Source organism: Nocardioides sp., assembly GCF_047607185.1.
In the GTDB taxonomy this organism is placed as follows: domain Bacteria; phylum Actinomycetota; class Actinomycetes; order Propionibacteriales; family Nocardioidaceae; genus Nocardioides.
Map to the genome: position 1 here is coordinate 1 of NZ_JASGDQ010000077.1, position 52769 is coordinate 52769.

Consider the following 52769-nt stretch of genomic DNA (forward strand, 5'->3'; position numbering starts at 1 on the left):
CTCGCACTTCTGCCGACTCGGCCCTTGTGGGACTCGCACTTCTGCCGACTCGGCCCTTGTGGGACTCGCACTTCTGCCGACTCGGCACCTCCACGACCCGCACTTCTGCCGACTCGGCACCTCCACGACCCGCACTTCTGCCGACTCGCCGATAGGCTCGCGCCATGTCTGCGCCTCGCCTTCTTGGCCCTGCCGAGGTGCGGGGGCTGGTGGCCGAGCTCGACCTGCGGCCGACTAAGCAGCGCGGCCAGAACTTCGTCATCGACCCCAACACGGTCCGCCGGATCGTGCGCGAGTCGGGGGTCGGCCCCTCGGACGTGGTCATCGAGGTTGGACCGGGGCTCGGGTCACTGACGCTGGCGCTGCTCGAGGTCGCCGGCCGGGTGACCGCGATTGAGGTCGATCCGGTGTTGGCCGAGCGCCTGCCCCGGACGATCGCCGAGCTCGCCCCCGACCAAGCCGCCGCCTTCGAGGTGGTGCTCGCCGACGCGCTGCGCGTCGAGACGCTGCCGGGGCCGCCGCCGACCGCGCTGGTCGCCAACCTGCCCTACAACGTCTCGGTCCCGGTGCTGCTCCACCTGATGAGCCTGCTGCCGAGCCTGGAGCGCGGCCTGGTGATGGTGCAGGCCGAGGTCGCCGACCGGCTGGCCGCCCGACCCGGCTCCAAGGTCTACGGCGTGCCCTCGGTGAAGGCCGCCTGGTTCGCCGACGTACGACGTGCCGGCGCGGTCGGCCGCAACGTCTTCTGGCCCGCTCCCAATGTCGACTCCGGCCTGGTCTACTGGACCCACCGCGAGCCGCCGACCACCACGGTTCCCCGCGCGCGCGTCTTCGAGCTGGTCGATGCCGCCTTCGCGCAGCGCCGCAAGGCCCTCCGCGGCGCACTGCGCGGCCTGGGCGTGACCGAGGAGCACCTGACGGCTGCCGGCATCGACCCGCTGACCCGGGGCGAGTCGCTGGCGATCGAGGACTTCGTCCGGCTGGCGGAGGCGATCGGGTGAGCGCCGCCTCGGTCACGGTCCGCGCGCCGGCCAAGATCAACCTCCACCTCGGCGTGGGCCGGCCTCGCGAGGACGGCTTCCACCCGCTGGCGACCGTCTACCAGGCCGTCGGGCTGTACGACGACGTCACGGCTACCGACGCCGAGGAGTGGTCGGTGCACACCATCGCCGACGCCCACCTGGACCTGGCGAGCGTGCCCGACGACGGCGACAACATCGCGATCCGGGCCGGCCGGCTGCTGGCCGCCCACCACAGCATCGCCCGGGCGGCGCACCTGGAGATCCACAAGGGCATCCCGGTCGCCGGCGGCATGGCCGGCGGATCCGCCGACGCCGCGGCAACGCTGGTTGCGCTGGATCGGCTGTGGTCGCTCGACACCTCCGACGACGACCTGCTCGCGCTGGCCGCCCGGCTCGGCTCCGACGTGCCGTTCGCGCTGCTCGGTGGCACCGCGCTCGGCGCCGGCCGCGGCGAGCTGGTCACCCCGGTCGAGGACCGGACCGCGCTGTGGTGGGTGGTGGTGCCACACGAGATCGGCCTCCCGACGCCGCTGGTCTACCGCCGCTTCGACGAGCTGGCGTCGTACGATCCGGCTGCCGGGGCAACCAACTCATATGACGTCCCGGCGGGGCTGATCGACGCGCTGGCAGCGGGGGATGTACCGGGCGTGGCGGCTGCGCTCGGCAACGACCTGATGCGGCCGGCGTACGACCTGAGGCCGGACCTGGCCGCCCGCCACCGTGACCTGGCGACGCTGGGCACGGTGCTGCTTTCCGGCTCCGGGCCGACCCAGCTCGTCCTCGCCGAGACGGCCGAGGCGGCGCGGCGGATCGCCGTCGAGCTCACCGAGCGCGGGCTGCCGCACTGGCTGGCGCCCGCCCCCGTCGCAGGCTGCCACGTGCTCTGAGCTGAGAGAATGGTCCCCTCATGGCCAACCTGTTGAATCTCGAGCACGTCTCGAAGTCCTACGGCATCCGTCCGCTGCTCTCCGACGTCAGCCTCGGCATCAACGAGGGGATGAGGATCGGCATCGTCGGCCGCAACGGCGACGGCAAGACCACCCTGCTGGAGGTGATGACCGGTCTGGAGGAGCCGGACTCCGGCCGGGTCTCGCGCGCTCGCGGGCTGCTGGTCGGCTACCTCCACCAGGGCGACCAGCTCGTCGACTCTCACACCGTCCGCGAGGCGGTCCTGGGAGGCCGCGACGATCACGAGTGGGCGGCCGACGCCCGGCTGCGCGAGATCGTCGAGGTGCTGCTCGCCGGCGTCTCGCTCGACCGGGCCGTGCTCGGGCTGTCGGGCGGTGAGCGGCGCCGCTGCGCGCTGGCCCAGCTGCTGCTCGGCGACCACGACCTGATCGTGCTCGACGAGCCCACCAACCACCTCGACGTCGAGGCGGTCGCCTGGCTGGCCGCCCACCTCGCCGCCCGCCCCTCCGCGCTGGTCGTGGTCACCCACGACCGGTGGTTCCTCGACGCGGTCTGCCAGTGGACCTGGGAGGTGCACGACGGCGTCGTCGACGCCTACGAGGGTGGGTACGCCGCCTTCGTGCTCGCCAAGGCGGAGCGGGCCCGGCAGGCCGCCGCCTCGGAGGAGCGCCGGCAGAACCTGATGCGCAAGGAGCTGGCCTGGCTGCGGCGCGGCGCTCCGGCGCGTACGTCGAAGCCGAAGTTCCGCATCGACGCCGCCAACGCCTTGATCGAGGACGAGCCGCCGCCGCGCGACCGGCTGGAGCTGTCGAGGATGGCGACGCAGCGGCTCGGCAAGGACGTCATCGACGTCGAGGACGTGGACCTGTTCCGGGGCGAGCGCCAGCTGCTGGACCACGCCACCTGGCGGCTCGGCCCCGGCGACCGGGTCGGCATCGTCGGTGTCAACGGCGCCGGCAAGACCTCGATCCTCGCGTTGCTGGACGGCTCGCTCGCGCCCGCCGCCGGGAAGGTGAGGCAGGGTCGTACGGTCGCGCTGGCGCATCTGTCCCAGCAGCTCGACGACCTGCTGGAGTCGACCGGCCCCGAGGCCCGGGTGCTGGAGGTGGTGGAGTCGATCCGCCGTACCACTCGCACCACCGACGGCCGCGAGCTTTCCGCCACCGCGCTGCTGGAGCGGTTCGGCTTCACCGGCGACCGGCTCACCGCGCGGCTGACCGACCTCTCCGGCGGCGAGCGGCGCCGCTTCCAGCTGCTCCGGCTGTTGCTCACCGAGCCCAACGTGCTGCTGCTCGACGAGCCGACCAACGACCTGGACATCGAGACGCTGAACGTCCTGGAGGACTACCTCGACGGCTGGCCCGGCACCCTGGTCGTGGTCTCCCACGACCGCTACTTCCTGGAGCGGGTCACCGACTCGGTCTGGGGCCTGCTCGGCGACGGCCAGATCTCGATGCTTCCTCGTGGTGTGGACGAGTATCTCGAGCGTCGCCTCCCCGCCCCCGCCCCCGCCGAGAGGTCCCAGATGGCCCCGCGAGAGGTCCCGGATGGCCCCGCGAGGGGTCCCGGATCGCCCCTCGAGACGTCGCAGATCGCCCCGGCCAAGGCCAAGGCGGGCTCGGCCGAGGAGCGCAACGCCAAGAAGACCCTTGCCCGTGTCGACAAACAGCTGGCCCGCATCGCCGAGCAGGAGGCGGACCTCAACGCCGCCCTCGCCGAGCACGCCGCCGACTACGAGCGGCTCGCCGACCTGGGCGCCCAGCTCTCCGCGCTGGCGGCGGAGCGGGAGGAGCTGGAGCTGGAGTGGCTCGAGGCCGCCGAGGTCCTGGAGTAGCGCTGTTGAGTGGTCACCTCTGCCGCCGAAATCACCGATCCGGGGGCAGAAGGGACCTCTCGCGGGGCGATCTGGGACCTCTCGGGGGGCCATCCGGGACCTCTCGGCGTCAGTCGCTGAAGGGAACCAGCAGCCGGCGGAGCAGCGCGGCCAGGTCCGCCTGCTGCTTGGGGGAGAGGCTGGTCAGGAAGGCGCGCTCGGCGTCCAGCAGGGCGGTGAAGGCGCCATCGACGGCGTCCTTGCCCTCGGGGGTGAGCCGGACGAGCACGCCGCGCCGGTCCTCGGGGTCGGGGTAGCGCTCGACGAGGCCGCGGGCGGCCAGCCGGTCGACCCGGTTGGTCATCGTCCCGGAGGTCACCAGGGTCTCGCGCAGCAGCCGGCCGGGGGAGAGTTCGTAGGGATCGCCGGCCCGTCGCAGCGCGGCCAGTACGTCGAACTCCCAGGACTCGATGTGGCTGGCCTGGAACGCCTCGCGCCGGGCCAGGTCGAGGTGGCGGGAGAGCCGGGAGACCCGGGAGAAGACCGCGACCGGCGCGAGATCGAGGTCGGGCCGCTCGCGCGCCCACGCCTCGGCCAGCTCGTCGACCTCGTCCCTCATGCACCAGACACTAACTGATCGAGAATCTTGACATCGAGACAACGGCGACTGGGTCGACGACACCGGCCGTCTACTAGCAAGTAACATGCGGCCTATGAGTCAGCTTGAGAGCCTGTGGAAGAGCACCAACCGGCTGCCGGTCGTCGGGAAGAGGATCTTCTCCCTGGCGTTCAGTCAGAAAGCGCCGTACTTCGGCTCCATCCGGCCCGTCGTGACCGAGCTGCGCGCCAACTACGCGAGCGTGCTGATCAAGAACCGCCGCCGGGTCCACAACCACATCGGCACCGTCCACGCCATCGCGCTGTGCAACGGCCTGGAGATGGCGATGGGCGCGCTTGCCGAGGTCACCATCCCCGCCGACAAGCGCTGGATCCCCAAGGGCATGGAGGTGGCCTACACCGCGAAGGCGACCTCCGACATCACCTGCGTCGCCGAGACCGACCAGGAGCAGTGGGACGCCGCCGAGGGCGACCTGGACGTGCGGGTCAAGGGCGTGCGCACCGACGGCACCGTCGTGATCGAGGGCGTCATCAGGCTCTGGGTGACGCTCAAGAAGTAGTCAGAAGGTGTTGGTCGTCTGTGCGGTCGTCTCGGCGTCGGCCGCCGCCTGAACCTCGAGCGGGATCGCGCTGACCGTCTTGCGGGTGCGCTTCTCCAGCTGGTCGGCGACGAAGCTGAGCAGGTTGTTGAGGATGATGTAGACGGCCGCGATCACGATGGCCGCCGGCACCATGTTGCGAGCGCCCTGACTGCCCAGCTTGTTGAGCTGGTTCAGCAGCTCGACGTAGCCGATGATGTAGCCCAGCGCGGTGTCCTTGAGCACCACCACGAGCTGGGCCACGATGGCCGGCAGCATGGCCCGCAGCGCCTGCGGCAGCAGGACCAGCCGCATCGTCTGCCCCTGGGTCAGGCCCACCGCCAGGCCCGCCTCGCGCTGGCCGCTCGGCAGCGAGTTGACACCGGCCCGGACGATCTCGGCGATGACCGACCCGTTGTAGAGCATCAGCCCGAGTACGACGGCCACGAACGGATTCGCGTCGAGCCCGAGCGAGGGCCACAACGCGTAGATGAACAGCATCAGCAGCAGCAGCGGGATCGCCCGGAAGAACTCGATCACCGCCACCGAGGCCCAGGAGACCCATCGGTTGCCCGACATCCGGCCGACGCCGAAGACCAGCCCGAAGGCGATCGAGAGCACTGCGCCGGCGACGAACGCCTTCAGCGTGCCGAGCAGGCCGGGGATGACGAAGTTGTCCCAGGTGCCCCACTCGAACAGCGGCTTCCACTTCTCGCCGGCCCACTGGCCGGTCTCGTCGAACTTCGCATAGACGAACCAGGCGATCGCGAGCAGGATCACCACGCCGACGATGTTGAGGACGAGGTTGCGGACGCGGGCACGCGGCCCAGGTACGTCGTAGAGGACGCTGGTCATCGGAGCCTCCGCTCGCAGTGACTCATCGCAGGACTCCCCACTTCTTGGCCGCCCACGAGGTCAGGAAGCCCATCGGCAGCGTGATGATCATGTAGCCGACGGCGAAGACCGCGAAGATCAGCCAGATCTTGTCGGCATAGATCTCGAGCAGGCTCTTCATCTGGCCGGCGGTGTCGTTGACCTGGCTGGCGGTGGTCACGCCGATGGTCACGCAGATGGTGGTGTTCTTGACGAGCGCGATGTAGACGCTGCCCATCGGGGCGATGACCGCCCGCAGCGCCTGCGGCAGTACGACGAGCCGGAGGTTCTGCATGAAGCTCAGGCCGAGCGACCGGGCGGCCTCGGCCTGGCCGGGCGGGACGGTGTTGATGCCGGCACGCATCACCTCGCAGACGAACGAGGCGGTGTAGACGCTGAACCCGATCACCGCCAGCCAGAAGTTGTTGGTGGGGATGTTGTCGCTGAGATTGAGGTGCAGCTGGTAGCTGAGGCCGAACAGGCAGAAGAAGATGATCAGCGTCAGCGGGGTGTTGCGGAAGACATTGACCCAGCTCGCCCCGATCCAGCGCAGGATCGGCACCGGCGAGACCCGGAAGCCCGCCAGGACGACGCCGAGGACGAGCGCGATGAGGCCGGCGTAGATGGCGAGCCTGATGTTGAGCCAGAACCCCTGCAGGATGTGGGGCAGCTCGTCGATGATCACGTCCAAGACGTCGTACCTCCCCTAGGTGGGCGCGGTCGGCCGGACCGGCCCGGGCGACACCGCCCGGGCCGGTGGCGTGGATCAGTAGCGGTCGACAGCGGGCGGGTCGGGCAGCGTGTAGCCGGACTCGCCGAGGTTGTCGTCGAACGCCTTCTCCCAAGCGCCGTCGGCGAAGGACGCCTCGATGAGGTCGTTGATCTTGTCGCGATCCTCCGAGCCCTTCGGGAGGCCGACGCCGTAGCGCTCCTCGCTGAACGGCTGGCCGACGACCTTGAGCTCGCCGGGGTACTGCTGGGCGTAGCCGGCCAGGATGATGTCGTCGGTGGTCAGTGCGTCGATCTGACCGCCCAGCAGTGCCTCGACGCACTTGGAGTAGGAGTCGAACTCCTGCAGCTGGACGTTGGTCGAGTAGGTGTCCTTGACCTTCTGCGCCGAGGTCGAGCCGGTCACCGAGCACAGCTTCTTGCCGTCGAGGGTGTCGGGTCCGGTGATGTCGGTGTTGTCGGCGGTGACCAGCAGGTCCTGGCCGGCGATGTAGTAGGGGCCGGCGAAGTCGACCTTCTGCTTGCGCTCGTCGGTGATGGAGTAGGTCGCCAGGATCATGTCGACGGTGCCGTTCTCGAGGAACGTCTCACGGTTGGCCGAGACCGCCTCGACCCATTCGATGTCGTCCTCGCTGTAGCCCAGGCCCTCGGCGATGTATTTGGCCATGTCCACGTCGAAGCCCGAGTAGCTGCCGTCGGAGTTCTTCAGGCCGAGGCCGGGCTGGTCGAACTTGATGCCGATCTTGATGGTTCCGCCGCCGCTGTCAGAGGCGGTGTCCCCGCTGTCACTGTCGCTGCCGCCACACGCAGCCAGGCTGATGGTCAACCCCAGCGCCGCGAGACCGGCCAACATCTTCGTAGGTCGCACTGTTCTCTCCTCCTCAGCCCGCCCGGTCGGGTCGGGTCGTCCCTTGGTGGTTCCCTGTCTGGTCAGTGTTTGATGATCTTGCCCAGGAAGTCCTTGGCCCGCTCGCTCTGCGGGTTGCTGAAGAACTCCTCGGGGGTGTTCTGCTCGACGATCTGGCCGTCGGCCATGAAGACGACCCGGTCGGCCGCGGTGCGCGCGAAGCCCATCTCGTGAGTGACCACGACCATCGTCATGCCCTGCTTGGCGAGGTCGACCATGACGGCGAGCACCTCCTTGATCATCTCCGGGTCGAGCGCCGAGGTGGGCTCGTCGAAGAGGATCGCCTTGGGGTTCATCGCCAGCGACCGGGCGATCGCCACCCGCTGCTGCTGGCCGCCGGAGAGCTGGGCGGGGTACTTCCGGGCCTGCCCGGCGACGCCCACTCGCTTGAGCAACTCCTGGGCCTGCGCCTCGGCCTTGGCCTTGGGCATCTTCAGCACCTTCATCGGCGCCAGCGTGACGTTCTCCAGGATCGTCTTGTGGGCGAAGAGGTTGAAGCTCTGGAAGCACATGCCGACCTCGGCACGCAGCCGGGCCAGCGCCTTCCCCTCGGCCGGCAGCGGCTGGCCGTCGAGGGTGATGCTGCCCTGCTGGATGGTCTCGAGCCGGTTGATGGTCCGACACAGCGTCGACTTGCCGGAGCCGGACGGGCCGATGACCACGACGACCTCGCCTCGCTTGATGGTGAGGTTGACGTCCTGAAGGACGTGGAGGTCGCCGTACCACTTGTTGACACCCTCGAGCACGATCAGGGGCTCACCGACAGCTGCCGACGTCCCCGAAGACTCCGTCACAGTCATGCGCGGGACCCTAACCGCTGGGGTCCGTCGTTTGCCATGGGTAGAGGGGAATGGAGCGGAATTCGTCACACGACCGTAATCGGTCGATTCTGGCGATCCCGCCGTCGGCCGTACCCTTCTTGGTGCCATGTCTCGCACGTATGAGGTCCGTACCTACGGCTGTCAGATGAATGTCCACGACTCCGAGCGGCTCTCCGGGCTGCTGGAGGACGCGGGCTATCTCAGCGTGCCCGAGGGGGAGCAGGCCGACGTCGTCGTCTTCAACACCTGCGCGGTGCGCGAGAACGCCGACAACAAGCTCTACGGCAACCTCGGCCACCTGGCGCCGGTGAAGGCGCGTACGCCGGGGATGCAGATCGCCGTCGGCGGCTGCCTGGCGCAGAAGGACCGCGACACCATCACCCGCAAGGCGCCCTGGGTGGACGTCGTCTTCGGCACCCACAACATCGGCTCGCTGCCGGTGCTGTTGGAACGGGCTCGGGTCGCCGAGGAGGCCCAGGTCGAGATCCTGGAGTCGCTGGAGGTCTTCCCGTCCACGCTGCCGACCCGCCGCGAGTCGCCGTACGCCGCCTGGGTGTCGGTCAGCGTGGGCTGCAACAACACCTGCACCTTCTGCATCGTGCCCTCGCTGCGCGGCAAGGAGAAGGACCGCCGGCCCGGCGAGATCCTCGCCGAGATCGAGGCGCTGGTCGCCGAGGGCGTCTCCGAGATCACCCTGCTCGGCCAGAACGTCAACGCCTATGGCGTCGAGTTCGGCGACCGGCAGGCGTTCTCCAGGCTGCTGCGCGCCTGCGGCGACATCGCGGGGCTGGAGCGGGTGCGCTTCACCAGCCCGCACCCGGCCGAGTTCACCGACGACGTCATCGCCGCCATGGCCGAGACCCCCAACGTGATGCCGAGCCTGCACATGCCGCTGCAGTCCGGCTCGGACAAGGTGCTGCGCGCGATGCGCCGCTCCTACCGCTCCACCAAGTTCCTCGGGATCATCTCGAAGGTGCGCCAGGCGATCCCCGACGCGGCGATCACCACCGACATCATCGTCGGCTTCCCGGGCGAGACCGAGGAGGACTTCGCCGAGACCCTGCGCGTGGTCCGGGAGTCGCGCTTCTCCAGCGCCTTCACCTTCCAATACTCCAAGCGGCCCGGCACCCCGGCCGCGACGCTCACGGACCAGGTCGCGCCGGAGGTGGTCGCCGACCGTTACGCCCGCCTCACCGAGCTGGTCAACGAGATCGCCTGGGCGGAGAATCGCGCCCAGGAGGGCCGGGTCCTCGACGTGATGGTCGCCGAGGGGGAGGGCCGCAAGGACGCCGCCACCCGCCGGCTCTCCGGCCGGGCGCCCGACAACCGGCTGGTGCACTTCGCGAGCCCGGCGGCGGAGGTCCGCCCCGGCGACGTCGTCACCGTGCGGGTCAGCCGCGGCGCCCCGCACTACCTGGAGGCCGACGGCGACGCGCTCGCGGTGCGTCGTACCCGCTCCGGCGACGCTTGGCAGGCCCGCCAGGCTGCACCGGCGAGCACCGGCGTCTCGCTCGGAATGCCGACCATCGGCACGCCCCCGCCGCTGCCGGCCGCGCCCGCCTGTTCGGCCTCCTAGAAGCCGAAGGAGATGTACGGCGCCAGGCCGCCCTCGCGCAGCCCGGCCAGCACCGCCGCCTCGTGCGGCACCAGTGGCTCCGGCAGCGCGTCGAGCCGGAACCAGCCGAGGTCGTGCGCCTTCTCCGGCTCGCGAAGCTCCGGCTCGCCGGCCCAGGACCGGGCGGTGAAGAAGAAGTCGACGCGCTGGTCGATGGGCTGCTCGCTGCCGTGTCGCTGCATCGTGGTCGCGAACTCCAGCCCGACGGCGGTCAGGCCCAGCTCCTCGCGGGCCTCGCGCAGCGCGGCGGCGTAGGCGGTCTCGCCGCGCTCGACATGACCCGCCGCGGCGGCCGCCCAGTGGCCGGCCATATAGGGCACGTCGCCGCGCAACTGGAGCAGCACCTCATCCCCGGCGGCGCCGGGGCGCAGCAGAAAGACATAGGCCGCCGGGACGACGACGAATCTGTCGACGGTCACCGGCGGCCCATGACTCACTAGATGTCGTCGTCGGAGCCGTCGAGCCCGTCGAGGGCGTCCTTGGCCTTGTCGACGCCCTCGTCGATGTTGTCGCTGTACTTCCCACCGGTCTTGTCGTCGACGAGATCGCCGGCCTTGTCCAAGCCCTCGCCGATCTTCTCGCCCTGGCTGTCGACGGCCTTCTTGACGGCGTCCTTGGCCTTGTCTAGGAAGCTCATGATTTTTCCCCCATCAGGTTGTCGGTGGCCTCAGGAGCAGAGGCCGGTCAACTGAAACACTAGTGCCATGCCGCGCGCGCTGACCATGCCTCCCATCGTCGCCGTGGTGGGCGCCACGGCGGCCGGCAAGACCGGGCTGAGCCTCGACCTGGCCGAGGCCCTTGACGGCGAGATCGTGAACACCGACGCGATGGCCGTCTATCGCGGCATGGACATCGGCACCGCCAAGGTCCCGCCCGGGCAGCGGCGCGGCATCCCGCACCACCTGCTCGACCTCCTGGAGGTGACCGAGCAGGCCAGCGTCGCGGAGTTCCAGCGCCTCGCCCGCGCGGCCATCGCCCAGATCCGCGGGCGGGGCCGGACCCCGATCCTGGTCGGCGGCAGCGCCCTCTACACCCGCGCGGTGCTGGACCGGTTCGACTTCCCCGGCACCGATCCCGAGGTACGACGCCGGCTGGAGCTGGAGTGGGAGGCCGGCGAGCCGCTCTTCGCCCGGCTGGCCGAGCTCGACCCGGTCTCGGCGGAGCGCATCGAGCGGGACAACGGCCGGCGGATCGTCCGGGCGCTGGAGGTCATCGAGCTCACCGGGAAGCCGTTCTCGGCCCGGCTCCCCGTGCCGGAGTACGCCGACGACAACTCGGTCCAGATCGGCGTCGACATCGACCGGGACACCCTCGACGAGCGCATCAAGGAGCGGGTCGCCCAGATGTTCGCCGACGGGTTCGTCGAGGAGGTCAGCCGGCTGCCCGCCGAGATGTCGCGGACCGCCGCCACCGCGATCGGCTACCGCGAGGTGGCGTCGTACCTGCGTGGTGAGCTCAGCCTGGCCGAGGCGATGCTCAAGACGGCCGTCAAGACCAGGCAGTTCGCGCGCCGTCAGGACCAGTGGTTCCGCAAGGACGCCCGGGTGCGCTGGGTCCCCTGGGACGACCCCCGCCGGTTGGACAAAGCGGTGGCGGCGATCCGTAGTCTGAGGGGGTGAGCGAGGCCGGCCACGGCCGCGCCGCGAGCGGAGGAACGAGATGGCCTGGACCGAGATCACCAACCTGGACGACCTCATCGAGGTGGTCGGCCTGCCGGGCGAGCGCGCCGCCGCCAAGGGCCGCGCCGCGCTGCTCGACGTCGACCGCGCCTGGCTCGCCGCGAGCCCGTTCTGCCTGGTCGCCACCGCCGACGCCGCCGGCAACTGCGACGTCAGCCCCAAGGGCGACCCGGCCGGTCAGCTCGTCCACGTCCTCGACGACACCACCATCGCCATCCCCGAGCGGCCCGGCAACAAGCGAGCCGACGGCTACCGCAACATCCTGCAGAACCCTCACGTCGGCCTGAACTTCGTCATCCCCGGCCGCGGCGACACGTTGCGCATCAACGGCCGGGCCCGGCTGGTCAGGGACGCCGACTTCTTCGACGAGCTGGTGGTGCGCGGACACCGACCCGCGCTGGCGCTCGTGGTCGAGATCGAGGACATCTTCTTCCACTGTGCCAAGGCGTTCCTGCGCTCACGGCTGTGGGATCCGGAGAGCTGGGAGCCCGACGCGCTGGTGCCCCGCCGTGCCGTGATCGCCAACCAGGTCGAGCCGGTCCCGGGCATGAGCGTCGCGCAGTTCGACGACTACTACGCGCCCCAGAACTACGAGCGAGGCCTCTATGCCTAGCTACCCCTTCCTCAAGGGCCACGGCACCGAGAACGACTTCGTGCTGCTGCCCGACCACGATGGCAGCATCCACGGCCCACTGACCGAGGACCGGGTCCGGGCGCTGTGCGACCGCCGCGCCGGCATCGGCGGCGACGGCGTGCTGCGGGTGATCCGCACCGACGTCCTCGCCTCGACCTACGGCGACGACGCGGAGTGGTTCATGGACTACCGCAACGCCGACGGCTCGATCGCGGAGATGTGCGGCAACGGCATCCGGGTCTTCGCCCGCCACCTGGTCGACGCCGGCCTGGCCGACCCCGCGCTCCCCATCCCGATCGCCACCCGGTCAGGTCTCCTGCACGTCACGGTCGCCGGTGAGGCGATCACCGCCGACCTCGGCGCACCGAAGCTGCTCGGGTCCTCGGTGGTCAGCGTCGGCGACTGGTCCTGGAGCGCCAGACATGTCGACATGGGCAACCCCCATGCGGTCGCCTTCGTCGACTCCCTCGACCGCCACGGACCGGTCGGGGCGCTGCTCGACGAGCCCGGCTACGACCACGAGGTCTACCCCCAGGGCGTCAACGTGGAGTTCGTGACCCGAGTCGCCGAGCGGCACGTCGCGATGCGAGTCCACGAGCGCGGCTCGGGGGAGACCCGCTCCTGCGGCACCGGCGCCGGTGCGGTGATGGTCGCGGCCGCGGCCGCCGACGCCGCGCCCCGTGACACGCCCTACACCGTGGATGTGCCGGGCGGCCGGCTCACCGTCATCTGGACCGCCGAGGACCGGGTCCTGCTCGCCGGGCCGGCCGTGATCGTGGCCGAGGGCAGCACCGATCTCTGAGGTCGTGAAGGGGTTGTGAAGGATAGGTGACCCCGGGCACCACGAATCCTTCACAACCCCGCTCCGCACAAAGAGGTTGCCCCTCGCCGTACCCTTGACGGGAGATGACGAGCAGCAAACACGAAGAGATCGACCTGAGCCGCGAGCTGGAGGCGACCGAGGACTGGGACGAGGACGCCCCAGAGGACCCCAGCCTCGGCGCCATGGAGCTCGCCGAACGGCACGCCCTGCGACGGGTCGCCGGACTCCGCACCGAGCTCGAGGACATCAGCGAGGTCGAATACCGCCAGCTCCGGCTGGAGCGGGTCGTGCTGGTCGGCGTCTGGACCGAGGGCACCTCCGAGGAGGCCGACAACTCGCTGGCCGAGCTCGCCCTGCTCGCCGAGACCGCCGGCTCGGAGGTGCTGGAGGCGATCTATCAGCGCCGTCAGGCCCCCGACCCGGCCACCTATATCGGCCGCGGCAAGGTCGAGGCACTGCGCGAGATCGTGGTCGCCACGGGCGCCGACACGGTGATCTGCGACGGCGAGCTCGCCCCCTCCCAGCTGAGGAACCTCGAGGACAGGCTCGGCGTCAAGGTCGTCGACCGCACCGCGCTCATCCTCGACATCTTCGCCCAGCACGCCAAGTCCCGCGAGGGCCAGGCCCAGGTCGAGCTCGCCCAGCTCAACTACATGAAGCAGCGGCTGCGCGGCTGGGGTGGCAACCTCTCCCGCCAGGCCGGCGGCCGGGTCGCCGGCGGCGCCGGCATCGGTGGCCGCGGCCCCGGTGAGACCAAGATCGAGACCGACCGGCGCCGGATCAACACCAGGATCGCCAGGCTCCGCCGCGACCTGGCGGCGATGAAGGGCACCCGCGACACCAAGCGCTCCGAGCGCCGCCGCAACCAGATCCCGGCCGTCGCCATCGCCGGCTACACCAACGCCGGCAAGTCCTCGCTGCTCAACCGGCTCACCGGCGCCGGCGTGCTGGTCGAGGACGCGCTGTTCGCCACCCTCGACCCGACCACCCGCCGGACCCAGGCCAGCGACGGCCGGGTCTACACCATGTCCGACACCGTCGGCTTCGTGCGGCACCTGCCCCACCAACTGGTCGAGGCGTTCCGCTCCACTCTGGAGGAGGTCGCCGACGCGGACCTGATCGTCCACGTCGTCGACGGCTCCCACCCCGACCCCGAGGGCCAGCTCGCCGCGGTGCGCGAGGTGTTCGCCGAGATCGGCGCGGTCGGCATCCCCGAGATCGTGGTCGTCAACAAGGCCGACATCGCCGACCCGCTGGTGCTCGGCCGGCTGCAGCGCGCCGAGCCGCACTCCGTCGTGGTCTCCGCGCACACCGGCGAGGGCATCGAGGACGCTCTGCGTGCCATCGAGGCCGATCTGCCGCACCCGGCGGTGGCCTTCGAGGCGCTGCTGCCCTACAGCCGCGGCGACCTGGTCAACAAGATCCACCAGCACGGCGAGATCGACTCCCTGGAGCACACCGGCGACGGCACCCTGGTGCGGGGACGGGCCAGTGAGGCGCTTGCCGGAGAGCTCGCCACCTACGCCGTCTGAGGACTGTCCCCGGGGCTCGTTAAGGTTGCCGGGTGGCCGGCGCGGAGAGTGTTCGAGGGAGTGTTCGCGAGACGCTTCTCGCCGCCGTCGAGGCCCTCGGCGGCAGCGAGCGCGCCGGCCAGATCCAGATGGCCGAGGCGGTCGCCGCGGCGCTGAGCGACCAGGAGCATCTGCTCGTCCAGGCCGGCACCGGCACCGGCAAGTCGCTGGCCTATCTGGTGCCCAGCCTGCTGCACGACCAACGGGTCGTGGTCGCCACCGCCACCCTTGCGCTGCAGCATCAGCTGGTCGAGCGCGACATCCCACGACTGGTCGAGGCGCTCGCGGGAAGGCAGCTGGACACGTCGTACGCCGTGCTCAAGGGTCGCGGCAACTACGCCTGTCTCCACCGGATCCGCGAGGGCGTGCCCGACGACCAGGGCACCCTGTCCATGGACATCCCCGTCGGGCCGCTGGCCACCAAGGTGTTGGAGCTGCGGGCCTGGGCGGAGGAGCAGGCCGAGAGCCAGGGGCCTGGCGACAAGGACTCCGCGCCGCGCCACACCGACCGGGAGTGGCGCCAGATCAGCGTCAGCCATCGCGAGTGCCTGGGCGCCGCGAAGTGCCCCTTCGGCCAGGAGTGCTTCGCCGAGCGGGCCCGCGACAAGGCCCAGCGGAGCCAACTGGTCGTCACCAACCACTCGCTGCTCGCCATCGACGCCATCGAGGGCATCCCGATGATCCCGGAGTACGACGCGGTGATCATCGACGAGGCGCACGAGCTGGTCGCTCGGGTCACCCAGGCGGCGACCGCCGAGCTCGGCGCGGTCGAGATCGAGCGGGCAGCGCGACGCAGCCAGCGGCACGTGGACGGGGAGCAGGCCGACGACCTGGCCGACGCCGCCGACGCGCTGCGCGTGGCGATGCTGGAGGCCAGCCCGGGGCGGTTCGACACCCTCACGGCCGACCTCCACGACGCCCTGGCGCTGGTGCGCGACGCGGCGCGCAGCTGTCTGTCGGCCTACCCCAAGCAGACCGGTCCGAAGGACGAGCAGGGCGCCGACGCGGCGCTGCAGCAGGCCAAGGGGATGGTGCAGGACGTCTTCACCGTCGCCGAGCGGATGGCCGCCAACTCCGAGGCCGACGTGCTGTGGCTCTCCGAGGGCAACGACCGAGGGCCGGGGCGGCTGCACGTCGCGCCGCTGCAGGTCCGGGGCCCGATGCGCGACAAGCTGCTGACGACCAAGACCGTCGTCTTCACCAGCGCCACGCTCAAGCTCGGTGGTGAGTTCGACGGGGTGGCCGGCAGCTTCGGGCTCAAGCCGACCGAGCAGGTCGCCGGCGCCGCCGAGGCGCAGCGGACCGAGGAGGTGCTGCCCTGGCGTGGCATCGACGTCGGCAGCCCGTTCGACTACGGCCGGCAAGGGATCCTCTACGTCGCCCGGCACCTGCCGCCGCCGGGCCGCGATGGCCTCGCCCGACAGCAGCTCGACGAGATCGTCGAGCTCGTCGACGCCGCCGACGGCCGCACCCTCGGCCTGTTCAGCAGTCGCCGGGCGGCCGAGGTGGCGGCCGAGGAGCTGCGCCGGCGGCTGCCCCACCTGACGACCCTGGCTCAGGGGGACGCGCAGCTGCCGGAGCTGGCCGCCCAGTTCAGCAGCGACCCGCATACGGTGCTGTTCGGCACCCTGAGCCTGTGGCAGGGCCTCGACGTGCCGGGCGACACCTGCCAGCTGGTGATCATCGACCGCATCCCGTTTCCGCGACCCGACGATCCGCTGATGAGCGCCCGGCAGCGGGCGGCGGACCGGGCCGGCGGCAACGGCTTCATGCAGGTCGCCGCCACCCACGCCGCCCTGCTGCTCGCCCAGGGCGCGGGCCGGCTCATCCGTACTACGACCGACCGGGGCGTGGTGGCGGTGCTCGATCCGCGCCTCGCCACGGCGAGGTATGCCGGATTCCTGACCCGGAGCCTGCCGCCGATGTGGCCGACGACCGACCCCACGACGGTCAGGAGCGCCCTGAAGCGGTTGGCCGCCTCGCCCTGATCCGCCTGGCCCCGACCTACCTCACCCGGACGGAGTAGCGCTCGGTGACCGCCTTGGTGGGCTGGCCGCCGTTGCAGGAGAACTCGGTCTTGCCCTTGTAGCACTTCGTGTAGGAGTGACTGGCGTTGACGAGCGTGAGCTCGACGAAGGCGACGCTCTCGCTGCTGAACGGCACCTTGAGCTTCCCGTTGCCGTTCTTCTTGAGCTTGACGAACTTGGTCTGCAGCGCCCCCGAGGTGAGGTAGGTGGTCACCACCGCGGCCGAGCCGGTCTTCTTCTTGGCCAGGTCGACGCTGATGGAGAGCTTGGCCTTCTTCCGGTTGAGCTTGACCGGGGTGAACCGCAGCGTGCCGGCGGCGAGGTGCTTGACCTTGAGCGAGCCCGAGGCCCGCTTCCTCGACGGCTTGAGCTTGATCGTCTTGCGCGCTTTGGTGGTCGGCCACTGGTTGACCGCGCCCTCGGCGTAGGAGGCCCAGGGGTGGCGGTTGGCGTCGGCGTAAGCGGCGAACAGCCTGTTGAAGTTGCCGCCGCTCGCCTTGACAGCGGCTGCCAGCGCCTTGATGGAGTACATGTCCGGACCGGCCACGGTGTCGGCGTTCTGCCAGGCCTGCAGCAGGAAGGTCGGCAGTGCGCCGGTCTTCGCCGACAGCCGCTCGTCGAGGAACTGCAGGAAGCTCCAGGTGCCGTAGAACAGTGGGCTGCGGGAGAGGTCGAGCGGGCGACCGGGGTGGGTCAGCGGCGAGTTGGCGAGGTATTGCAGGTTGTCGTCGATGTCGGGGAAGAGCTGCGTCTCCATGAAGACCGAGGTCGCCTCCATGAACCAACGGTCCTCGAGGTAGTCGTAGGCGAACTGCACCGCGTGGTGGTATTCGTGGGCCGCGGTCACCCGGAGGTTCTCGGCGGGGGTAAGGGGGAAGCCCGTGAAGTCGTTGTCGATCACGCAGAAGCCGGGCATGTCGATCTGGCGACCGCTCGGCGGGAAGAGGTACTGGCCGGTCTGGTCGCGGTCCACGGTGCAGTAGCCGTAGAGGCCCTGGCTACCCAGCTCCATGAGGTAGATGTCGGTCTGGTTCGAGCCGCCGTACTGGTCGGGGTCGCTGGCGAAGGCCTGGCCGAACTCGCCCTTGGGCAGGCGGTAGCCCGAGGCCTGGTAGGTCTGCGAGACCTGCGTCAGCACCGAGAGAGCGTCGGCGGCGTAGGCGTCGGTGGAGACCCAGGAGTCGATATTCTGGCTCGGGAACCAACTCTGCCAGGTGGCGGCGTCGGTGGGGTTGATCCAGTGGACGCAGACATTGCCCGAGCAGGCACGATGGAAGTGGAAGCCCGGGTGGCTGCTCGGAGCGGGGGTGTAGTCCCAGGGCCGCTGGAAGGCGTCGTAGAGGCCGCTGCCGGCGGCGACGACGCCCTGGTCGATCGCGACCGAGAGGTCACGCAGCGCGGTGGTGGCGTCCCGGCCGCTGCCGGACCGCAGCGCAGCGCGCGCCTCGGCAGGCGTCTTGACGCTGAAGAGGTCGCGCACCGTGGTCAGCTCGGCTGCCTCGCCCGCTCGAGCTGGCGGAAGATCGACCGTGCTGAGCAGCGGCTTCTTCGGATCGGGCTTGGCTGCCTGCGCGGTCGCCGGACTCAGCGCTGCGAGGACGAGACCGACCGCGAGAAGGAACAGGGCCAGACGGCGCACAGACATCAAGACTCCGGACAGGAACAGCGGACAGGACTTGCGACTATGTCAGATGCAGGTGACCAGCGGCCAGCCGCCTGTCCGGGCCGTGCTCTCAGAGCGACCTGAGCACCGCCGTCACCTTGCCCAGGATCTGTGCGTGGGTGCCGTCGATCGGCTCCAGAGCAGAGTTGTGGGGAACCAGCCAGACCTTCCCGTCCTTGCGACGGAACTCCTTCACCGTCGCCTCGTCGTCGAGCAGCGCCGCGACGAAGTCGCCGTTCTCGGCGGTCTGGGCCTGCTTGATGACGATGTAGTCGCCGTCGCAGATGGCCGCCTCGACCATGGAGTCGCCCTTGACCTTGAGCAGGAAGAGCTGGCCGTCGCCGACGAGCTCCTTGGGGAGCGGGAAGACCGCCTCGGTGCGCTCCTCGGCGAGGATCGGCGCGCCGGCCGCGATGGTGCCGACGACCGGCACGTTGACGGCGTCGGGGAAGACGTCGTAACCCGCCTCGTCGAAGTTGTCGCTGCCCTTCGAGATCGCCTGTCGCGCCTCCAGGATCTCGGGGAGGAACACCTCCAGGGCCCGGGGGCGGTGCGGGTCGCGGCGCAGGAAGCCCTTGTCTTCGAGCACCCGCAACTGGTGGGCGACCGAGCTGGTGCTGGTGAGCCCGACTGCGGCGCCGATCTCGCGCATGCTCGGCGGGTAGCCACGCTGCTCGATGCAGTCCTTGAGGTGCGCCAGGATGCGCTGCTGGCGTGGCGTGAGGCCGGTCGCGTCCGGAGGCCCGTCGGGCAGCTCCGCCACGCCCCTGCTCTTCTCGCTGGTGTTCTCTGGCATGTCCTCACGGTAGTCCCAACCACGGCCAGGCTTCAAACATCTGTTCGACTCCGGCGTGTTCGATGGTGCTCGAAAAAATGTTCGACGGATCGCTTGCGTTCGATCGAACACCTGATCTAATCTCGTACACGTGTTCGATCGAACGTCTGATCGAGCGGCCAGGATTGTCGGTGGTCGCCGATAGACATCTCATCGAACTGCAGGAGCCCTACTTCCCCAGGAGCTGACGATGACCACGATGACCTTCTCTTCCGCGGAGATCCGACTGCTCGAGGCCAACGGCTTTCGCCGTCGTCCCGGCGTCCGGCTGACCCGGCGCGGTCGCGCCGCGGTGTTCCTCGCGGGCCTGCTGATCGCCTTGGCTGCGGTGTTCGTGCTGGCCAATGGCTCGGTTGCCACCTCGCACTCTGAGCCGCTGACGACGATCCAGGTCGGGCCGGGCGAGACGCTGTGGGACATCGCCTCCAGCGTCGCCGTCGACGGCCACACCGGCGACATGGTCGAGCACCTCAAGGAGCTCAACCACCTGAGCAACAGCGCCCTCCAGATCGGCCAGGAGCTGCGCGTCCCCTTGGCCGGCTGACCCGTGGTTCCGACAACTGAATAGCGCGTTCCCGCTGGTCGACTCGACCCCGGCCGGTGGAGAACAACGGGGAAGACGAGGGGCGGCAGCCGAGGGAAGACGGCGCCGCCCCTCGCACCATTTCCGTTCTCGGCCGGGATCTCTGAGCGTGTTCGAGGGCTCAGGGGCGCTTGGCTCAGCGTGCCGCGCGCTTGCCACCCCGGGGGCGCGGCGGCTCGGCCGCCTCCCGATCGGGCGAGCCGACCAGGCCCAGCGCTCGGCTGAGCCGGGCCAGCAGCATCAGCGCCACGAAGAGGCAGGCCACGGCGCCGATGCCGGCCAGTCCGAGCAGCCACCAGCCACGCGTGTCGCCGCCGCGGCCGTCGGCGCCGAAGTCGATCGCGGCCCAGACGAGATAGCCCCAGGCGATCAGCGCCAGCGTGATGCCGAGCGCCAGCAACACCAGTCCGGGGCGGAGTCGACGCCGTGGGCGGGCGCCAGCTCGTTTGCCCTTGCCGTGTCCGCTCACGAGGGCCATTGTCGCCGACGACCCCAGCGCTTGCGCGGAACTCACACCGGTCACCTGCGTCCCGCTACTGATGCCGTCGTACCGGCTTGAAGACACGCCGAGATCCTGGCTTGACGTGGCCCGAAGGGCAGGGGTTAGGGTGACCACTACATCTAGTAGTTACAACGATGTAGTTATCCACATCTAGGTGGGAGAACTGCACAGGTCAGACGTGGTTGTGCACACCGACACCACAGCTTGATCCACAGGCGAAGCGAGAGGAGGACCGAGATGCACTGTCCGTACTGCCGGAACACCGACACCAAGGTCCTCGACTCGCGGGTCGCCGAGGACGGTCAGAGCATCCGCCGTCGGCGTCAGTGCCAGGACTGCGAGAAGCGCTTCACGACCGTCGAGCTGATGCAGCTGACGGTGCTCAAGCGCAGCGGCGCCACCGAGCCGTTCAACCGCGAGAAGGCCATCAGCGGCGTCCGGAAGGCCTGCAAGGGCCGCCCGGTCACCGAGGACCAGCTGCAATGCCTCGGTCAGGAGGTCGAGGATGCGCTGCGCAGCGCCGGCTACGCCGAGGTTGCGGCCAACGAGGTCGGCATGACGATCCTCGGGCCGCTGCGCCAGCTCGACGAGGTCGCCTACCTCCGCTTCGCGAGCGTCTACCGACAGTTCGCCAGCGCCGAGGACTTCGAGGAGGAGATCGCGTTGATGCGCACCGAGCGCGCGACGTACGACGCCTCGATCCCGGCCGCCGAGATGCTCAGCTCCGGCTGAGCCCACAGACGGCCCGGGCAGGTTGTGGGGAAGCGACCTGCCCGGGTCCACCATCACGACTCCCTTCCCATCAGACGACCCGCGAGCACCGGCACCTTGAACTGTCGGTGGTTCGCGCAACACTGGCCCTGAGGGGTCGAGACAACCGAGCAGCGGCAACCTCAACAGACGGGACCGAGGAACAATGACGGAGACGGCGAGCGGCGCATCCACCCAGGGCGCGACCGGGCGGGGGCTCGAGATCGAGCGGGTGTTCAGCACCGAGGGCGTGCACCCCTATGACGAGATCACTTGGGAGCGACGCGACGTCGTCCAGACCAACTGGAAGACCGGCGAGACCGTCTTCGAGCAGCGTGGCGTGGAGTTCCCCGACTTCTGGTCGGTCAACGCCTCCACCATCGTCACCACGAAGTACTTCCGCGGTGCCGTCGGCACCGAGCAGCGCGAGTGGAGCCTGAAGCAGCTCATCGACCGGGTCGTCGGGAAGTACGTCGAGGCCGGCGTCGACAACGGCTACTTCGCGACGCTCGACGACGCCGAGACCTTCGAGCGCGAGCTGACCTGGCTGCTGGTCCACCAGCACTTCTCGTTCAACAGCCCGGTCTGGTTCAACGTCGGCACCGAGGCGCCGCAGCAGGTCTCCGCCTGCTTCATCCTCTCCGTCGACGACTCCATGGACTCGATCCTCAACTGGTACAAGGAGGAGGGCTTCATCTTCAAGGGCGGCTCCGGCGCCGGCCTCAACCTGTCCCGCATCCGCTCCTCCAAGGAGCTGCTCTCCTCCGGCGGCACCGCCTCCGGCCCCGTCTCCTTCATGCGTGGTGCCGACGCGAGCGCCGGCACGATCAAGTCCGGTGGCGCCACCCGTCGTGCCGCCAAGATGGTCGTCCTCGACGTGGACCACCCCGACATCGAGGAGTTCATCGAGACCAAGGCGCGCGAGGAGGACAAGATCCGTGCCCTGCGCGACGCCGGCTTCGACATGGATCTCGGCGGCCGTGACATCGCCTCGGTGCAATACCAGAACGCCAACAACTCGGTGCGGGTCTCCGACGAGTTCATGCGCGCCGTGGAGTCGGGCGGTCAGTTCGGGCTGCGTGCGCGCAAGACCGGCGAGGTCATCGAGACCGTCGACGCCCGCGAGCTCTTCCACAAGATCGCGGTGGCGGCGTGGGAGTGCGCCGACCCCGGCCTGCAGTACGACGACACCATCAACGACTGGCACACCAACCCGGAGACCGGCCGGATCACCGGCTCCAACCCCTGCTCGGAATACATGTCGCTCGACAACTCCTCCTGCAACCTGGCCAGCCTCAACCTGATGAAGTTCCTGCGCGACGACAACACCTTCGACGTCGTCCGCTTCCAGCAGGCCTGCGAGCTGGTCTTCACCGCCATGGACATCTCCATCTGCTTCGCCGACTTCCCGACCGAGAAGATCGGCCAGACCACCCGCGACTACCGTCAGCTCGGCATCGGCTACGCCAACCTCGGTGCCCTGCTGATGGCGCTCGGCCTGGGCTACGACACCGAGGGCGGCCGCTCGCTCGCCGCCGCCATCACCTCGCTGATGACCGGTGCCGGCTACAAGCGCTCGGCCGAGCTCGCCGGCGTCGTCGGCCCCTACGCCGGCTACGCCCGCAACGCCGAGGCCCACCAGCGGGTGATGCGCAAGCACCAGGCCGCCAACGACCACATCCGCTCGATCAACCCGGTCGACGCGCCGGTCGTCAAGGCCGCCGAGAAGGCCTGGGCCGACGTCATCGAGACCGGCAAGGCCAACGGCTTCCGCAACGCCCAGGCCTCGCTGCTCGCCCCGACCGGCACCATCGGCTTCATGATGGACTGCGACACCACTGGCATCGAGCCCGACTTCTCGCTGGTGAAGTTCAAGAAGCTCGTCGGCGGCGGCTCGATGCAGATCGTCAACAACACCGTGCCGCGAGCGCTGAAGAAGCTGGGCTACCACCCGGAGCAGATCGAGTCGATCGTCGCCTATATCGCCGAGCACGGCCACGTCATCGACGCCCCCGGCCTCAGAGGAGAGCACTACGAGGTCTTCGACACCGCCATGGGCGCCCGCGCGCTGGCCCCGATGGGTCACGTCCGGATGATGGCCGCAGTGCAGCCCTTCCTGTCGGGTGCGATCTCCAAGACCGTCAACCTGCCCGAGACCGCGACGGTCGAGGAGATCGAGGACGTCTACCTGGAGTCCTGGAAGCTCGGCCTGAAGGCCACCGCGATCTACCGCGACAACTGCAAGGTCGGTCAGCCGCTCTCCGACGCCAAGTCGAAGACCTCGGACAAGGCGGTCGAGGCCACCCCCGAAGCCGCTGCCGAGGTGGTCGAGAAGGTCGTGGAGAAGGTCGTCTACGCGCCGACCCGCAAGCGACTGCCGAAGTCGCGGGCCGCTCTCACCACCTCCTTCACGGTCGGCGGCGCCGAGGGCTACATGACCTCAGGCGCCCACGAGGACGGCTCGCTCGGCGAGATCTTCCTCAAGCTCGGCAAGCAGGGCTCCACGCTGGCAGGCGTCATGGACGCCTTCTCGATCGCGGTCTCGATCGGCCTGCAGTACGGCGTCCCCCTGGAGACCTACGTCTCGAAGTTCACCAACCTGGCCTTCGAGCCCGCCGGCCTCACCGACGACCCCGACGTGCGGATGTCGAAGTCGCTGATGGACTACGTCTTCCGCCGGCTGGCGCTGGACTACCTCTCCTTCGAGCAGCGCTCCGCCCTGGGCATCTACTCCGCCGAGGAGCGTCAGCGCTACCTCGAGACCGGCTCCTACGACGCCCCGGTCTCCGGCTCCGCTGCCGAGGTGGTCGGCTCCACCGCCGCCCCGGACGCCCCGATCATCGACCTGGTCGCGGCCCCGGTCGAGCAGGCTGAGCCGGTCGCCGCCGCCGCGCCGGTTGCCGAGGTCGCGCCGGAGAAGAAGGAGGCCCACACCACGGCCGAGCTCCTCGAGCTCATCAGCGGCACCGCCGTCGACAGCCCGCTCTGCTTCACCTGCGGCACCAAGATGCGCCCCGCCGGCTCCTGCTACGTCTGCGAGGGCTGCGGCAGCACCTCCGGCTGCAGCTGAGCCCGTCCGCTGTTGCATCTGATGCAACATGAGCGATGTGCGGAGCCAGCGCCTGAAGTTCCGGCACAGAGGGGTCAGCGACGTCTGTCGGTCGGCGAGTCGTCGGGTATAGCGGATGGCGCGGTACTGGGCGAGTTCAACCGGTCGTTGCAACACCGGGTTGTTGAAGCGAGCGTAGCTGCTCGGCGAACACCTCGGCCGGGGTTCGCCAGTCGAGGATCTTCCGGGGCCGGTTGTTGAGCGCGAGGGCGACGGCTTCGAGGTCCTCGTGGCTATCCAATGCGAATTGTCAGTGTTCGCTCAAGTCGGCTATTCACGACGACGGTCGCCAGATCTCATAGCGAGGGCCGTCGGAGGCCGGGCGCGCAGTCGGGGCGTCATGTGAACGCTCACCGGCACGGGGAAGTCCACCCCCATCGGCGACGCACACGGTCAGCCCGTACTTTCGGCCTTCCTTCGCGATCGCGTCGAAAGCGTTCAGTCGAGTGTTGGCGAACTCGTCGCCGACGGTGACGTCGAAGAACTGGTGTGCTTCGTCGATCGCGACCACCAGCGGAATGGTGCGGAACTCAGTTCGCGCCACCAGTGCCGCCCGGCTGATGAGGCCGTTGGTGACTTGGCCTCATCACCATGGCCTCATCTACCTAGCTGGAGAACCCGGGCTCAGCTCTCGCCGTCGCCAGGGTCCTCGGCACTGGGGTAGTCGGCGCCAGCGCCCTCGTCTGCCGGCGCGTGCGGCTGGTCTGCCTCCAGGATGGCGGCGGTGATCAGCGGCGCCGTCAGCGACAGCTGCCAGCTCCGCGCGCCGTACGACGACAGCTGCTCGGCGACCCGGTCCAGCAGTTCGCCGGGCTGGCGGGTGCGCGGCGGCGCCCACAGCACCCGGCGCAGCGAGTCGGGGGTGAGCAGGTTCTCGAGCGGCATGTGCTGGCGCTCGGCCAGCTCGGCCATGGCGTCACGGGCGATCGCCAGCCGGCGCGCCGCAACTGGGTCGCGGTCGGCCCAGGCCCGCGGCGGGGGCGGGCCGTCACCGCGCGGGGCCCGGGCAGGCAGCTCCTCCTCGGCCATCGCGGCGACGCGCTGCAACGCGGCCACCCACTGTCGGGAGTAGCGCTCGGCGCCCCGCCCGTGGAACCCCTTGAGCGCCAGCAGCGCGGCCCGGTCGGTGGGCAGCTCGGCGGCCGCCGCCACGATCGCCGAGTCCGGCAGGATCCGGCCCGGGGTCACGTCGCGGTCGCGGGCGATCTGGTCGCGGGTCTCCCACAGCTCCTTGACCGCGCCGAGACCGCGCCGGCTCCGGAGCCGGTGCGTGCCCGACGTACGACGCCACGCGTCCACCCGCTCCGGCGGCTCGAAGCTCCGCAGGTGCTCGAACTCCTGGCGGGCCCACTCGTCCTTGCCGGCGGCCGCCAGCTCGGCGGCCAGCACCTCACGCAGCTCGACCAGGACCTCGACGTCGAGCGCGGCGTACTCCAGCCACGACTCCGGCAGCGGCCGCGTCGACCAGTCGGCGGCCGAGTGCTCCTTGAGCATCCCGTAGCCCAGCAGGGTCTCGACCAGCGTGGCCAGGCCGACGCGCGGATAGCCCAGCAGCCGGCCGGCCAGCTCGGTGTCGAACAGTGCGCTCGGTCGCAGCCCGAGCGCGGCGAGGCAGGGCAGGTCCTGGGTGGCGGCGTGGAGAATCCACTCGGTGCCCCGCAGGGCTTCGGCCAGCGGGGCGAGGGTGCTGAGGCCGATCGGGTCGATCAGCCAGGTGCCGGCGCCCTCGCGGCGCAGTTGGACGAGGTAGGCGCGGTTGGAGTAGCGGTAGCCGGAGGCCCGCTCGGCGTCGATGCCGACCGGACCGGTCGCGGCGGCGATCGCCGCGGCGGCCGAGCGCAGCCCCTCGTCGGTGTCGATGACCCGGGGCAGCCCGTCGCGCAGCGTCAGCAGCGGAGCGGGGGGCTGGTCGGCCGCCGCGGTCTGGTCCTTGGTCTGGCCCGGGGCCTGATCCGCAGGCTGATCCGAGGTGGGGTCCGAGGTCTTGCCCGAGATGCGCCGAGCCGTCATGAGCCGCGCTGGCCGCGGCGGCTGGGGATGACGGCGACCCCTTCCGGAACCGGCGGAAGCCCCGCCGCGGTGCACAGCAGCTCGCCCCAGGCCTCCGTATGGGGCCGGATGGCGGTGCCGACCGGGCTCCAGGACGCCCGGATCTCGATCTGCGCGCTGCCTGGCTCCTCGGACATGCCGCCGAAGCTCTCGGTCGCGACCCGGGTCACGGTGCCGGAGGCGGCGGTGTAGGACGCGCCATGCGCGTCGAGGGCCTCGGTCAGCCACGACCAGCCGACCTCGCCGAGCATCTGGTCGGTGATCATCTCGACCTCGATCTCGGCGCGGGCGTAGGCGACGCAGCGGAAGGTGGCCCCGCCCCAGGCGTCGTTGCCTTCTGGATCGTGGAGCAGGATCAGCCGGCCGGTGGCCACGTCGGTGCCCTCGACGGTGACGTCGGCGGAGAGCGCGCTGGCGTAGGGCGCGATCCGCTGCGGCGCCGGCATCTCCTCGCAGAACACCTCGGGCCGGAGGATGGCCTCGTGCATACCGGCAACCGCCGCGCGGAACTCCGGCGGCTCGCCACTGTCGGACGCACCCGTACCCGGGCGCGTCTCCTGCCGCACCACCATGCTGCCAGCCTAGGCCGAGGTCCCGCCGACGGTCCGTTCCCACGCCGAGTCGGCAGAAGTGCTGGTCTCAGGACCGCCGGGTCGGCACAAGTGCAGGCGCTGTCCACAACGCCTGTGGATGACCTCCTGCACTTCTGCCGACTCGGGCCCTGCTGGACCCGCACTTCTGCCGACTCGGGCCCTGCTGGACCCGCACTTCTGCCGACTCGGCGCGGGGTGGGAGCATCGGGGGGTGACATCCAGGCTGAGCGAGAGCGCGTTCCTCAAGGCGGCCCGTGGCGAGCGGCCCGACCACACCCCGGTCTGGTTCATGCGGCAGGCCGGCCGCTCGCTCCCGGAGTACCTCAAGGTCCGCGAGGGCGTCGCCATGCTCGACTCCTGCCTCGACGCCGACCTGGTCACCGAGATCACCCTGCAACCGGTACGGCGCTACGGGGTCGATGCGGCGATCTTCTTCTCCGACATCGTGCTGCCGCTCAAGGCCGTCGGCGTGGACCTCGACATCAAGCCGGGCGTCGGTCCGGTCGTCGCCCGGCCGGTGCGCTCGCTGGCCGATGTCGCGGCGATCCCCGACCTGACGCCCGATGCGATCCCGATGATCACGCGAGGGGTGCGGCAGATTGTCGCCGAGCTGGACTCGACCCCGCTGATCGGCTTCGCCGGCGCCCCGTTCACGGTGGCGTCGTACCTCGTCGAGGGCGGGCCGTCGAAGGACTACGCGCAGACCAAGGCACTGATGTACGGCGCCCCGGACGTCTGGCACGCCCTGCTGACCAAGATCGCCGGCATCTCGGCGACCTTCCTCCAGGTGCAGGTCGAGGCCGGCGCCTCGGCCGTGCAGCTGTTCGACTCCTGGGCCGGCGCCGTCGACCCGGCCGACTACGAGCGGTTCGTGTTGCCCTACTCGCGCTCGGTGCTCGATCGCGTGGCGGGGGTCCCCAAGATCCACTTCGGCGTCAACAGCGCCATGCTGCTGCCGCTGATGGCCTCCGCCGGCGCCGATGTGGTCGGCATCGACTGGCGCACCCCGCTCGACTACGGCATCGACGCGGTCGGGCCCGCCGTCGCCGTGCAGGGCAACCTCGACCCGGCCCTGGTCTTCGCACCGACCGAGGTGATGCTGGAGCGGGCCGGCCGGATCATCGAGACCGGTCGCCGCGCCCGCGGGCACATCTTCAACCTCGGCCACGGCGTCATCCCCAGCACCGACCCCGACCAGCTCAAGCGGCTGACCGAGTTCGTGCAGTCCTACCCGCTCGCCTGAGCACCAGCCACGCCGGCGCCCCGAGGACCACCAGCACCGGCAGCCAGGGCAGCAGCACCCCCGCGACCGTGGCGCCCGCGGTGCCGAAGGCGGTCAGTGCGTCCCAGCCGGACGACAGGCCGGCCAGGAAGCCGGTCTTCCTCTCGGCCTTGGCGAGCGAGGTCCGCGAGATGTCGACGGTGATGGTCGACATCGAGGTCTGGTCGGCGAGGTAGGCCTGCTGGCCGAGCAGCGAGTTGAGGTCGGCCTCCCGCTGGGTGATCTCGGACTCGATCCGCAAGATGTCGGAGATCTTGGTCGCCGACCCCAGCAGGGTGCGCATCCGGTCGAGCGAGGCGCGCATCGCCGCGACCCGTTCGTCGACGTCGGTGACCTGGGTGGTCACGTCCGTGGACTGGGTGGTCGACGCGACCAGATCGGCGACCCTCTCGAGATCCTGACGCGCCTGGTCGTACGACGCGGCGGGGATGCGCAGCACCAGCCGGGCGTGGTCGACCCGGCCGTCCTCGTCGGTGCTGGCGTCCTCGTCGCCGAGGTGGCCGCGGTACTGGTCGGCGATCCGCTGCACGTCGTCGCGCGCGGCGCGCACGTCGTCGGCGCGCAGTGAGACGGTGCCGGTCGAGATGACCTTCGCCTTCTCGACGGTGGCGACGGCGCCGGCCGCCGAGCCCGCCGCGGCAGCGGCCAGGCCGGAGGCGGCGGAGCTGGCGTCGCTGCCGGCACGGTCGCTGGAGCAGGCGGACAGCCCGAGGGCCAGCGCCGCGATCAGGCAGGGGAGTACGGCGGCAGCGGCCGCCCGGTGCAGGTGGCGAGTCATGCCCCTTCGACGCGGCGTGCGGCGAGCCGGTTCCCCGATCGCGTTTAGTAGTAAGTCAACTGATATGATCAACAAACCCCTTGAATCAGGAGGAGCCACGTGCCCGACCACATCACCGTCGCCGTCGTCGTCGGCAACCCCAAGCCCGCCAGCAGGACCCTCGCCGCGGCGACGTACCTCGCTCGTGAGCTGACCGGTGCCGAGCCCGACCTGGTCGTCGACCTGGCGACGCTGGGGACCGCGATCCTCGACTGGGCCGCCGAGGGCGTCGCCACGCTCGTGAAGGAGGTGGGGGAGGCGGACCTGGTCGTGTTCGCGAGCCCGACCTACAAGGGCGCCTACACCGGCCTGCTCAAGCTCTTCCTCGACCGGTTCGCCGGCGGCACCGGGCTGTCCGGAGTCGCGGTGCCGCTGATGCTCGGCGGCAGCCCGGCGCACGCGCTCGCGCCGGAGCTGGCGCTGCGGCCGGTGCTGACCGAGATCGGCGCGACCGTGCCCGGCCGCGGGCTCTATGTCATCGACTCCGCCCACGACGACCCGGAGGCCTACGCCGGCTGGCTGGCCGCCACCAAGCCGATCGTCACGACCCTGCTGGGAGCCCGCGCATGACGACCCTGCACACCAACCAGGACCTCGATCCCGCCAGGCTGCGCAAGGCGTTCGGCATCTTCCCGACCGGCGTGGTCGCGGTCGCCGCCGAGGTCGATGGCCAGCTCACCGGCCTGGCGGCCAGCTCGTTCACCAGCGTCAGCCTGGACCCACCGCTGGTCTCCTTCTCGGTCGCCACCACCTCCAAGACCTGGCCCGACCTGCGGCGCGCCTCCCACCTCGGCGTCACCATCCTCGCCGACCACCACGGCGACGTCTGCCGCCAGCTGGCCGGCCCGGTGGCGAGCCGCTTCGAGGGCGTCGCGGTGAAGGCCTCGGACGAGGGTGCGGTCACCCTCGACGAGGGTCTGGCCCACTTCGACTGCACCATCTACCGGGAGGTGGAGGCGGGCGACCACCTGATCGTGCTGCTGCGGCTCCACGGGGTGGAGCACCCCGAGACCGGCAGCCCGCTGATCTTCCACCGCAGCGGATTCGGCCGACTGGCCGAGTCCGCCTGAAGACCCCTCACGTGGCGGCGCCTCGCACCCAGGTCGCCGCCGCGTGAGGCCCGCGCGCACCGGTCTGGGAGACTGGCAGGCGTGAGGGCAGTCGTCGTCGGAGCCGGCATCGCGGGGCTCGCGACCGCCCACTTCCTCGAGCGGTCCGGCCACGAGGTCGTCGTACTCGAGGCGTCGGAGCGGATCGGCGGCAAGCTCCGCCGGGCCGCGGTCGCCGACGTGATGGTCGACGTCGGAGCCGAGGCGATGCTCGCCCGCCGGCCCGAGGGCACCGACCTCGCCCGCGAGCTCGGCCTGCCGATCGTCCATCCGACCGCGGCCACCTCCAGGCTGTGGGTCGACGGCGCGCTGCGACCGCTGCCGCCCTCGCTGATGGGTGCCCCGACCGACCTGGACGCGCTCGCCGCCTCCGGGGTGCTGACCGCCGAGGGCATGACACGAGCCCGGGCCGAGGCGCAACGGCCCGCTCCGGAGCCGCTCGGCCAGGGTGACACCAGCGTCGGCCACCTGATCGACCAGCGGTTCGGTTCCGAGGTCACCGACCGCCTCGTCGAGCCCCTGCTCGGCGGCGTGTACGCCGGCCGCGCCCGCGAGATCTCCGTCAAGGCCGCCGTGCCACAGCTGGCTGCCTTCCTCGACGACGGCCCGCTGACCCCCCGGCTCGCCGCCATGCCGCGGTCGAGCGGCGCCCCGGTCTTCGCCGGCATCGAGGGCGGCATCGGACTGCTGCCCGAGACGCTCGCCGCCGGGCTCGACGTCCGCACCGGCACCTCGGTGGTGCGGGTGGCGGGGATCGGCGCCCTCGGCGAGTTGGGCGTCTTCCTGGCCGACGGCGCCTACCTGGAGGCCGACGCCGTCGTACTGGCGACGCCGGCCCACGCGACCGCCGGCATCCTGGCCGGCAACGCCCAGCACGGCCGCGGCCAGGACCTCGCCTGGATCGACCACGCCTGCGTCGCGGTGATCACCCACGCCTTCCGGATCGAGGACTGGCCCGGCGACGACGACACCAGCGGCTTCCTGGTGCCTCCCGACCAGCACCGTCGGATCAAGGCCTCGACGTTCTCCTTCGCCAAGTGGGACTGGGTCCGCGCCGCCGGCGCGGCCAAGGGGGTGCTGCACCTGCGCACCAGCATCGGCCGGCACCGCGAGGACCACGCCCTCGACTTCACCGACAACGAGTTGATCGCGCAGTCGCTGGCCGACCTGCGCGAGGCGGTCGGCCTCACCGCGGCTCCCGTCGACACCCATGTCCAGCGGTGGCCGCTCGCGCTGCCGCAGTACGCCGTGGGCCACCTCGGCCGGATCGCGGCGGTGCGGGAGCAGGTGGCGCGGGTGCCCGGGCTGGCACTGGCCGGGGCGGCGTACGACGGCGTGGGCATCCCCGCCGTGATCGCCTCGGCTCGCCGGGCCGCCGAGGAGGCCACCTGGCGGATGGAAGGATAGGACCATGTCGAACGACCCCCAGGCGCACCTCAAGAGCAACGCCGCGCGCATCAACGAGCTCAACGCGACGATCCGCTACACCATGTGGTCGGTCTTCCGGCTGGAGCGTCCCCTGGGAGAGGACGACCTGATCCGCAAGACCGAGGCCGGCGAGCTCGACGAGCTGCTGGCGAGCCTGGCCGGCGAGGACATCGTCCTGCGCGGCATCTACGACGTGGCCGGGCTGCGCGCCGACGCCGACCTGATGCTCTGGCTGCACGCCGACTCCTCCGACAAGCTGCAGAGCGCCTACCACCGGATCCGTCGTACTGCCTTCGGCTCCCGGCTGGCGCCGGTGTGGAGCCAGATGGCGCTGCACCGTCCGGCGGAGTTCAACCGCAGCCACCTGCCGGCCTTCCTGGCCGAGGAGGAGGCGCACGCCTATGTCGCCGTCTACCCGTTCGTCCGCTCCTACGAGTGGTATCTCCTCGAGGAGGGCGAGCGTCGCCGGCTGCTGGCCGAGCACGGCCGGATGGGCCGCGACTACCCCGACGTCCGCGCCAACACCGTGCCCTCCTTCGCCCTGGGCGACTACGAGTGGATCCTCGCCTTCGAGGCCGACGACCTCGACCGGATCGTCGACCTGATGCGCCACCTGCGCAGCAGCGAGACCCGCCGCCACGTGCGCGAGGAGGTGCCCTTCTACACCGGCGCCCGGGTCGGCGTCGCCGAGCTGGTCGACCGGCTGCCCTGAGAGCGCGTTTGAGAACTCGGCGCCGAGCTCGGCTCAGCTCGCCCGGGTGGCCTGCTCGACGAAGGCGTCGCGCAGCGCCCGTACTTGAGCGGTGAGGGTGCTCGCCCGGCGCTCCATCAACACCAGCCGTACGGCGGGGGTGGGCTCGGCCAGCGGACGCCGGACGATCAGCCCCGCCTGTTCGAGCGGGTCGTCGGCGACGCTGAACTCCGGCAGCAGCATCACTCCGAGCCCCTGAGCGACCATCAGCTTGCCGATCTCGCCGCCGTCCGCGGTGTGGCAGGTCCGCGGCAGCCGGGCGCCGAACAGCCGGTGCGCGTACCGGTGCATCAGGAAGCCCGAGCGCATCATCACGAACCGCTGCTGCCGCAGCTCCTCGGTGGTGACCGAGCTCGCCGTCGCGAGCTGGTGACCGGCCGGCAGCACGACGACCGGATGGCAGCGCATCAGGAAGGTGCCGCGCAGCGCGGCGGGCAGGTCGTCGCCCTCCAGCAGATTGGCCAGCCCGAAGTCGAGCGAGCCCTCCTCCAGTGCCTGGACGATCTCGACGTGGGTGAGCGCGACCAGCTCCACTCCGGTAGCGGGATGGGTGCGCTGGAACTCCCGCAGCGCGGGGGTGACCAGCGTCGGGGTGGCGGTGTTGACCGTCCCGATCCGGACCACCGAGCTGCTGGTGGCGTGTTGCCCGGCGGCGGCGCGCAGCCGGCCCGCCGCGTCGAGCACCTCGCTGATCAGCGGCAACAGGTCGCGGCCCTGCCGACTCATCCGGGCGCCGGAGCGTCGTCGGTCCAGCAGGCTCACCCCGAGCTCCTTCTCCAGCTTGGAGATCGCCTCCGACATCGCCGGCTTCGAGACGTGCAACTGCTCGCTGGCCTGCCGCAGCGAGCCTGTTCGGGTCACCGCGGCGACGTACTCCAGCTGCTCCAGGCGCACGGCGGCTCCTCCTTCTGCTTGTCGAGGTGGGCGGTTATGCCGACCACCGGATCGGAAATCCCGCTCCTATGGTGCTTGAACCCGCCCACCCGCGCACGAGAGACTTCAATGTCTAGAGAGATTATCGAAATAAGAGGTGTTTAGCATGTCCGGGCTCGTCTTCCACTGGTTCCTTCCCACCAACGGTGGCGACGGACGCGACATCGTGGGCGGCGGACACGGCGTCGAGGTGCTCGGCGGCAACACCCGGCCGACCACCATCGACTACCTCGGCCAGATCGCCCGCAGCGCCGAGCAACTCGGCTTCGAGGCGGCGCTGACCCCGACCGGCTCCTGGTGCGACGACGCCTGGATCACCACCGCGATGCTCGCCTCCGTCTCCCGGCGGCTCGGCTTCCTGGTGGCCTTCCGGCCGGGTCTGGTCTCGCCCTATCTCGCCGCACAGATGGCGGGCTCCTTCCAGAACCTCTCCGGTGGCCGGCTGCTGCTCAACGTCGTCACCGGCGGCGAGGACGCCGAGCAGCTGATGTTCGGCGACGACCTGGCCAAGGCCGAGCGCTACGAGCGGTGCGGCGAGTTCCTGCACGTCGTCCGCGAGCTGTGGGCCGGCCAGGAGGTCACCTTCCGGGGCAAGCACCTCTTCGTCGAGAAGGCGGTCCTGGAGAAGGTGCCGGACCCGGTCCCCGAGCTCTACTTCGGCGGCTCCTCTCCCGAGGCGCTGGCCGTCGCCGCCGAGCACGTCGACGTCTACCTCACCTGGGGCGAGCCGCCGGCCGCGGTCGCCGAGAAGGTCGACCGGGTGCGGGAGCTGGCCGCCGAGCACGGCCGCGAGCCGCGCTTCGGCATCCGGCTGCACACCATCGCCCGGCCCACCGCCGAGGAGGCCTGGGCCGAGGCCGACCGGCTGGTCGCCAATATCAGCGACGAGCAGATCGCCCACGTCCAGGAGGGACTGCGCCGCAGCGCCTCCGAGGGCCAGCGACGGATGCTCGACCTGCACCAGGGCCGCCGCGACGCCCTGGAGATCCATCCCCACCTGTGGGCGGGCGTCGGTCTGCTGCGCGCCGGCGCCGGCACTGCCATGGTCGGCAGCTATGCCGAGATCGCCGACCTCGTCGAGGAGTACGCCGCGGTGGGCATCTCCGAGTTCGTGCTGTCCGGCTATCCCCACCTGGAGGAGGCCTACTGGTTCGGCGAGGGCGTGCTCCCCGAGCTCGGCCGCCGCGGTCTGTGGACGAGGCCGGCGTGAGCTCGGGCCAGGGCGGCACCGAGGGCCGTCGCGTCGGCTGGATCGACCGCCGTGTCGAGGCCAGCGAGACCGGTGCCGGCAACCGCAGGTGGTACGGCGGCCTGCTGGCCGCGCTGCTGGCGCTGCTGATCTGGTGGGCGGTCACCGCCACCGGCCAGTTCTCCGAGCTGCTGCTGCCCACGCCTGCCAAGGTCTGGCACGCCTTCGTCGACTCGGTCACGGTCCACGACGGCTTCACCGGCCTGTCGAACGCCTATCTCTGGGAGCACCTCTGGGCCAGTCTTCGGCGGGTGCTGCTGGGCCTGGCCTGGGGAGTCGTGGCCGGCGTACCGCTGGGCCTGCTCATCGGGCTCTCGAAGCTCGCCGACCGGATCCTCGGCCCCGCCGTCGACTTCGTGAAGGCGCTGCCGCCGCTGGGCTACTACCCGCTGCTGATCCTCTGGTTCGGCATCGGGGAGTCCTCCAAGACCTGGCTGCTCTTCCTCGCCGCCGTCGCGCCGATCACCGTCGCCACCGCTGCCGGCGTGGCCGGAGTCCGGCACGAGCGCGTCGACGCCGCCCTGGTGCTCGGCGCCGGCCCGCTCGACCTGGTCCGCAAGGTCGTGCTGCCCAGCGTCGCCGCCGACGTCGTTACCGGCATCCGGGTCGCCTCGGGGTTCGCCTGGACCACCATCGTCGCCGCCGAGACCACCAATGGCCTGCCCGGCCTGGGCGGTCTCGCGTGGGCGTCGCAGAAGGAGCTGCGCGCGGACATCGCCGTGCTCTCCGTGATCGTCATCGGCCTCACCGCCGTGGCCATCGACGCCGTCCTCCGCTTCGTGGAGCGGCGAGTCGCCCCGTGGAAGGGACGGGCGTGACGACAACACCCAGAAAGAGAGAGAAACCAATGTCACCACGCATCGGCTCACGTACCGGCCTGGTCGCCGTACTCGCCGGCTCCCTGCTCGCCCTCACCGCGTGCGGCTCGGACTCCGACGGCGACTCGGCCGGCGACTCGGCCACGGCCTCCGGGCTGCCCGAGACCATTCGGATCGGCTACCAGCTCATCCCCAACGGCGACCTGGTCGTGAAGAACCAGGGCCTGCTGGAGGAGGCCTTCGGCGACGACGTGAAGATCGAGTGGAACCAGTTCGCCTCCGGCGGTGACGTCAACCAGGCGATCCTGGGCGGCAGCATCGACATCGGCCTGGCCGGGTCCTCGCCGGTGGCCCGCGGCCTGTCCAGCGGCATCCCCTACGAGGTGCCGTTCATCTTCGATGTCATCGGCACCGCCGAGGCGCTCGTCGCCAAGCCCGGCATCACCGACGTCGCCGATCTCAAGGGCAAGACGGTCGCGACCCCGCTGGCCTCCACCTCCCACTACAGCCTGCTGGCGGCGCTGGCCGACGCCGGCCTCTCGGCCAGCGACGTCAACGTGATCGATTCCGAGCCCGACGCCATCCTCGCCGCCTGGCAGGCCGGCCAGATCGACGCCGCCTATGTCTGGAACCCGGTGCTCGCCGAGCTCGAGAAGGACGGCACCGTCCTGACCGACAGCTCCCAGCTCGCCGCCGAGGGCAAGACGACCTACGACCTCGCGGTCGTCACGACCGAGTTCGCCGAGAAGTACCCCGACGCCGTACAGACCTGGATCCAGCAGGAGGACGCGGCGGTGAAGGCGCTCAACGCCGGCGACGAGGCCGCCTTCCAGTCGCTGGCGGCCGAGCTGAACCTGTCCGCCGACGAGGTCAAGGCGCAGACCGCCGGACTGATCTTCGTCGACGCCGCCACCCAGACCGGCGAGGACTACCTCGGCGGCGGGCTCCCGGACAACCTCTACGCGACCGCCCAGTTCAACCAGGAGCTGGGCCAGATCGACACGGTCGCCGACGAGCAGGACTACCGCGACGCGGTGGTCGCGACCTTCGCCGCGGCGGTCAAGTGACGATGACCGAGCAGCGGGTGGCCGACCTCGTCCTCGACGGGGTCGGCCACACCTACCGCTCGGCGGGCCAGGCGCCCGTCGAGGCGCTCGCCGCCACCGACCTGACCATCCGGGCCGGGGAGTTCGTCGCTCTCGTCGGTCCGTCCGGCTGCGGCAAGTCGACGCTGCTGGAGATCGTCGCCGGGCTGCGGCCGCCGGCTCACGGCCGGGTGCTGCTCGGCGACGCCCAGGTGGTCGGCCCCGGCCGTCGCCGGGGCGTGGTCTTCCAGCAGTCGTCCTCGCTGCTGCCCTGGCGCACCGTCGCCGGAAATGTCGCCCTCGGGCTGGAGTTGGCCAGGGTGCCACGCGCCCGACGGGCGGAGCGGGTTGCCGCCGAGCTGGCCCGCGTCGGCCTCGCCGACGTCGCCGACCGGGCGGTCTACGAGCTTTCTGGCGGTATGCAGCAGCGCGCCCAGATCGCCCGCGCGCTGGCGGCCGATCCCGACGTACTGCTCCTCGACGAGCCGTTCGGAGCGCTCGACACCTTCACCCGGGAGCGGCTGCAGGAGGAGCTCCGCGGCATCTGGCGCGAGACCGGCACCACGGTCCTGCTGGTCACCCACAGCGTCGAGGAGGCGGTGCTGCTGGCGACCCGGGTGATCGTGTTCAGCCCTCGTCCCGGCACCGTCGTCGGCGACCACCGCATCGACTTCACCCGGCGCGACGAGCCGGCGGCGGTGCTGCGCGCGGACCCGGAGTTCGTGGCCTTCGCGGCCAGGCTGCGGGCCTCGATCGGCACTACCCATGCCTAGCTTGGCTAGCGGAACCTGGCGGCCGGCCGGTAGGTCGAGCGCGGCGATCAGGCGTTGTCGGCCGGCTCCAGCGTCAGGCTGATCGAGTTGATGCAGTAGCGGTCGCCGGTGGGCGTGCCGTAGCCGTCGGGGAAGACGTGGCCGAGGTGGGAGCCGCAGTTGGCGCAGCGCACCTCGACGCGCCGCATCCCGTGGGAGTTGTCCTCGAGATACTCGATGGTCTCTGCCCCCTCGGAGGTCTGCAACGGCTGGTAGAACGAGGGCCAGCCACAGCCGGAGTGGAACTTGGTGTCGGACTCGAAGAGCTTGGCGCCACACGCCTTGCAGGAGTAGACGCCCTTGGTCTCGGTGTCGGTGTACTCCCCGACGAAGGCCGGCTCGGTGCCGGCCTGGCGGAGCACGGCGTACTCGGCCGGGCTCAGCTGCTCACGCCACTCGGTCTCGGACTTCTCCACGTTGTAGCCCATGCCTCCAGCCTACGCCGGAGGTCCTCCGCTCTGGCTGCGATGGCAGCCGAACCGGATGAGGTCTCGCTAGGTTGTCAGCATGGCCAAGGATGCCTATGTCACCGCCGGCGAGCGTGAGGTCCGGGTCTCCAGCCCGGACCGGGTCGTCTACGAGCCCACCGACCGCACCCCTGCGGTCACCAAGCTGATGGTGGCCCAGTTCTTCGCCGACGTCTCCGGGCCGCTGCTGCGGGCCATCGCAGAGCGGCCCACCACGCTGGAGCGGTGGCCGGAGGGCTGGCGTGAGGGGATGCGCCTCGCCGTCGGGCCCGCTGATTCCCCCAGAAATGGGCAGAGCGGCGACGGGTTCTATCAGAAGCGGGTCCCCAAGGGCGCCCCCGACTACCTCGAGACGGTCAAGGTGACCTTCCCGAGCGGTCGTACGGCGGACGAGATCTGTCCCACCGAGCCGGCCGTCCCGGTGTGGTGTGCGCAGATGGGCACGCTGACCTTCCACCCCTGGCCGGTACGCCGCCCCGACGTCGACCACCCCGACGAGTTGCGTATCGACCTCGACCCGCAGCCGGGCACCACCTTCGCCGACGTGCTGCGCGTCGCCGGCCTCGCCAGGGAGCTGCTGGCGGAGCTGGGCATGACCGGCTATCCGAAGACCAGCGGTAGTCGTGGCGTCCACGTCTACGTCCGGGTCACGCCGGACCGGGAGTTCGGCGACCTGCGGCACGCCGCCATCGGCTTCGGCCAGGAGCTGGCCCGCCGCGACGACGGCGTCACCGTCAACTGGTGGAAGGAGGAGCGCGGGGAGCGGATCTTCGTCGACTTCAACCAGAACAACCGCGACCGTACCATCGCCTCCGCCTACTCGCTCCGGGCCAGGCCCGGAGCGCCGGTCTCCACGCCGCTCACCTGGGCGGAGCTCGCGGATCTGAAGGACCCCCGCGACCTCAACCTCTTCACCGTGCCCGACCTGATCGCGGAGCGCGACCCCTGGGCGGGGATGGACGAGACCGCCTACGACCTGCAGCCGCTGATCGACCTGTGGGACGAGGTCGAGCAGTCCTGGCCGCCGGACTACCCCAAGATGCCGGGAGAGCCGCCCCGGGTGCAGCCGTCGAAGAAGCGCGAGGATCACTGGGACGCCGAGGGCAACCGGATCGAGCCCTGAGGGTCACACGCCGGTGATGCCCTCGCCCTCGCCGGCCTGCTCGTCGAAGGTCTCGTGCTCCAGCAGGTGCAGCACCGGTACGCCGATCTTGCGGCGGGCCTGGGAGGTCCAGTCGAGGTGGAAGAACTCCGCGACCACGTGGGGGCGGGTCAGCACGATGGCCTCGCGGCCGTCGACCTCGGTGACCTTGGTCTTCAGCGCATCGATCGGCGGCGCGTCGACGACCTGGCCGTCGGCGGTGGCGCCGGCGGCGCGCAGCGCCTGGAGCGTGTCCGCCAGCTCGCCGTTGGCGCGGTCGAGGCCGTCCTTGCGGATCGCGTCGAGCTGGCCCTCGTCGAGCAGCAGGCTTGGTACGCCGAGCAGCTCGCCGCCGCTGAGCGTGCCCAGCGAGGCCTCGACCTGGGCCGCGGCGTCCTCCATGGGCAGCAGCACGTGGTAAACGACCGGCTCGTCGAGTCCCTCGTGGAGGGATCGCACCTGCGCGGCGTCGGTGGTGGAGAGGGCCTGCTCGACCAGCAGCACGACGTCGTAGGTCATGGCCCGAGCCTATCCCCTGAGCACCTCGGCGAGGTCGTAGGCGACCGGCTCCTCGAGCTGGTCGTAGCCGCACGACTCCGGGTCCCGATCGGGTCGCCAGCGCTTGAACTGCGCGGTGTGCCGGAACCGCCGGCCCTCCATGTGGTCGTAACCCACCTCCAGCACCCGCTCGGGCCGCAGCGGGGTGAAGCTCAGGTCCTTGCCCTGACTCCAGCGGCTCTGCGTGCCGGGCATCCGGTCCGGGTTGGCCACGGGGCTAGGCCCCTCCCATTCGTGCCAGGGGTGCTCCGACAGCGGCACCACCAGTGGCTGCAGCTCCTGCCACAGCTCGGCGCGCTGCTGCGCGGTGAAGGACGCCGAGACGCCGATGTGCTGCAGTCGCCCGCCGTCCCAGAGCCCGAGCAGCAGCGAGCCGATCAGCGGCCGCTCCGGGGTCGTGGTCTTGTGCTCCCGATAGCCGCAGAGCACCACGTCGGCGGTGCGGGCGTGCTTGATCTTGAGCATGGCGCGCTGGTTGGGGGAGTACGGCGCGTCCAGCGGCTTGGCCACGACGCCGTCGAGGCCGGCGCCCTCGAAGCGGCTGAACCACTCCTCGGCCTGCACCGCGTCGGTGGTGGTGCGGGTCAGGTGACAGGGGCCGGCCGCGGGCAGATCGGCCAGCGCCGCCGCCAGCGCCGCTCGGCGCTCCGCGAACGGCCGGTCGAGGTAGGACTCCCCGCCGAGCGCCAACAGGTCGAAGGCGACGTACTCCGCCGGGGTGGTCTCGCTGAGCAGCTGGATCCGCGAGGCGGCCGGGTGGATGCGCTCCTGCAGCACCTCGAACTCCAGCCGGCCGTCGATCGCCACGAACAGCTCCCCGTCCAGCACGCACCGCTGCGGCAGCTGCTCCCGCATCGCCGCCACCACCTCGGGGAAGTAACGCGTCAACGGCTTGGTGTTGCGCGAGGTGAGCTCCACCTCGTCGCCGTCGCGGAAGACCAGGCAGCGGAACCCGTCCCACTTCGGCTCGATTCTTACGTACGGGAGCTGCGCGAGCGCCTTCTCCAAGGTGGTGGTCTTCGCCAGCATGGGGCGGATGGGCGGCATCACGGGAAGATCCACGCTCAAGACTCTAGTTCCGGGGGTGCGACCAACCGACGCCGTCGTCCGAGGGGGCACGTCATGCTCGCCTACTGGCGCGGGCAACTGGCTGACCTCCGTGCCACCCGCAGACCACCGCGCGGAGCCGTTGCCTCCTGCATCGCTTGGCCGTACGCTGGACGTACAGGAGGAGACATGGCTGACACGATCGGGCGCCGCCGCAGCCGACGCATGGAGTTGCGCACTACCGATGAAGAGCGTGCGCTGATTGATCGCGCTGTGGCCGTGGAGGGCACGGACCTGACGGAGTTCGTCGTCACCCACGCCTCGGAGGCTGCGCGCCGAGTCCTGGCCGATCGGCAGTCCTTCGAACTCGATGCCGACGCGTTGGCGGCATGGGAAGAGCTCAACTCCGGCCCCGCGCGCGAGTTGCCCGGGCTGGCTGCGCTGTTCCGCCGACCTTCGCCGTTCACCGAGTGAGCTACCGCGCGCCCGAGCCTCTCCGGCCGGCGCACCTCGTTGACGAGTTCGAGTGCGGGTCCGTCGAGCAGACGGAGTGGATGAGGCGGTTTGCTCGTCAGTTGGCCTCGACGGGAACGACGAGGACCTTCGTCGTCACCGAGTCCGGCTCGGATCGAGTTGTCGCGTACTACGCCTGGTGTATGGCACAACTTGCGATCGGCGATGCCCCGGCGCGACTGCGCAAGGGTGCCGGACGGTATCCCCAACCGGTTGCCCTGCTCGCCAGGCTCGGCGTGGACCTCGCACACGAGGGCAAGGGACTCGGCGCCGGGCTCCTGGTGGACGTCATCGCTCGGGTGGCAGCACTCTCCGACGAGATCGGCTGCCGCGGCCTGCTGGTCCATGCCGAGTCGCAAGCAGCCCGCGACTTCTACCTCCATCTGATTCCGGAGTTCGAGCAGAGCCCGACCGACGAGCTGCACCTGGTGCTGATGCTCAAGGACATCAGGCGCACGCTCGGGCTCTAGCGTTCAGGCGCGCACTGGAGGCCGACGACGCGGAGCGTGCCCGCGGGCACGTCGACCGACCGCGCCGGACGATCGAGAAGATTGGGCAAGAGTTCCACGATTCCGCCGCTGGTGACCTACGCTGGTGCGGTTCAGCGTAGGAAGAAGGAAACCAACAGATGAGCGAGATCGTCGGTTACGTGCCGGGCGTCTTCGACCTCTTCCACGTGGGCCACCTCAACATGATCCGGCAGGCGCGCAGTCGCTGCGATGTGCTGGTAGCGGGCGTGGTCTCCGATGAGATGTGCGAGCTCGGCAAGGGCATCCGCCCGACCGTGCCCGTCGAGGAGCGGGTGGCGATCGTCGAGGCCATTCGCTACGTCGACGCGACCTACGTCGAGCACACCCTCGACAAGCGGGACGCCTGGCAGGACGTCCACTTCCACCGCCTCTTCAAGGGCGACGACTGGAAGGACACCGCCAAGGGCGACCGGCTCGAGAAGCAGATGGCCGAGGTCGGCGTCGAGGTCGTCTACTTCCCCTACTCCATCCAGACCTCCAGTACCGCGTTGCGCAAGCATCTCGCCCGCGGCGGGGAAGCCGCTTCGTGACCCGGTCGGCCGTGCCGACACGAGCGAGCACCGGCCGCGTGGCGATCAACGACGCCGGGATCTTCGTCGCGGACCTGACGGCCGACAGTCCGGCCGTGCTGGTCCACTTCGACGACCAGCACGTCTGGTCGTTCACCGGTGCCGACGGCCGGGCGGGCCGGGGCGGCACCTCCATCGCCTGGCCACCCGCGCTGCGCCCCTACCTCGACGGCTGGACCCGGGTCCGGCTTACCGGCCCGGACGGGGCCGTGGCCTACTGCGACGAGGAGCACCGGTTCGGCTCCGGCGAGGGCCGGGTCCGGTTCGCCGACGAGGCCGGGCACCCGTACGCCGTCGACAAGATGGGCCATCTGACCCGCTCGTTCGAGGCCACCTCGGCGGACATCAAGCGGGAGATCCTCGAGGGCACCCAGATCGTGATCCGCGAGCTGCGCGAGCGCTGCGGCGTCGAGGCGTTCCTCAGCTATGGCGCGCTGCTCGGCGCGGTCCGCGAGGGCGGCATGATCGCCCACGACTCCGACACCGACGTCTGCTACTTCAGCCACCACACCACGCCGGCCGACCTCATCTTGGAGACCTACCGGATCGAGCGCCAGCTCAAGGGCCTCGGCTGGGACGTGCTGCGGATGTCCGGCGGCGACCTGAAGGTGATCTGGCCGCTCTCCGACGGCCGCAACTGCCACATCGACATCTTCTCCTCCTTCGTGGTCGGTGACGTCTTCTACATGCTGGGCGAGCACGGCGGCGCCTTCGACGTGGCCGACCTGCTGCCGCTCGGCACCGTGACGCTGGACGGCTACGAGTTCCCGGCACCGCGCCGTCCCGAGGCGCTGCTGGTCTACCTCTACGGCGAGTCCTGGCGGATCCCCGACCCCGGCTTCAAGCCCTACATCGACCCGGTCGTGATGAGCCGCCTGGACGGCTGGCTGCGCGGCTTCCGCTACCGGATGGGGGACTGGACCGCGCTGCTGCGTGGCACCGCCGGACCCTCGTCCCCGGTGCCCACCACCGGCTCGGACTTCGCCGCCTGGGTCGACGGACAGCTCGACCGGCGCTCCGCGATCGTCGACCTGGGCGCCGGCAACGGCCGCGACAGCGTCTATCTCGCCGGCCAGGGCCACCGGGTGCTCTCCTCGGACTACTCCCGTCGCTCCGCCGTCGAGGTGTACGCCGCCATCAAGGCCGCCCAGGTCAAGCGGGTCCGGGTCCGGCAGGTGATCCTCAACGAGACCCGCCACGTCTACCGGCTGATCGCGGTGCTGTCCCGCCGGCCCCACCACATCTACGCCCGCCAGCTCGTCGGCTGCCTCGACCAGGCCGGCCGCGACAACCTGTTCCGGCTCGGCTCGGCCACGCTGCGCGGCGGTCAGTCGATGTGGCTGGAGTTCGCGGCACCACGACTCGGCGCCCGGGCGCCGGAGCCGACGCCGCTGGTGCGCCGGGTCGATCCCGACGTACTCGCCGAGGAGATCGCCGGACACGGTGGGCGTGTCGACCACCTCGAGGTCGCTCGCGGCGTCGACATGTTCGATAATCCAGACCCGGCCGTGGCCAGGATGCGCATCACCTGGCCCGCTGCCCACCCCGCCGCCGCCCGCGGCGGGGCCGACGTGGAGGAGAGTGTCTGATGGCCGATGGCCTGGGCGGAAGGACGAGAGAGCTCGCGCGCCGCGCGCGGGAGCGGCTCCGGGAGCGCGATCCCGGGCTGCGGGCGCGGGTCGAGCGGCTGGAGAAGGAGCTCGAGGCCGATCGCCAGCTCCACCGCAAGATCGCCGAGCTGTCCGACGTCGTCACCGAGCTGCTCATCCCGCTCCAGGACCGCGACGAGACCCGGGTCAACCAGGTGCTCTCGGCCTACCGGAAGTCGATCTGAGCACCCGCCGACATGACATCCGCGGTGATCACCGGGGAGGGCATCTGGCTCGCCGAGCCACCCGCCGAGCCGGTGATGGTGCACTTCGACGGCCGCTACCTGTGGTCGTTCACGCCGGCGCGTGACGGCGTCGTACACGATGGCGGCGCCTTCGTCGCGTGGCCGGAGAACCTGCTGCGCTTCCTCGACGGCGTCGTCTCGATCCGGCTGCAGGACGTCGAGGGCGAGGAGGTCTGGTGGGAGGAGGAACACCGGTTCGGCACCTCCACCGCGCGCGTCGCCGTGGTCGACAAGCGCGGCATCCCGCTCTCGGTCGACAAGGTCGGCCACCTCGGCCGTGCCTTCCTGGAGACCCCCGACGAGGTCAAGCACGAGCTGCTCGTGGCGACCAGTGAGGTGCTGACCGTGCTGCGCGAGCAGTGCGGCGTGGACGCCTATCTCTGCTACGGCGCGCTGCTCGGGGCGGTGCGCAGCGGCCGGATGATCGGCCACGACTCCGATGTCGACGTCTGCTACTACAGCCACCAGGCCACGCCCGTCGACATCATCCGGGAGAGCTACCGGGTCGAGCGGATCGTCCGGGCACAGGGCTGGACCGTCACCCGGATGTCGGGCGCCGACATCAAGGTGGTCCGGCTCCTCGGCAACGGCGCCAAGGCCCATATCGACATCTTCGGCGCCTTCACCGTCGCCGGCACCTTCTACCAGCTCGGCAACCGCAACGGCGCCTTCGACGTCGCCGAGCACCTGCTGCCGCTGGACACCGTCACCCTGGAGGGCGTGGAGTTCCCGGCGCCGCGGCACCCCGAGGAGATGCTGGCCTTCATCTACGGGCCGCACTGGCAGGTTCCCGACCCCTCCTTCGTGCATCGGGACAACCCGTACGGCGTCGCCCGGCTCAACGGCTGGCTGCGCGGCTTCCGCGACGGCCTGGCGCTGTGGAACGACGTCTACGACCAGCGCGCCGGCGAGATCTCCCGCGAGCCCACCGAGTTCGCTCGCTGGGTCGCCGACCAGATCGGGCCGGAGGACAAGGTCGTGGATCTCGGCGCCGGCACCGGTCGTGACGCCCGCTGGTTCGCGCGCGAGGGACACCGGGTGCGCGCCGTCGACTTCTCGCGTCGCTCCTACGCCCGCACCCACCGCTTCCGCGGCGTCCGAGCCGACCAGACCATGCTCAACGAGCTGCGCCGGGTGCTCAGCCTGGGCGCCATGCTGGCTCGCGACCCGCACCACCTCTACGGCCGGCAGTTCCTCGGCTGCCTCGACGAGACCGCCCGGGCCAACCTGTTCCGGCTCGGCGCGATGGCGCTGCGCGGCGGCCAGTCGATGTTCCTGGAGTTCTCCGCTACCGCCGGCCGCGACGTCCCCGACCCGCAGCCCCGGCCGCTGGTCCGCCGGCTCGACCCGGCTCGGGTCGCCGCCGAGGTGGCCGCCAGCGGCGGCCGGGTCGACTACTGTGAGACCACCGCCGGCCTCGACATGTTCGAGGCTCCCGACCCGGCTGTGTGTCGTATGCGGATCACCTGGTCAGAGCCGAAGGAGACCACTGATGGCTGACGCCGAGCCCCTGCGGGAGCGAGTCGCGCGCTTGGAGCAGGAGGTCGCGGACAACCGCGTGCTGCGGCGCCGGGTCGAGGAGCTGACCGAGCAGCTCGGGCAGCTGCTGGTCGCGGTCCAGGACCAGGACGAGGCCAGGATCGCCGAGCTCACGGCGGCGCTCCGCGACACGATCTGATGTCAGCGCTCGACATGTCGCGGCCCGGCGCCCCCGGGCCCGCGATCACCCGGCGCGGACTCGTCCTGGTCGGCGTGCCCCAAGTGCCGCTGCTGGTGCACTTCGACGACCAGTACGTCTGGTCCTTCACGCCGGGCCGCGACGGCAGCCTCGACGGCGAGACCTTCCGGATCGACTGGCCCGGGGTGATGCGGCCGTTCCTGTCCGGCACCACCCGGGTCCGGGTGGCGACGTACGGCGCCGAGGTGGTCGTCCACGACGCCGAGGTGCGTTTCGGCGACGGCGAGGACCGGGTCCGGTTCGTGGACGAGCAGGGGGCGCCGTACTCCGTCGACAAGGTCGGCCACCTGACCCGGGCCTTCGAGGAGACCTCCGCCGACGTCAAGGCGGAGCTGCTCGAGGCCACCCGCACGGTGCTGCGCGAGCTGCGGGAGCGCTGCGGGGTGGACGCCTACCTCTGCTACGGCGCGCTGCTCGGCGCGGTCCGGCAGGGCACCATGCTCGGCCACGACTCCGACGTCGACCTGTGCTACTACACCCCGCACACGGCGCCCGCCGACATCATCCGGCAGAGCTACCGGATCCAGCGCGAGCTGCGGGCCCTCGACTGGCGGATCCTGCGGATGTCCGCCGGCGACATCAAGGTCATCTGGCCGCTCTCCGACGGCCGCAACGCCCACATCGACATCTTCTCCGCCTTCACGATCAACGGCACCTTCTACCAGTTCGGCAACCGCAACGGCGTCTTCGACGTGGCCGAGCACCTGCTGCCGCTGGGCACCATCGAGCTGGAGGGCGTGGAGTTCCCGGCGCCGCGGCATCCCGAGGAGATGCTGGCCTTCCTCTACGGCCGCAACTGGCGGGTGCCCGACCCCGGCTTCCGCTACCGGGACAGCCCCGTCGGCACCCGCAGGCTGGACCAGTGGTTCCGGGGCATCCGCACCGAGGTGTCCGCCTGGGGACGGGTGTTCCGGGCCCCCGCGGTCGAGCGGATCCCCACCGGTCCGTCGGCGTTCGCGCGCTGGGTCGAGCCGCAGCTCGACCCCGGCGCCCGGGTCGTCGACCTCGGCGCCGGCACCGGCCGCGACACCTTCTGGCTCGGCGAGCAGGGCCACCCGGTGATCGCCACCGACTTCTCGCTGCCGGCCCTCGCCCACATCCGCCGTCGTCGTACCGAGCTCGTGGAGCGGGCCGGCGTGGAGATCGGCGAGCAGACCTGGGAGGCCGCCTGTGAGCAGGCCGGGATCGCCCCGATCCGGATCGACATGCTGATCCTCAACGACCTGCGCCAGGTCCTCTCCCAGCTGGCCACGCTCTCGCGGAACCCACACCACCTCTACGCCCGTGGCCTGATCGGCTCGCTGGACGAGGCCGCCCGGGCCAACCTGTTCCGGCTGGCCTCGGGGGTGCTGCGCGCTGCCGGTCCTGGTGGCCCGGCGCTGTTCCTGGAGTTCTCGGCGGTCGTGCCCGACCAGGAGCCGCCGCTGCCCGAGCCCACCGGACTGACCCGGCGCTTCGATCCGGAGTGGCTGCGCCAGGAGGCGGTGGCGCACGGTGGTGTGGTGGAGTTTCTCGAGATCGGCCCCGGGACCGATATGTTCGACCTGCCGGATCCGGCCGTGGCGCGGATGCGGGTGGTCTGGCGCTAGGCCCGCGTTGTGCGGGCACAACTTCATTCCCCGGTTGGTCTGCCGGCCGAAGGGGAGCCCCGCCCAGGCGGGCACAACTTCATTCCCCGGTTGGTCTGCCGGTAGGGCCCGCCTGACTTTGAATCAGGACTAGCGACGCAGGTTCGACTCCTGCCCGGGGAGCATGGTGAACGAGCTGACGGTGATCGTGCTGGCGGCCGGGGCGGGCACGCGGATGAAGTCCAAGACGCCCAAGGTGCTGCACGAGGTGGCGGGACGCAGCATGGTGGGGCACGTGCTGGGCGTCGTACGCGCTCTGGAGCCCAGCCGCGTCGTCGCCGTCGTCGGGCACCAGCGCGAGCTGGTGGCCGCCCACGTCGCCGAGCTCGACCCGGACGCGGTCGTCGCGGTGCAGGAGGAGCAGCTCGGCACCGGGCACGCGGTGCGGGTCGCCGTCGAGGCGCTGGGCGAGGTGAGCGGCACCGTCCTGGTGGCCTACGCCGACACGCCGCTGCTGCGGGTCGAGAGCCTGCGCGACCTGCTGGCCGGCCACACCGCCGCCGGCCACGCGGCGACCATCCTGAGCGGCGTGGTCGACGACCCGTTCGGCTACGGCCGCATCGTGCGCGGCGGCGACGGCGGCGTGAGCGCGATCGTCGAGGAGAACGACGGCGACGAGGCGACCCGGCGGATCACCGAGATCAACTCCGGCATCATCGCCTTCGACGCCGCCTTCCTGGCCGACGTACTGCCCCGGCTGACCGACGACAACGCCAAGCGCGAGTTCTACCTCACCGACACCGTCGGGCTGGCGCGTCGGGACGGCCTCACCGTCGGCGCCGTGGTCGTCGCGGACTCCAGCGAGATCGAGGGCGCCAACGACCGCGAGCAGCTGGCCGCTATCGGCCGGGAGCTCAACCGGCGGGTGCTCTCGCGGTGGATGCTGGACGGGGTGACCATCGTCGACCCGGCCACCACCTGGATCGACGCCGATGCCGAGCTCGCCGCCGACGTGACGCTGCTGCCCGGCGTACAGCTGCTCGGCGCCACCAAGGTGGACCAGGACGCCGTGATCGGACCCGACACCACGCTCAAGGACTGCGAGATCGGAGCCGGCGCCCGGGTGGTGCGCAGCCACGCCAACCTGGCCGCGGTCGGGCCGGGCGCCGAGGTCGGTCCGTTCTCCTACCTGCGGCCGGGGACCGTTCTGGGCAAGGGCGGCAAGATCGGCGGCTTCGTCGAGACCAAGAACGCCTCGATCGGTGACGGTGCCAAGGTGCCCCACCTCTCCTATGTCGGCGACGCCGAGATCGGCGAGGGCACCAACATCGGCGCCGGCACGATCTTCGCCAACTACGACGGCGTGAACAAGCACCGCACCGTGGTCGGGCGGCACGCCAAGACCGGCTCCAACAACACCTTCGTCGCCCCGGTCACCATCGGCGACGGCGCGTCCACCGGCGGCGGCACCGTGGTCCGCGGCGAGGTGCCGGCGGGAGCGCTAGCGGTCTCCGCCGGGCCGCTGCGGATCATCGAGGGCTGGGCGCTGGCCAAGCGGCCCGGCACCCCGCAGGCAGCGGCCGCGGAAACGGCCGGTGAACGCTCGTCGTCCCACGCTGCGACGAGTGCGGGCGACCCCAGTGTTGGGGAGTCGTCGCCGGGTGCGACACAATCCTGATCGGACCCCGCACTCTCGACAGCAGGAGCGGCACGTGACCGGAATCCAGAAGACCACTGAGAAGCACCTGATGGTCTTCAGCGGTCGGGCCCACCCCGAGCTCGCCGAGGAGGTCGCCGAGCTGCTCGGCACCGAGCTGGTCCCCACCGAGGCGCGCGACTTCGCCAACGGCGAGACCTACGTCCGCTACGCCGAGTCGGTGCGCGGCTGCGACGCCTTCGTGCTGCAGAGCCACACCGCGCCGATCAACTCCTGGATCATGGAGCAGCTGATCATGGTGGACGCCCTCAAGCGCGCCTCCGCCAAGCGGATCACCGTCGTGATGCCGTTCTGGGGCTACAGCCGGCAGGACAAGAAGCACCGCGGCCGCGAGCCGATCTCCGCCCGGCTGATCGCCGACCTGTTCAAGACCGCCGGCGCCGACCGCATCATCACCGTCGACCTCCATGCCGACCAGCTGCAGGGCTTCTTCGACGGCCCCGTCGACCACCTGATGGCGCTGCCGCTGCTGACCGACTACATCAAGCAGAAGTACGGCGACCAGGACCTCGCCGTGGTCTCCCCGGACGCCGGCCGGATCAAGGTCGCGGAGAAGTGGGCGGCCAAGCTCGGCGACGTACCTCTGGCGTTCATCCACAAGACCCGCCGCACCGATGTCGCCAACGAGGTCGTCGCCAACCGGGTCGTGGGTGAGGTCTCCGGCAAGATCTGCGTGCTGACCGACGACATGATCGACACCGCCGGCACCATCGTGAAGGCCGCCGAGGCGATCATGAAGGACGGCGCCGCCGGCGTGGTCATCGCGGCCACCCATGCCATCCTTTCCGACCCCGCCGTCGACCGGCTCAAGAACTGCTCGGCGGTCGAGGTCGTCATCACCAACACGCTGCCGGTGCCGGAGGAGAAGCAGTTCGACAAGCTCACCACGCTGTCGATCGCCCCGCTGGTCGCTCGCGCCATCCGCGAGGTCTTCACCGACGGCTCGGTGACCTCGATGTTCGACGGCCAAGCCTGAGGGACCTGAGGATTTCGCCGTACGTCCCCGCCTCTCCTAAGATCTGAGGGTTGCCTCGGCGAGGGAGAGCTGACTCCGTGATCGACAGGGCGGCCGGTCCACGCCGCGCGCCCCACGGATGCGCGGCGTTCGCTGTCTCTCGACCGCGGCAGAGCACCCGTCCGTTCATCCCCCACAGGAGCACGAGCATGTCCAGCGAGAAGATCACCGCCGAGAAGCGCACCGAGTTCGGCAAGGGCGCCGCCCGCCGCATCCGCCGCGACAACAAGATCCCCGCCGTCATCTACGGCCACGGCGCCGACGCCATCCACGTCACCCTGCCGGGCCACGAGACCACCATGGCTCTCAAGCACCACGGCCAGAACGCGCTGCTCGAGCTCGACATCGACGGCAAGACCCAGCTCGCGCTGACCAAGCAGGTCCAGGTCGACCACATCCGCCGCGTCATCGAGCACATCGACTTCGTTGCCGTGAAGGCCGGCGAGAAGGTCACCGTCGAGATCCCGATCGTCACCGTCGGTGACGCCGCTCCCGACACCCTGGTGACGGTGGAGCACACCACCATCGCGGTCGAGGCCGAGGCCACTCACGTGCCGGAGTCGATCGAGGTCAGCGTTGCCGGCCTCGAGGCCGGCGCCCAGATCCTGGCCGGCGACATCACCCTCGCTGCGGGCCTGAGCCTGGTCCTCGACGCCCAGGCCCTGGTCGTGCACGTCTCGGCCTCGCCGACGGCGGCCCAGGTCGAGGCCGCGCTCGAGTCCGCCGAGGCCGAGGCCGGCATCGTGCACGAGGCGCCGGCCGACGAGGCCGCTGCCGAGTGACCTCGGCCGACCTCTGGTCATGACGTCTGACGAGGCCTGGCTGGTCGTCGGGCTGGGCAACCCCGGCCCGACGTACGCCGGACATCGCCACAACATCGGCTACCTCGTCGCCGACGAGCTGGCCGTGCGGCTGGGTGGGAAGTTCAAGTCCCACAAGGCCAGCCGCTGCGACGTCGTCGAGGGCCGCCTGAGGATGGGCGGCCCTCGCGTCATCCTCGGCCGCCCGCGCTCCTATATGAACGAGACCGGCGGACCGGTCAAGGCGCTCGCCACCTTCTACAAGGTGGCCCCCGACCACCTGATCGTCATCCACGACGAGCTCGACATCCCGTTCGACACCATGCGGGTCAAGCTGGGCGGCGGCGACAACGGGCACAACGGCCTGAAGTCGATCCGCGGCAGCCTCGGCACCGGCGACTTCTACCGGGTCCGCGTCGGCATCGGCCGGCCGCCGGGGCGTCAGGACGTCGCCGACTTCGTGCTCTCCAACTACACCGCCGCCGAGCGGAAGGTGCTGCCGTTCCAGGTCGACACCGCCGCCGACGCCGTCGAGTCGCTGGTGACCGACGGCCTGGAGAGGACCCAGCAGCGGTTCAACTCCTAGGGCGATCAGGGACTTCTCGAGGGGCCATGAGGGACCTCTCGGCGGGCCATGTGGGACCTCTCGGCGGGTCAGTAGGCGCCTCGGTGGCTGAGCACCGCGCGGAGGGTGCGAGCCACGATCACCAGGTCGCGCTGCAGCGTCCAGTTGTCGACATAGTCGAGGTCGAGGCGGACCGACTCCTCCCACGACAGGTCCGAGCGACCGGAGACCTGCCACAGCCCGGTCAGCCCCGGCCGCACCGCGAGTCGGCGCCGGGGGTCGACGTCGTACGACGACACCTCGGCCGGCAGCGCGGGGCGCGGGCCGACCAGCGCCATGCTGCCGGCGACGACGTTGACCAGCTGCGGCAGCTCGTCGAGCGAGAACTTGCGCAGCACCCGGCCGACTCGGGTCACCCGGGGATCGGCCCGGACCTTGAACAGCGGTCCGTCGCATTCCGAGGTGAGCTCGGCGCGGCGCTGCTCCGCGTCGACGTACATGGTGCGGAACTTGAGCATGGTGAAGGTGCGGCCGTCGCGGCCGACCCGGGTCTGCCGGAACAACGCGGGACCGGCCGAGTCCAGCTTGACCAGGACCGTCAGCGCGAGCAGTACCGGCGCGAGCAGCGTCAGCCCCACCACCGCCGCGATCCGCTCCCAGAGCGACTTCACCACCGCCGCGGCGCCCTGCCGGGCAGCGGGGCGCAATGCCACCACGCCCAGCCGGCCCAGCCGGGTGGGCGCCACTCGCCGGGGGTGTACGTCGGCGAGGCCGGCGCCCACCAGCAGCGGGATGCCCGCCCGCTCCAGGTGCCAGCCGACCCGCCGCAGTCCGTGGTCGTCGGCGGCGCCGGGCAGCGCCAGCACCAGCTCCGGGCGGATCCCGACGAGCAGCCGGGGCAGCTCCTCGGGCAGGCAGCCGGCGACCGGCGTCAGCCGGCCGTGGGTCAGGTCGCGCAGGGAGTCCCACGCGGCGGCCACCTGCTCGGGCGACCCGAGCAGCACCGTCTGCCACGGCTCCCCATGCCGCTCGGCCCGCAGCCGCAGCCCGGTGCCGACCGCGATCAGGGTCAGCGCCGCCAGCGTCGCCACGGCGGTGATCCCGAGCAGTCGGCCGGAGTCGAGCGGGAGCACCCCGGCGGCGTCCAGGGGCCACTGTGCCAAGGCGACGCAGACCGCCACCCGGAGCACCGATCGGGTCTGGACGGCTCCTCGCGCGGCGGCCCGCCAAGGGGCTTGCCGACCACCGCGCGAGGAGCGTGGGAGTGCGGGGATCCGACGCCGGTCGACGGGCACGGTCGCCGAGGTCGCGACGTTGGGGATCATCGCCACGGCTCTGCTTCCCTCCAGCCTGGTTGGTGTCCGACTCGGCCGGGTCCGGTGACCCCGCGACCACGAGGCTATGAGTTGTCTGTGCCTCGCGGCATGCCACAAATGCGGGAAGAAATCGCCGGACATGGTCGTCCGCGGGGCAGGCAGAACCGTCGAGTCGGCAGAAGTGCGGGCCGTAGAACCGTCGAAGAGGCGCAAGAGGCGGTGGTGCGACATGAAAAAGAGCGACATGGGACAAAAAAAGACGGACAATTGCAAGAACTAAACCCCAACAAAAGCCACATACAAGATAATAAGACCCCCAAATATGCCAACAAGAAAGATATACC

55 protein-coding genes, 1 tRNA gene and 1 pseudogene are annotated in these 52769 nt (G+C 70.6%); 37 read left to right on the forward strand and 20 right to left on the reverse strand.

What is annotated here, in order from left to right:
* Window positions 1-164: 164 nt before the first annotated feature.
* Genes rsmA through QM595_RS08780 form a run of 3 tightly spaced genes read left to right on the forward strand, consistent with a single transcriptional unit; the run spans window position 165 to window position 3765 of the window.
* Window positions 165-1001: a 16S rRNA (adenine(1518)-N(6)/adenine(1519)-N(6))-dimethyltransferase RsmA gene (rsmA, locus tag QM595_RS08770; RefSeq protein WP_415171167.1), complete on the forward strand. Its 837-nt coding sequence runs from the start codon at window positions 165-167 to the stop codon at window positions 999-1001.
* Complete coding sequence (locus QM595_RS08775) at window positions 998-1909, forward strand: 4-(cytidine 5'-diphospho)-2-C-methyl-D-erythritol kinase (RefSeq protein WP_415171168.1); 912 nt, start codon at window positions 998-1000, stop codon at window positions 1907-1909. The genes rsmA and QM595_RS08775 overlap by 4 nt, the downstream gene beginning before the upstream one ends.
* A 20-nt stretch (window positions 1910-1929) precedes the next feature.
* Window positions 1930-3765, forward strand: coding sequence for an ABC-F family ATP-binding cassette domain-containing protein (locus QM595_RS08780; RefSeq protein WP_415171169.1), 1836 nt, complete (start codon window positions 1930-1932; stop codon window positions 3763-3765).
* Window positions 3766-3874: 109 nt separating this feature from the next.
* Here QM595_RS08780 and QM595_RS08785 read toward each other — a convergent pair whose 3' ends face one another.
* A complete protein-coding gene (locus tag QM595_RS08785; RefSeq protein WP_415171170.1) occupies window positions 3875-4363 on the reverse strand; it encodes a MarR family winged helix-turn-helix transcriptional regulator in 489 nt (162 codons plus the stop codon).
* A gap of 94 nt (window positions 4364-4457) precedes the next feature.
* Here QM595_RS08785 and QM595_RS08790 point away from each other — a divergent pair, with 94 nt between their 5' ends.
* Window positions 4458-4922: a hotdog fold domain-containing protein gene (locus QM595_RS08790; protein ID WP_415171171.1), complete on the forward strand. Its 465-nt coding sequence runs from the start codon at window positions 4458-4460 to the stop codon at window positions 4920-4922.
* Here QM595_RS08790 and QM595_RS08795 read toward each other — a convergent pair whose 3' ends face one another.
* From QM595_RS08795 to QM595_RS08810, 4 genes are all read right to left on the reverse strand, one after another.
* Window positions 4923-5795 carry an amino acid ABC transporter permease gene (locus QM595_RS08795; protein WP_415171172.1) on the reverse strand — a complete coding sequence of 291 codons (873 nt, stop codon included), beginning with the start codon at window positions 5793-5795 and terminating at the stop codon, window positions 4923-4925.
* Between the two features lie 22 nt (window positions 5796-5817).
* Window positions 5818-6498, reverse strand: a complete 681-nt coding sequence (locus QM595_RS08800; RefSeq protein ID WP_415171217.1) for an amino acid ABC transporter permease — start codon at window positions 6496-6498, stop codon at window positions 5818-5820.
* A gap of 81 nt (window positions 6499-6579) precedes the next feature.
* Window positions 6580-7410: a transporter substrate-binding domain-containing protein gene (locus QM595_RS08805; RefSeq protein WP_415171173.1), complete on the reverse strand. Its 831-nt coding sequence runs from the start codon at window positions 7408-7410 to the stop codon at window positions 6580-6582.
* A 62-nt stretch (window positions 7411-7472) separates the two neighbouring features.
* Complete coding sequence (locus tag QM595_RS08810) at window positions 7473-8201, reverse strand: amino acid ABC transporter ATP-binding protein (RefSeq protein WP_415171218.1); 729 nt, start codon at window positions 8199-8201, stop codon at window positions 7473-7475.
* Window positions 8202-8376: 175 nt separating this feature from the next.
* On the opposite strand from QM595_RS08810, the gene miaB reads away from it, so the two are divergent.
* The gene (gene miaB / locus QM595_RS08815; RefSeq protein WP_415171174.1) at window positions 8377-9846 is read left to right on the forward strand and encodes a tRNA (N6-isopentenyl adenosine(37)-C2)-methylthiotransferase MiaB; all 1470 of its coding nucleotides are present in this window, start codon (window positions 8377-8379) and stop codon (window positions 9844-9846) included.
* Here miaB and QM595_RS08820 read toward each other — a convergent pair.
* Window positions 9843-10304, reverse strand: a complete 462-nt coding sequence (locus QM595_RS08820; protein WP_415171175.1) for an NUDIX domain-containing protein — start codon at window positions 10302-10304, stop codon at window positions 9843-9845. The two genes, miaB and QM595_RS08820, sit on opposite strands and share 4 nt — an antisense overlap.
* A 17-nt stretch (window positions 10305-10321) precedes the next feature.
* A complete protein-coding gene (locus tag QM595_RS08825; protein ID WP_415171176.1) occupies window positions 10322-10522 on the reverse strand; it encodes an antitoxin in 201 nt (66 codons plus the stop codon).
* Between the two features lie 67 nt (window positions 10523-10589).
* On the opposite strand from QM595_RS08825, the gene miaA reads away from it, so the two are divergent.
* The 5 genes from miaA (at window position 10590) to QM595_RS08850 (ending at window position 16580) form a co-directional block, all read left to right on the forward strand.
* On the forward strand, window positions 10590-11504 hold the full coding sequence (gene miaA, locus QM595_RS08830; protein ID WP_415171177.1) for a tRNA (adenosine(37)-N6)-dimethylallyltransferase MiaA: 915 nt from the start codon (window positions 10590-10592) through the stop codon (window positions 11502-11504).
* Between the two features lie 40 nt (window positions 11505-11544).
* Complete coding sequence (locus QM595_RS08835; RefSeq protein ID WP_415171178.1) at window positions 11545-12177, forward strand: MSMEG_1061 family FMN-dependent PPOX-type flavoprotein; 633 nt, start codon at window positions 11545-11547, stop codon at window positions 12175-12177.
* Window positions 12170-13000: a diaminopimelate epimerase gene (dapF, locus tag QM595_RS08840; protein ID WP_415171179.1), complete on the forward strand. Its 831-nt coding sequence runs from the start codon at window positions 12170-12172 to the stop codon at window positions 12998-13000. Before QM595_RS08835 ends, dapF begins: the two co-directional genes overlap by 8 nt.
* 104 nt (window positions 13001-13104) lie before the next feature.
* Window positions 13105-14553, forward strand: coding sequence for a GTPase HflX (gene hflX / locus QM595_RS08845; RefSeq protein WP_415171180.1), 1449 nt, complete (start codon window positions 13105-13107; stop codon window positions 14551-14553).
* 32 nt (window positions 14554-14585) lie between these two features.
* Complete coding sequence (locus tag QM595_RS08850; RefSeq protein WP_415171181.1) at window positions 14586-16580, forward strand: ATP-dependent DNA helicase; 1995 nt, start codon at window positions 14586-14588, stop codon at window positions 16578-16580.
* 16 nt (window positions 16581-16596) lie between these two features.
* Here the strand turns inward: QM595_RS08850 and QM595_RS08855 are convergent, their stop codons facing one another.
* The gene (locus QM595_RS08855; RefSeq protein ID WP_415171182.1) at window positions 16597-18264 is read right to left on the reverse strand and encodes an MXAN_6640 family putative metalloprotease; all 1668 of its coding nucleotides are present in this window, start codon (window positions 18262-18264) and stop codon (window positions 16597-16599) included.
* Window positions 18265-18352: 88 nt separating this feature from the next.
* The gene (lexA, locus tag QM595_RS08860) at window positions 18353-19078 is read right to left on the reverse strand and encodes a transcriptional repressor LexA (protein ID WP_415171183.1); all 726 of its coding nucleotides are present in this window, start codon (window positions 19076-19078) and stop codon (window positions 18353-18355) included.
* A gap of 238 nt (window positions 19079-19316) precedes the next feature.
* Between lexA and QM595_RS08865 the strand changes: the two genes are divergently transcribed.
* The gene (locus tag QM595_RS08865) at window positions 19317-19661 is read left to right on the forward strand and encodes a LysM peptidoglycan-binding domain-containing protein (RefSeq protein ID WP_415171184.1); all 345 of its coding nucleotides are present in this window, start codon (window positions 19317-19319) and stop codon (window positions 19659-19661) included.
* Between the two features lie 175 nt (window positions 19662-19836).
* Here QM595_RS08865 and QM595_RS08870 read toward each other — a convergent pair whose 3' ends face one another.
* A complete protein-coding gene (locus tag QM595_RS08870; RefSeq protein WP_415171185.1) occupies window positions 19837-20169 on the reverse strand; it encodes a hypothetical protein in 333 nt (110 codons plus the stop codon).
* Between the two features lie 270 nt (window positions 20170-20439).
* Here QM595_RS08870 and nrdR point away from each other — a divergent pair, with 270 nt between their 5' ends.
* A complete protein-coding gene (gene nrdR, locus QM595_RS08875; protein WP_415171186.1) occupies window positions 20440-20934 on the forward strand; it encodes a transcriptional regulator NrdR in 495 nt (164 codons plus the stop codon).
* Window positions 20935-21118: 184 nt separating this feature from the next.
* Window positions 21119-24022, forward strand: coding sequence for a vitamin B12-dependent ribonucleotide reductase (locus tag QM595_RS08880; protein ID WP_415171187.1), 2904 nt, complete (start codon window positions 21119-21121; stop codon window positions 24020-24022).
* Window positions 24023-24158: 136 nt separating this feature from the next.
* Here the strand turns inward: QM595_RS08880 and QM595_RS08885 are convergent.
* The 4 genes and pseudogenes from QM595_RS08885 to QM595_RS08900 all read right to left on the reverse strand — a co-directional run.
* Window positions 24159-24296, reverse strand: a pseudogene (locus QM595_RS08885) (IS30 family transposase); the annotation flags it as partial.
* A gap of 39 nt (window positions 24297-24335) precedes the next feature.
* Window positions 24336-24605: a hypothetical protein gene (locus tag QM595_RS08890; protein ID WP_415171188.1), complete on the reverse strand. Its 270-nt coding sequence runs from the start codon at window positions 24603-24605 to the stop codon at window positions 24336-24338.
* 80 nt (window positions 24606-24685) lie between these two features.
* Window positions 24686-26071 (reverse strand): HRDC domain-containing protein, encoded by a 1386-nt coding sequence (locus QM595_RS08895; protein ID WP_415171189.1) that lies wholly within the window; start codon window positions 26069-26071, stop codon window positions 24686-24688.
* Window positions 26068-26682, reverse strand: coding sequence for a DUF3000 domain-containing protein (locus QM595_RS08900; RefSeq protein WP_415171190.1), 615 nt, complete (start codon window positions 26680-26682; stop codon window positions 26068-26070). The genes QM595_RS08895 and QM595_RS08900 overlap by 4 nt, the downstream gene beginning before the upstream one ends.
* A gap of 232 nt (window positions 26683-26914) precedes the next feature.
* Between QM595_RS08900 and hemE the strand changes: the two genes are divergently transcribed.
* Complete coding sequence (gene hemE / locus QM595_RS08905) at window positions 26915-27946, forward strand: uroporphyrinogen decarboxylase (protein WP_415171191.1); 1032 nt, start codon at window positions 26915-26917, stop codon at window positions 27944-27946.
* On the opposite strand, the gene QM595_RS08910 is transcribed toward hemE, so the two are convergent.
* On the reverse strand, window positions 27903-28763 hold the full coding sequence (locus QM595_RS08910) for a DUF4349 domain-containing protein (RefSeq protein ID WP_415171192.1): 861 nt from the start codon (window positions 28761-28763) through the stop codon (window positions 27903-27905). The two genes, hemE and QM595_RS08910, sit on opposite strands and share 44 nt — an antisense overlap.
* A gap of 99 nt (window positions 28764-28862) precedes the next feature.
* Here QM595_RS08910 and QM595_RS08915 point away from each other — a divergent pair, with 99 nt between their 5' ends.
* From QM595_RS08915 to hemQ, 4 genes are all read left to right on the forward strand, one after another.
* Window positions 28863-29372, forward strand: a complete 510-nt coding sequence (locus QM595_RS08915) for an NAD(P)H-dependent oxidoreductase (protein WP_415171193.1) — start codon at window positions 28863-28865, stop codon at window positions 29370-29372.
* Window positions 29369-29872, forward strand: a complete 504-nt coding sequence (locus QM595_RS08920) for a flavin reductase family protein (protein WP_415171194.1) — start codon at window positions 29369-29371, stop codon at window positions 29870-29872. The genes QM595_RS08915 and QM595_RS08920 overlap by 4 nt, the downstream gene beginning before the upstream one ends.
* An 81-nt stretch (window positions 29873-29953) precedes the next feature.
* A complete protein-coding gene (gene hemG / locus QM595_RS08925) occupies window positions 29954-31318 on the forward strand; it encodes a protoporphyrinogen oxidase (protein WP_415171195.1) in 1365 nt (454 codons plus the stop codon).
* A 4-nt stretch (window positions 31319-31322) separates the two neighbouring features.
* The gene (gene hemQ, locus QM595_RS08930) at window positions 31323-32051 is read left to right on the forward strand and encodes a hydrogen peroxide-dependent heme synthase (RefSeq protein ID WP_415171196.1); all 729 of its coding nucleotides are present in this window, start codon (window positions 31323-31325) and stop codon (window positions 32049-32051) included.
* A gap of 33 nt (window positions 32052-32084) precedes the next feature.
* Here hemQ and QM595_RS08935 read toward each other — a convergent pair whose 3' ends face one another.
* A complete protein-coding gene (locus QM595_RS08935; protein WP_415171197.1) occupies window positions 32085-32984 on the reverse strand; it encodes a LysR family transcriptional regulator in 900 nt (299 codons plus the stop codon).
* 145 nt (window positions 32985-33129) lie between these two features.
* Between QM595_RS08935 and QM595_RS08940 the strand changes: the two genes are divergently transcribed.
* From QM595_RS08940 to QM595_RS08955, 4 genes are read left to right on the forward strand one after another with little or no spacing between them, the layout of a single operon-like run.
* The gene (locus tag QM595_RS08940) at window positions 33130-34233 is read left to right on the forward strand and encodes an LLM class flavin-dependent oxidoreductase (RefSeq protein ID WP_415171198.1); all 1104 of its coding nucleotides are present in this window, start codon (window positions 33130-33132) and stop codon (window positions 34231-34233) included.
* Window positions 34230-35090: an ABC transporter permease gene (locus QM595_RS08945; protein WP_415171199.1), complete on the forward strand. Its 861-nt coding sequence runs from the start codon at window positions 34230-34232 to the stop codon at window positions 35088-35090. Before QM595_RS08940 ends, QM595_RS08945 begins: the two co-directional genes overlap by 4 nt.
* 29 nt (window positions 35091-35119) lie before the next feature.
* On the forward strand, window positions 35120-36157 hold the full coding sequence (locus QM595_RS08950; RefSeq protein ID WP_415171200.1) for a glycine betaine ABC transporter substrate-binding protein: 1038 nt from the start codon (window positions 35120-35122) through the stop codon (window positions 36155-36157).
* 2 nt (window positions 36158-36159) lie between these two features.
* Entirely contained in the window at window positions 36160-36948 is a 789-nt protein-coding gene (locus QM595_RS08955) for an ABC transporter ATP-binding protein (protein WP_415171219.1), read from the forward strand.
* Between the two features lie 47 nt (window positions 36949-36995).
* On the opposite strand, the gene msrB is transcribed toward QM595_RS08955, so the two are convergent.
* The gene (gene msrB, locus QM595_RS08960) at window positions 36996-37415 is read right to left on the reverse strand and encodes a peptide-methionine (R)-S-oxide reductase MsrB (protein ID WP_415171201.1); all 420 of its coding nucleotides are present in this window, start codon (window positions 37413-37415) and stop codon (window positions 36996-36998) included.
* A 79-nt stretch (window positions 37416-37494) separates the two neighbouring features.
* Here msrB and QM595_RS08965 point away from each other — a divergent pair, with 79 nt between their 5' ends.
* Window positions 37495-38577, forward strand: coding sequence for a DNA polymerase domain-containing protein (locus tag QM595_RS08965; protein WP_415171202.1), 1083 nt, complete (start codon window positions 37495-37497; stop codon window positions 38575-38577).
* A gap of 3 nt (window positions 38578-38580) precedes the next feature.
* Here QM595_RS08965 and QM595_RS08970 read toward each other — a convergent pair whose 3' ends face one another.
* On the reverse strand, window positions 38581-39114 hold the full coding sequence (locus QM595_RS08970) for a hypothetical protein (RefSeq protein WP_415171203.1): 534 nt from the start codon (window positions 39112-39114) through the stop codon (window positions 38581-38583).
* A 9-nt stretch (window positions 39115-39123) separates the two neighbouring features.
* Window positions 39124-40215: an ATP-dependent DNA ligase gene (locus tag QM595_RS08975; protein ID WP_415171204.1), complete on the reverse strand. Its 1092-nt coding sequence runs from the start codon at window positions 40213-40215 to the stop codon at window positions 39124-39126.
* 174 nt (window positions 40216-40389) lie between these two features.
* On the opposite strand from QM595_RS08975, the gene QM595_RS08980 reads away from it, so the two are divergent.
* From QM595_RS08980 to pth, 13 genes are all read left to right on the forward strand, one after another.
* On the forward strand, window positions 40390-40674 hold the full coding sequence (locus tag QM595_RS08980; RefSeq protein ID WP_415171205.1) for a DUF1778 domain-containing protein: 285 nt from the start codon (window positions 40390-40392) through the stop codon (window positions 40672-40674).
* Between the two features lie 182 nt (window positions 40675-40856).
* Window positions 40857-41183: a hypothetical protein gene (locus QM595_RS08985; protein WP_415171206.1), complete on the forward strand. Its 327-nt coding sequence runs from the start codon at window positions 40857-40859 to the stop codon at window positions 41181-41183.
* A 158-nt stretch (window positions 41184-41341) separates the two neighbouring features.
* Window positions 41342-41773, forward strand: coding sequence for an adenylyltransferase/cytidyltransferase family protein (locus tag QM595_RS08990; RefSeq protein ID WP_415171207.1), 432 nt, complete (start codon window positions 41342-41344; stop codon window positions 41771-41773).
* The gene (locus tag QM595_RS08995; protein WP_415171208.1) at window positions 41770-43401 is read left to right on the forward strand and encodes a class I SAM-dependent methyltransferase; all 1632 of its coding nucleotides are present in this window, start codon (window positions 41770-41772) and stop codon (window positions 43399-43401) included. The genes QM595_RS08990 and QM595_RS08995 overlap by 4 nt, the downstream gene beginning before the upstream one ends.
* Window positions 43401-43646 (forward strand): DUF6752 domain-containing protein, encoded by a 246-nt coding sequence (locus QM595_RS09000; RefSeq protein ID WP_415171209.1) that lies wholly within the window; start codon window positions 43401-43403, stop codon window positions 43644-43646. Before QM595_RS08995 ends, QM595_RS09000 begins: the two co-directional genes overlap by 1 nt.
* A 12-nt stretch (window positions 43647-43658) precedes the next feature.
* Window positions 43659-45206 (forward strand): class I SAM-dependent methyltransferase, encoded by a 1548-nt coding sequence (locus QM595_RS09005; protein WP_415171210.1) that lies wholly within the window; start codon window positions 43659-43661, stop codon window positions 45204-45206.
* Window positions 45199-45384 carry a DUF6752 domain-containing protein gene (locus QM595_RS09010; protein WP_415171211.1) on the forward strand — a complete coding sequence of 62 codons (186 nt, stop codon included), beginning with the start codon at window positions 45199-45201 and terminating at the stop codon, window positions 45382-45384. Before QM595_RS09005 ends, QM595_RS09010 begins: the two co-directional genes overlap by 8 nt.
* Window positions 45384-47033 carry a class I SAM-dependent methyltransferase gene (locus QM595_RS09015; RefSeq protein WP_415171212.1) on the forward strand — a complete coding sequence of 550 codons (1650 nt, stop codon included), beginning with the start codon at window positions 45384-45386 and terminating at the stop codon, window positions 47031-47033. The genes QM595_RS09010 and QM595_RS09015 overlap by 1 nt, the downstream gene beginning before the upstream one ends.
* A gap of 83 nt (window positions 47034-47116) precedes the next feature.
* Window positions 47117-47195 (forward strand) — tRNA-Gln (locus tag QM595_RS09020).
* A gap of 1 nt (window position 47196) precedes the next feature.
* Window positions 47197-48690: a bifunctional UDP-N-acetylglucosamine diphosphorylase/glucosamine-1-phosphate N-acetyltransferase GlmU gene (gene glmU, locus QM595_RS09025; protein ID WP_415171213.1), complete on the forward strand. Its 1494-nt coding sequence runs from the start codon at window positions 47197-47199 to the stop codon at window positions 48688-48690.
* A gap of 43 nt (window positions 48691-48733) precedes the next feature.
* Window positions 48734-49705, forward strand: coding sequence for a ribose-phosphate diphosphokinase (locus tag QM595_RS09030; protein WP_415171220.1), 972 nt, complete (start codon window positions 48734-48736; stop codon window positions 49703-49705).
* A gap of 188 nt (window positions 49706-49893) precedes the next feature.
* A complete protein-coding gene (locus tag QM595_RS09035; RefSeq protein ID WP_415171214.1) occupies window positions 49894-50526 on the forward strand; it encodes a 50S ribosomal protein L25/general stress protein Ctc in 633 nt (210 codons plus the stop codon).
* Between the two features lie 19 nt (window positions 50527-50545).
* A complete protein-coding gene (pth, locus tag QM595_RS09040; protein WP_415171215.1) occupies window positions 50546-51130 on the forward strand; it encodes an aminoacyl-tRNA hydrolase in 585 nt (194 codons plus the stop codon).
* 68 nt (window positions 51131-51198) lie between these two features.
* On the opposite strand, the gene QM595_RS09045 is transcribed toward pth, so the two are convergent.
* Window positions 51199-52434, reverse strand: a complete 1236-nt coding sequence (locus tag QM595_RS09045) for a sugar transferase (protein ID WP_415171221.1) — start codon at window positions 52432-52434, stop codon at window positions 51199-51201.
* Between the two features lie 87 nt (window positions 52435-52521).
* Between QM595_RS09045 and QM595_RS09050 the strand changes: the two genes are divergently transcribed.
* On the forward strand, window positions 52522-52769 hold a 248-nt coding region (locus tag QM595_RS09050; protein ID WP_415171216.1), incomplete at its 3' end, for a hypothetical protein.

Bases quoted from the DNA above. Each gene is read 5' to 3' on its own strand.
- rsmA (WP_415171167.1), top strand. From the start codon at position 165: ATGTCTGCGCCTCGCCTTCTTGGCCCTGCCGAGGTGCGGGGGCTGGTG.
- QM595_RS08780 (WP_415171169.1), top strand. From the start codon at position 1,930: ATGGCCAACCTGTTGAATCTCGAGCACGTCTCGAAGTCCTACGGCATC.
- QM595_RS08785 (WP_415171170.1), bottom strand. From the start codon at position 4,363: ATGAGGGACGAGGTCGACGAGCTGGCCGAGGCGTGGGCGCGCGAGCGG.
- QM595_RS08790 (WP_415171171.1), top strand. From the start codon at position 4,458: ATGAGTCAGCTTGAGAGCCTGTGGAAGAGCACCAACCGGCTGCCGGTC.
- QM595_RS08795 (WP_415171172.1), bottom strand. From the start codon at position 5,795: ATGACCAGCGTCCTCTACGACGTACCTGGGCCGCGTGCCCGCGTCCGC.
- miaB (WP_415171174.1), top strand. From the start codon at position 8,377: ATGTCTCGCACGTATGAGGTCCGTACCTACGGCTGTCAGATGAATGTC.
- QM595_RS08825 (WP_415171176.1), bottom strand. From the start codon at position 10,522: ATGAGCTTCCTAGACAAGGCCAAGGACGCCGTCAAGAAGGCCGTCGAC.
- miaA (WP_415171177.1), top strand. From the start codon at position 10,590: ATGCCGCGCGCGCTGACCATGCCTCCCATCGTCGCCGTGGTGGGCGCC.
- QM595_RS08835 (WP_415171178.1), top strand. From the start codon at position 11,545: ATGGCCTGGACCGAGATCACCAACCTGGACGACCTCATCGAGGTGGTC.
- dapF (WP_415171179.1), top strand. From the start codon at position 12,170: ATGCCTAGCTACCCCTTCCTCAAGGGCCACGGCACCGAGAACGACTTC.
- hflX (WP_415171180.1), top strand. From the start codon at position 13,105: ATGACGAGCAGCAAACACGAAGAGATCGACCTGAGCCGCGAGCTGGAG.
- QM595_RS08855 (WP_415171182.1), bottom strand. From the start codon at position 18,264: ATGTCTGTGCGCCGTCTGGCCCTGTTCCTTCTCGCGGTCGGTCTCGTC.
- lexA (WP_415171183.1), bottom strand. From the start codon at position 19,078: ATGCCAGAGAACACCAGCGAGAAGAGCAGGGGCGTGGCGGAGCTGCCC.
- QM595_RS08865 (WP_415171184.1), top strand. From the start codon at position 19,317: ATGACCTTCTCTTCCGCGGAGATCCGACTGCTCGAGGCCAACGGCTTT.
- nrdR (WP_415171186.1), top strand. From the start codon at position 20,440: ATGCACTGTCCGTACTGCCGGAACACCGACACCAAGGTCCTCGACTCG.
- QM595_RS08880 (WP_415171187.1), top strand. From the start codon at position 21,119: ATGACGGAGACGGCGAGCGGCGCATCCACCCAGGGCGCGACCGGGCGG.
- QM595_RS08895 (WP_415171189.1), bottom strand. From the start codon at position 26,071: ATGACGGCTCGGCGCATCTCGGGCAAGACCTCGGACCCCACCTCGGAT.
- QM595_RS08900 (WP_415171190.1), bottom strand. From the start codon at position 26,682: ATGGTGGTGCGGCAGGAGACGCGCCCGGGTACGGGTGCGTCCGACAGT.
- QM595_RS08910 (WP_415171192.1), bottom strand. From the start codon at position 28,763: ATGACTCGCCACCTGCACCGGGCGGCCGCTGCCGCCGTACTCCCCTGC.
- QM595_RS08920 (WP_415171194.1), top strand. From the start codon at position 29,369: ATGACGACCCTGCACACCAACCAGGACCTCGATCCCGCCAGGCTGCGC.
- hemQ (WP_415171196.1), top strand. From the start codon at position 31,323: ATGTCGAACGACCCCCAGGCGCACCTCAAGAGCAACGCCGCGCGCATC.
- QM595_RS08940 (WP_415171198.1), top strand. From the start codon at position 33,130: ATGTCCGGGCTCGTCTTCCACTGGTTCCTTCCCACCAACGGTGGCGAC.
- QM595_RS08950 (WP_415171200.1), top strand. From the start codon at position 35,120: ATGTCACCACGCATCGGCTCACGTACCGGCCTGGTCGCCGTACTCGCC.
- QM595_RS08955 (WP_415171219.1), top strand. From the start codon at position 36,160: ATGACCGAGCAGCGGGTGGCCGACCTCGTCCTCGACGGGGTCGGCCAC.
- msrB (WP_415171201.1), bottom strand. From the start codon at position 37,415: ATGGGCTACAACGTGGAGAAGTCCGAGACCGAGTGGCGTGAGCAGCTG.
- QM595_RS08965 (WP_415171202.1), top strand. From the start codon at position 37,495: ATGGCCAAGGATGCCTATGTCACCGCCGGCGAGCGTGAGGTCCGGGTC.
- QM595_RS08970 (WP_415171203.1), bottom strand. From the start codon at position 39,114: ATGACCTACGACGTCGTGCTGCTGGTCGAGCAGGCCCTCTCCACCACC.
- QM595_RS08980 (WP_415171205.1), top strand. From the start codon at position 40,390: ATGGCTGACACGATCGGGCGCCGCCGCAGCCGACGCATGGAGTTGCGC.
- QM595_RS08985 (WP_415171206.1), top strand. From the start codon at position 40,857: ATGGCACAACTTGCGATCGGCGATGCCCCGGCGCGACTGCGCAAGGGT.
- QM595_RS08990 (WP_415171207.1), top strand. From the start codon at position 41,342: ATGAGCGAGATCGTCGGTTACGTGCCGGGCGTCTTCGACCTCTTCCAC.
- QM595_RS09000 (WP_415171209.1), top strand. From the start codon at position 43,401: ATGGCCGATGGCCTGGGCGGAAGGACGAGAGAGCTCGCGCGCCGCGCG.
- QM595_RS09005 (WP_415171210.1), top strand. From the start codon at position 43,659: ATGACATCCGCGGTGATCACCGGGGAGGGCATCTGGCTCGCCGAGCCA.
- QM595_RS09010 (WP_415171211.1), top strand. From the start codon at position 45,199: ATGGCTGACGCCGAGCCCCTGCGGGAGCGAGTCGCGCGCTTGGAGCAG.
- QM595_RS09015 (WP_415171212.1), top strand. From the start codon at position 45,384: ATGTCAGCGCTCGACATGTCGCGGCCCGGCGCCCCCGGGCCCGCGATC.
- glmU (WP_415171213.1), top strand. From the start codon at position 47,197: ATGGTGAACGAGCTGACGGTGATCGTGCTGGCGGCCGGGGCGGGCACG.
- QM595_RS09035 (WP_415171214.1), top strand. From the start codon at position 49,894: ATGTCCAGCGAGAAGATCACCGCCGAGAAGCGCACCGAGTTCGGCAAG.
- pth (WP_415171215.1), top strand. From the start codon at position 50,546: ATGACGTCTGACGAGGCCTGGCTGGTCGTCGGGCTGGGCAACCCCGGC.
- QM595_RS09045 (WP_415171221.1), bottom strand. From the start codon at position 52,434: ATGATCCCCAACGTCGCGACCTCGGCGACCGTGCCCGTCGACCGGCGT.